The 42668-nt window shown below is 71.2% G+C and carries 31 protein-coding genes; 22 read left to right on the forward strand and 9 right to left on the reverse strand.

All coding sequences use genetic code 11. The features are described 5' to 3' along the window. From IPL40_16350 to IPL40_16360, 3 genes are all read left to right on the forward strand, one after another. On the forward strand, positions 1–667 hold a 667-nt coding region (locus tag IPL40_16350; protein ID MBK8482709.1), incomplete at its 5' end, for a hypothetical protein. After that, positions 664–885 carry a hypothetical protein gene (locus IPL40_16355; protein MBK8482710.1) on the forward strand — a complete coding sequence of 74 codons (222 nt, stop codon included), beginning with the start codon at positions 664–666 and terminating at the stop codon, positions 883–885. The genes IPL40_16350 and IPL40_16355, both read left to right, overlap by 4 nt. Then, a complete protein-coding gene (locus IPL40_16360) occupies positions 882–1865 on the forward strand; it encodes a hypothetical protein (protein MBK8482711.1) in 984 nt (327 codons plus the stop codon). Before IPL40_16355 ends, IPL40_16360 begins: the two co-directional genes overlap by 4 nt. A 68-nt stretch (positions 1866–1933) precedes the next feature. Here the strand turns inward: IPL40_16360 and IPL40_16365 are convergent, their stop codons facing one another. The 5 genes from IPL40_16365 to IPL40_16385 all read right to left on the reverse strand — a co-directional run bounded on the left by IPL40_16365 (position 1934) and on the right by IPL40_16385 (position 7652). Next, positions 1934–3619, reverse strand: coding sequence for a serine/threonine protein kinase (locus tag IPL40_16365; protein MBK8482712.1), 1686 nt, complete (start codon positions 3617–3619; stop codon positions 1934–1936). A gap of 15 nt (positions 3620–3634) precedes the next feature. After that, positions 3635–5377, reverse strand: coding sequence for a serine/threonine protein kinase (locus tag IPL40_16370; GenBank protein ID MBK8482713.1), 1743 nt, complete (start codon positions 5375–5377; stop codon positions 3635–3637). Positions 5378–5437: 60 nt separating this feature from the next. Next, a complete protein-coding gene (locus IPL40_16375; protein ID MBK8482714.1) occupies positions 5438–6100 on the reverse strand; it encodes a hypothetical protein in 663 nt (220 codons plus the stop codon). A 116-nt stretch (positions 6101–6216) separates the two neighbouring features. After that, positions 6217–6822: a hypothetical protein gene (locus tag IPL40_16380; GenBank protein ID MBK8482715.1), complete on the reverse strand. Its 606-nt coding sequence runs from the start codon at positions 6820–6822 to the stop codon at positions 6217–6219. Beyond that, on the reverse strand, positions 6819–7652 hold the full coding sequence (locus tag IPL40_16385; GenBank protein MBK8482716.1) for a class II glutamine amidotransferase: 834 nt from the start codon (positions 7650–7652) through the stop codon (positions 6819–6821). The genes IPL40_16380 and IPL40_16385 overlap by 4 nt, the downstream gene beginning before the upstream one ends. A 235-nt stretch (positions 7653–7887) precedes the next feature. Between IPL40_16385 and IPL40_16390 the strand changes: the two genes are divergently transcribed. From IPL40_16390 to IPL40_16435, 10 genes are all read left to right on the forward strand, one after another. Beyond that, entirely contained in the window at positions 7888–8847 is a 960-nt protein-coding gene (locus IPL40_16390; GenBank protein MBK8482717.1) for a tetratricopeptide repeat protein, read from the forward strand. A 106-nt stretch (positions 8848–8953) separates the two neighbouring features. Then, positions 8954–9439 (forward strand): helix-turn-helix domain-containing protein, encoded by a 486-nt coding sequence (locus IPL40_16395; GenBank protein MBK8482718.1) that lies wholly within the window; start codon positions 8954–8956, stop codon positions 9437–9439. Positions 9440–9527: 88 nt separating this feature from the next. Continuing rightward, positions 9528–10313, forward strand: a complete 786-nt coding sequence (recO, locus tag IPL40_16400; protein MBK8482719.1) for a DNA repair protein RecO — start codon at positions 9528–9530, stop codon at positions 10311–10313. A gap of 201 nt (positions 10314–10514) precedes the next feature. Continuing rightward, a complete protein-coding gene (locus IPL40_16405; protein ID MBK8482720.1) occupies positions 10515–13229 on the forward strand; it encodes a pyruvate, phosphate dikinase in 2715 nt (904 codons plus the stop codon). Beyond that, entirely contained in the window at positions 13226–14905 is a 1680-nt protein-coding gene (locus IPL40_16410; protein ID MBK8482721.1) for a hypothetical protein, read from the forward strand. The genes IPL40_16405 and IPL40_16410 overlap by 4 nt, the downstream gene beginning before the upstream one ends. After that, the gene (locus tag IPL40_16415; GenBank protein ID MBK8482722.1) at positions 14902–18279 is read left to right on the forward strand and encodes a hypothetical protein; all 3378 of its coding nucleotides are present in this window, start codon (positions 14902–14904) and stop codon (positions 18277–18279) included. The genes IPL40_16410 and IPL40_16415 overlap by 4 nt, the downstream gene beginning before the upstream one ends. A gap of 73 nt (positions 18280–18352) precedes the next feature. Next, positions 18353–19189, forward strand: a complete 837-nt coding sequence (locus IPL40_16420) for an SPOR domain-containing protein (GenBank protein ID MBK8482723.1) — start codon at positions 18353–18355, stop codon at positions 19187–19189. 79 nt (positions 19190–19268) lie between these two features. Further along, on the forward strand, positions 19269–21983 hold the full coding sequence (gene mutS / locus IPL40_16425) for a DNA mismatch repair protein MutS (protein ID MBK8482724.1): 2715 nt from the start codon (positions 19269–19271) through the stop codon (positions 21981–21983). Positions 21984–22002: 19 nt separating this feature from the next. Continuing rightward, positions 22003–22929: a DUF882 domain-containing protein gene (locus tag IPL40_16430; GenBank protein ID MBK8482725.1), complete on the forward strand. Its 927-nt coding sequence runs from the start codon at positions 22003–22005 to the stop codon at positions 22927–22929. Between the two features lie 112 nt (positions 22930–23041). Continuing rightward, complete coding sequence (locus IPL40_16435; protein ID MBK8482726.1) at positions 23042–23950, forward strand: hypothetical protein; 909 nt, start codon at positions 23042–23044, stop codon at positions 23948–23950. Here IPL40_16435 and IPL40_16440 read toward each other — a convergent pair. Both IPL40_16440 and IPL40_16445 read right to left on the reverse strand, forming a co-directional pair. Continuing rightward, a complete protein-coding gene (locus IPL40_16440) occupies positions 23947–26403 on the reverse strand; it encodes a transglycosylase domain-containing protein (GenBank protein ID MBK8482727.1) in 2457 nt (818 codons plus the stop codon). The genes IPL40_16435 and IPL40_16440 overlap by 4 nt on opposite strands. A gap of 29 nt (positions 26404–26432) precedes the next feature. Continuing rightward, on the reverse strand, positions 26433–27491 hold the full coding sequence (locus IPL40_16445; GenBank protein ID MBK8482728.1) for a hypothetical protein: 1059 nt from the start codon (positions 27489–27491) through the stop codon (positions 26433–26435). Between the two features lie 508 nt (positions 27492–27999). On the opposite strand from IPL40_16445, the gene IPL40_16450 reads away from it, so the two are divergent. Continuing rightward, positions 28000–29910 carry a hypothetical protein gene (locus IPL40_16450; protein MBK8482729.1) on the forward strand — a complete coding sequence of 637 codons (1911 nt, stop codon included), beginning with the start codon at positions 28000–28002 and terminating at the stop codon, positions 29908–29910. A gap of 4 nt (positions 29911–29914) precedes the next feature. On the opposite strand, the gene IPL40_16455 is transcribed toward IPL40_16450, so the two are convergent. Continuing rightward, positions 29915–30277: a PilZ domain-containing protein gene (locus IPL40_16455; protein MBK8482730.1), complete on the reverse strand. Its 363-nt coding sequence runs from the start codon at positions 30275–30277 to the stop codon at positions 29915–29917. A gap of 185 nt (positions 30278–30462) precedes the next feature. Between IPL40_16455 and IPL40_16460 the strand changes: the two genes are divergently transcribed. The 8 genes from IPL40_16460 to IPL40_16495 all read left to right on the forward strand — a co-directional run bounded on the left by IPL40_16460 (position 30463) and on the right by IPL40_16495 (position 41359). Further along, positions 30463–32001 carry a serine/threonine protein kinase gene (locus tag IPL40_16460; GenBank protein MBK8482731.1) on the forward strand — a complete coding sequence of 513 codons (1539 nt, stop codon included), beginning with the start codon at positions 30463–30465 and terminating at the stop codon, positions 31999–32001. Between the two features lie 321 nt (positions 32002–32322). Beyond that, positions 32323–33822: a cache domain-containing protein gene (locus IPL40_16465; GenBank protein ID MBK8482732.1), complete on the forward strand. Its 1500-nt coding sequence runs from the start codon at positions 32323–32325 to the stop codon at positions 33820–33822. Continuing rightward, entirely contained in the window at positions 33819–35006 is a 1188-nt protein-coding gene (locus tag IPL40_16470; GenBank protein ID MBK8482733.1) for a DUF1343 domain-containing protein, read from the forward strand. The genes IPL40_16465 and IPL40_16470 overlap by 4 nt, the downstream gene beginning before the upstream one ends. A gap of 26 nt (positions 35007–35032) precedes the next feature. Then, a complete protein-coding gene (gene nadD, locus IPL40_16475) occupies positions 35033–35641 on the forward strand; it encodes a nicotinate (nicotinamide) nucleotide adenylyltransferase (protein MBK8482734.1) in 609 nt (202 codons plus the stop codon). 76 nt (positions 35642–35717) lie between these two features. Further along, positions 35718–38306 (forward strand): hypothetical protein, encoded by a 2589-nt coding sequence (locus IPL40_16480; GenBank protein ID MBK8482735.1) that lies wholly within the window; start codon positions 35718–35720, stop codon positions 38304–38306. 32 nt (positions 38307–38338) lie between these two features. Continuing rightward, complete coding sequence (locus IPL40_16485) at positions 38339–39532, forward strand: VWA domain-containing protein (GenBank protein ID MBK8482736.1); 1194 nt, start codon at positions 38339–38341, stop codon at positions 39530–39532. A gap of 142 nt (positions 39533–39674) precedes the next feature. Next, positions 39675–39857, forward strand: a complete 183-nt coding sequence (locus IPL40_16490; protein MBK8482737.1) for a hypothetical protein — start codon at positions 39675–39677, stop codon at positions 39855–39857. A gap of 134 nt (positions 39858–39991) precedes the next feature. Beyond that, positions 39992–41359: a CCA tRNA nucleotidyltransferase gene (locus IPL40_16495; GenBank protein ID MBK8482738.1), complete on the forward strand. Its 1368-nt coding sequence runs from the start codon at positions 39992–39994 to the stop codon at positions 41357–41359. Positions 41360–41403: 44 nt separating this feature from the next. Here IPL40_16495 and IPL40_16500 read toward each other — a convergent pair whose 3' ends face one another. Next, entirely contained in the window at positions 41404–42306 is a 903-nt protein-coding gene (locus tag IPL40_16500) for an acetate--CoA ligase family protein (protein MBK8482739.1), read from the reverse strand. Positions 42307–42668 lie beyond the last annotated feature (362 nt).

Here is a 42668-nt window from a genome sequence, read left to right on the forward strand (position 1 = left end):
CGATTGCGTGACGCCGATCTCCTGCCAGCCGGCTTCGGTCGTCCAGACCCCGCGCGACGTCGCCATCTGCCTCTCGCTCGGCTGCAGCAGCGATCGCGACTGCCTGGTGACGACCGCCGAGGCTTGCCAGGTCGGTGCTAGCACCTGCGGCGCGGGGGCCGAGTGCCTGCCGGAGCGGGCGGGCAGCGCCACGGGGATCTGCGCGCGCTCGGGTCTCTGCGATGCCGTGTCGGGCCTCTGTGCGCCGCGGCAAGCGGCTGGATCCTTCGCTGCCGGCGCGCGGGTCGGTGACCCCTGTGACGCCGACGTCGCCTGTGGCGCCGCCATGTTCTGCGCGCTCGAGGTCGACGTCGCCGCGGAGCTTAAGGCCGGCGGGGAGGGTTGCGCGCGCGGGAGCGAGTGCTGCAGCGGTAAATGCCTTCCCACCGGGCGCTGCGGCGCCGGGCACTGCGGCACCTTCGGGCGTAACGGCTACTGCACGATCGAGGGCTGCGCCTTCGCCTCGTTGAGCGACTACGCCTGTCCGCCAGGTTCCGCCTGCAACGGCCTCTATCCCGCAGGCTGGTGCCAGCGGACCTGTGACCCGCGCGAGCCCGACGACTGTCGGCCCAAGGGGCCGACCGCTATGGCGACTATGAGTGCCGCGCCTGGAATCGCGTCGCCTTGACCACGGGCCGTCCCGTGACCTCGGCGCCGGTTTGCGACTTCGGCTGGCGCTTGAGCTGTGCGGCGGTCGCCGAGCTCGGGTTCAGCTGTGAGCAGCTCGGGCTGCCCGGCAATCCGACCGCGATGGTCTGTCGCGCCGCGGATGGGGAAGCGACCGCCGACGCCGCTGCCGCGACGGGCGACTGCTTCGATCGGACGGCGTCGGGGCCCCTGCCGTGACGCGCACGGAAGCAGGTTCGACGACGCAGGCGTCGCCCACCCTGGCGGGGCCGGGGGCGCATCCCCGTCGGCTCTTGGGCTTGGTCCTCGCCTGCAGGCTGCTGGCTGGCTGCGCTTCGGCCGCGGGGACGCCACCGGTCGACGCGGGGACGCGCCTCGACGCGGTGCGCCTCCCTGACCTGGCGCTCGGCGACAGTGCGCTCTCGGGCGTGGTGGGCAGCGCCTGCGGGGGTGACGCGGGAGCTTGTCCGCGCCAGGCGATCTGCCTGCGCATCGCCGATTCGGCGACCAGCGTCTGCGGGTTGCCGGGTTGCACGCGAGACGACGTGACGACGGCGCGCCGCGAGGACAACTGCCCGACGCAGACGGCCTGCACCGCGGTCACCGCCTCCCAGACGACCCTCGCCACGACCGCATGCCTGCCGGCCTGTAGCCCCGTTGGCGGCGCCCCCTGCGCGTTGCGCGCGCTGAGCTGCGATCCACTCTCGGTGCTGCGCACGGGCACCGCGGCGGTCTGTGACACCGCGCGCTGCAGCGTCGACGCCGACTGCGGCGACCACAGCGCCCAAACCCCCGATGTGCGCTGCGACGCCGACGCGGGCGTTTGTAGAAACCTTGGCCGCGTCACCACGGCAGTCGGGGCGGCCTGCAGCGGGCCGAGCGACTGCGGCGCCGGGCAGCATTGCTTGACCGAATGGCCGCGTGCTGCTGCCGCGATGGCGCCTGTGCCGGGTGGCTATTGCACGGTCGTCGGCTGCCGGTGGGGAGGCGCTTGGCGCTGTCCGAGCGGCAGCGCCTGCTTCAGTCTGGGTGGCGGCAGCGGCGGTCTGAGCGCCTGTTTGGCTGGCGGTTGCGATCCCCGCGCCGACGCGGCGCGCGACGGCTGCCGGGACGATACGCCGGCGCAGCCCTACCTCTGCTTTGCTGTCGGGCCGACGAGCGCGTGTTGGCTCGACCCTGCTGCCCCGCAGGCGCTCTAACGCTCTAGCGTTCTGACGCTCGCTCTAGCACGCTGACCGCCCGCCTCGTGGCCGGGGTCGGGTGCGCTTCAGAAGCGTTGAGCTTCGTCGTCCGCTGCCTCCGCGGCGCCGGGTGAGGTCTGCGGCGGCGGATCGATCACCGGTTCCACGGGCGGGGGCGGTGCTGTGCCCGCTGGATCGGGACCCAGCGGGCCGACGGTCAGCGGCGGCGCTGAGCGCGGCCCACCGGCGTCTGGCGCGGAGGGCAGTGCGGTTGGCAGCGCGGTGGGCAGCGCGGGTCGCGGCAGGGGCGGTGGCACGGCGGGCGGCGTAGTGGGCAGCACGGCGGCCAGGGCAGCGCTTCGGGCCGAGCCCCGGGCGGCGCGCGCTAGCGCCGCGGGCGGCGCCGTCCGGGGGTGCCGGCGCCTCGCGCCTGGCGCGGGCGGGTGCCCGGTCTGGGGGCTGCTCGCCGCCGGCTGCGGCGCGGGCGCTGGCGTGCCGAGACGGTGAGCGTCCTCGGCGCCGACTCGCCGCTCATCGGGCCCGCCGACTCCGTCTGGCGCGCCAGGCGCGGGCGGCAGCGCCGCAGCGGCGGTTGTTTCGAGGGGCGGCGCCGCGCGAGCCGTGCGCGAGGTCGCCGGCGCGAGCGCTGTCCGGCCGATCACGCGGATCGCGAGCGCGCCGACGGTGACGCCGAGCGCGGCGGCCAGCACCAGGCTTGCGCCCCAGGTCGACCGTCGCAGCGTGATCCGCCGGGGGTCGGTCGGCGAGGGGGCCAGCGCGGGGATCGCGCGCGGCGCGGCCGGCGCTGCCGCGGTGGCTCCCCCCGTCTCGAGCGCGAGCAGCGCATCATGCAGGGCGGCGGCGGTCGGCCAGCGTTGCGCCCGCTCCTTGCACAGGGCACGCAAAACCAACGCCTCGAGCTCGGCGGAGAGGTGCGGCGCCAGATCACGCGGACGCGGAGGGGGTTGCTGGAGATGCTGCAACAAGACCTCCATGCCGTTCGGGTTCGGGAAGGGCAGGCTGCCGGTCAGCATCAAGAAGAGAATGACGCCCAGGGCGTAGAGATCGGCGCGGGCGTCGACGTCGGCGCCCGCGGCCTGCTCGGGCGCCAGATAGTGCGGCGTGCCGAAGATCGCTCCGGTCTGCGTCAGCTGGCTCTCGTCGCCGTCACAGACGATCTTGGCGATGCCGAAGTCGACCACCTTGACGCAGTCGCCGCCGCTGCCCCGTCGCTGCAAGAGGATGTTTGCGGGCTTGAGATCGCGGTGCACGATCTCGTGCCCATGCGCCTCGACCAGGGCCGAGGCGATCTGCCGCGCGATGGCCAGCGCGCGCGCGACGGGTAGCGCGCCCTGCTGCTGACAGAGCCGCGCCAAGCTCTCGCCGGCGACGTACTCCATCACGATGAAGGGCAGCCGCTGCGTCGTTTCACCGATGGCGTGCACGACGACGATGTTCGGATGCGAGAGCCGGGCCGCGGCCCGGGCCTCGCGGTAGAAGCGGCGCACGAGCCCGGGCGTCGCTAGCAGCTCGCGCCGCAGCAGCTTGACCGCGACCTCGCGCTCCATCTGGCTTTGCCAGGCGCGGAAGACAGTGCCCATCGCTCCCGAGCCGCAGGCTTCGCGCAACTCGAGCTGTCCAACCAGCACGGAGCCAACGCCCAGCGCGTCAGCGCCCGGCGGCGCGGGCTGGCCGCCCAGCCGGGCACCATCGCGGAGGCAGAAGCTCACCTCATCGGCGTACTCGCTGCCGCAGTGCGTACAGAGCTGCACGTGATCACCTCGTGCTCAGCGCCTGCGGGGCAGGTCGAACGCGCCGCCCTGCGGGCCGGGATCCAAGAGGCCGAGGCTAAGCATTTCGCGGCCTGGCGGCGCGGCGAACGCCACGATTGGCCCCGTCGCGCCGGCCGTGGTCCACAGCGGTCGCACCCGCACCCCGCTGCTGCCCCGACGCAGATAGAGCCAACGCTCTGCGCCCGGCACCGCCGCACCGTCGCGGGTGATCGCCACCTCCACCGCGAAGAGCGTCGTGGCGGTCCCAGGACCGCGGGGCGCGCTCGTCTTAGCATCCGCGAGCACGCGCCGCACGGCTACGCGCCAGGCGCCGGTGGCGGCCGAAAAGCGCTGCGCGCCCGCTGTCGGCGACGGTGCTGCCGACGGGAGGTCTCCCCGCTGCGCAGGGCGCTGACTGCCGATCCAGAGGCCAGCGCCCACGCCGAGCAGCGCCGCGCTCAGCGCCAGGGCCGTCTTGCGCCACCCACCGCCCCGCGGTACCGCCCGGCGGAACGAGGCCAGGCTCGTGCTGAAATGCCCCGACGGCGCGCTCGGCGCGTCGAGCAGCAGTGTCGGCGCCTGGGGATCGGGTCGCGAGAGCGCCCAGGGGGCCTCCGACGGCGCTACGGGCGGCGCCTGAGGTCCGGCGTCCTGGGCCGCCTTCGTCGCCGCGGGGGCGGTGGTGCGGATCGAGTGCGCGGGCGACGAGCGCAGCGTCGCGCCAGGGTCGTCGAGCGACACCGCTGAGCTTGTCGCGGGCGGGGCGAGGGTTTGGACGAGCCGTCCGAGCGCTTCGGCGCCGTAGCCAGGGGCCTCCGCGCGGAGCACCTCTTCGAGGGCTGCCGCCAGCACCAGGCCATCGGCCTGGCGCTGCTCCGGATGGCGCTCGAGCGCCTGGCTCAGAATCGCCAGCAGGGCCGGTGGACAGTCCGGCAGCGCCTCGCGTGGTTGAGGGATCGGCGCGCCCGCCACCTGCCGCAGAATCTGCTCCGCGCTGGAGCCCGCGAAGAGCGGGCGCCCTGCGAGCATTTCGAAGAGGACGACCGCTGCCGAGAAGACGTCGCTGCGCGCATCGACCACCGCCCCGCGGGCCTGTTCTGGGGACATGTAGCGGCAGCGCCCGATGACCACCCCCGAGCGCGTTCGCACGGCCTTCTCGGCTGCTTGCGCGATCCCGAAGTCGGTGACCTTGACGCTGCCGTCGCGCGCCACCAGTACGTTCTGTGGACTGACGTCGCGGTGGACGACGGGTGCCGGTCGACCCTCGACGCTGCGCCGATGCGCCGCCCCCAGTCCCTGCGCCATCGCCACCGCGATCAGCAGCGCGGCGGGGCGTGGCAGCGGCGTCTCGCGCTGGGCGGCGGCTGCCAGCAGCGCGGCCAGGTCCGCGCCGTCGACAAACTCCATCACCAAATAGTGCTCGCTGCCGAGCTCGCCGTAGTCGAGCACGCGAACGATGTTCGGATGGTCGAGGGTCCGGGCGATGCGTGCCTCGCTGATGAAGCGCGCGACAAACTCGCTGTCGGAGGCGAGCTCGGGCAGGATGCGCTTGAGGGCCACCGGGGGGCTGCCCGGCGCCGCGTCGCGACGCAGGGCGCGATAGACCTGCCCCATGCCGCCACCGGCCAGCCGATCGAGCAGAGCGAAGTCGCCGAAGACGCGCGGCACCGGAGCGGCGTCGAGGTCATCGGGCGCGTCACAGCGGCCGACTGCCGTCGGGCTGGCGCTGCCCTCGCTGCCCAATCCAAGCGTGCTCATCGTCCAATCGTGCTCATCGAAGGGGCTGCGTCATCGGGCGCGTCCTTTGCTGACGGTGCTTCAGCGCGCCGCAGCGGGACCGTGCGCCTTGCGTGTCGGTGCCGCCCGCGCGGCTTTGAGCAACTGCCGCTCGAGCTTCACGCGGGCGGTAGCCTCCAGCTCGGCGATCCGCGGCGCCAGCTCGCGCTGCAGCCGCTTGACCCCGTCCTCGGATCCGGCGCAGCCGGGCGCCAGGGCGGCGACCCACCTGGCGAGGTCGATCGCGGGCGCGCCCTGCAGTACGCGGATGGTCGGGCCCAAGAGCTTGCCGCGATAGTTCGGCCCCTGAGCACAGAGGGCGGCCAGCACCTTGAGCGCGGCAAGGCCGAGCGTGCCCCGCGCCTGCGCCCGCTCGAGCAGGTAGTCGCGCTCGGCAAAGACCTGCGCCGCAGCGGCTGGCACGAGCGCAGCAACGCCCTCGAAGCCGAGCTTGGCCAGCGTTGGCGCCGGCTGCCGACTGGTCTCGATCAGGTCCTTGCAGAACTCTGCCGCCAGCTCGGGGCGGCGCTGGGCCACCGCCAGGAAGAGCCGCGCCGCCGCCAGGCGGGCGTGGGGCAGCCCGCTGCGCAGGCACTCCGAGACAGTGTGGAGCAATGCAGGCGTGCGCCAGCAGCGCTCGATCAGCTCGGCCGTGGGAGCGCCACCGCCCAGCGCAGCGAGCTCGTCGAGCATCGTCCCGTTCACGCCCTACCCCCGCTTTCAGCGCGACCCACCGCAGACTAGCCCAGCTCCCGCGCCGGGCCAAGCGGCCGCCTCGACGGCCGCCCTCGATGGCCGCTCTCGATGGGGCTGTGCCGCGCTCAGCGGCGCCGCAGCCAGCGGTAGGCGGCTTCGAGCGCGTAGGCCGTCGCCGCCAGGCCGAAGAGGCCGAGCACCGTGAAGAGGTTGACGTCGAGGCCGATCAGGCGCCAGAAGGGCGCCGCGCTATGCAGCGCCAGGACGATCGCCGCGGCCGCGGCGATCGTCGCCAGCCAGCCGCGGACCCCACGCGCTACCGTGGTCTCGACCTGTTGCGCCAGACCGTGGGTGCCCCAGAGCAGCGCCAAGAGCGCCCAGGCGACGCTGCCGCTGGCGACCGTTACGCGCTGCCAGTCGATCGCGGGCGGGCTCGTCGCCGTGCCCCGTGCCGCCATCAGCGCGGTGGCTCGCCCGAGGGCAGCGCCACCGGCCAGCAGCAGCGCGGCCCAGCAGCTCCAGGCGGCGGGGGCCCACGACCGCAGCGCCAGGCCGAGCGCGAGGGCCGTCGCGACCCCCAGGCTGGCCCCGAGGGCCCAGAGCGCGACGACCCAGCCGGGACCCTCGAGAAAGCGCGCGAGCGTCAGCGCGAGCAGGCCAGCCAGCAGGCTGACGACCCAGGCGCCCCACAGCGGCCGACTGGCGCTGGGCGGCGGCGGCGCGGTCCTCACCCTTCCGCAGAGGCATCGAGCTTGCCTGCGCATTGCTCGATGTTGAGCGTCGGATCGACGCAGATGAGCGCGTGATCGTCCACGGCCTCCCAGCCGGCGCCCGCCAGCTCGCGACCGGCGACGATCAGCACCGACTTGAGATGGGGGTAGCTCAAGGACCGCCCATCGACATCGTGGCCGACGTTCGGAAACCCGCTCTTTCGCGCCAGCGCCAGCGGCAGCCCGCGACGCGTGGCCAACACGACCTTGCCATTGGTCGCGAGGCAACAGAGCTCCCTCACCGGCCCACCGTGATCACGCTGCAGGCGGTCGAGATAGGCGAGCGCCGAGTTCAGCGCAGCGCTCGCCTGCGGCGCTGGTAGCTGGTCATCGTCGAGGCGCCCCGCGTCGCTGAGGAAGGCCAGAAAGAGGTGAAAGAGCACCTCGCCCGCACTGACGCCGTGGATGTTGCGGCGCATGAAGTCGGGGATGGCCCGGAGCAGGGCAGGGAGGATCGCGTCGAGGTGGGGAATCGCGCCGACGTGGCAGAAGGTCCAGTTGTTAAAGCGGAAGGGCTGCGTGTTCTCCATCGCGCGCGGGTCGGTGCTGGGCCCGGCGACGTGGCCGAGCACCAGGTGGGTGCGCAGGTGCGCCATGCGGCTGCAGAGGTCGAGCGGCTCGGTGCGCAGGCCTTGGGGTTGTTTCCGCAGCAGCGGTTCACCGGCCTGGTAGTAGCTCCAACCCCATCCCTGCGGTGCGCCACCCTCGATCGTCAGCGAGTCGCGAAAGGCTGCCTGCGCGGTCGCCGAGAGCCCGGCGTCGTTGCAGAGGAAGGCGAAGCACATGTTCATCGCGGGACTCCTGAGGCCGTCGACGCCAGCCTCGCGCGCGCCGGTGTCCGGGCGGTTGGCTTGCCGAGGCTCGCGTCGATTATAGCGGGCCGGGCAGGGAGCGACCAAGGGAGGTCGCCGCCGGCGGGCGGACGGTGCTGCCCGGATCCCGACGCGCAGGCGCTCGCGAGCCTTGACAATTTGCGCTCCGTTCTGGTACCAAGCCGAAAATCCAGAGCTTTGTTGGATCGGCAAGATGACGCGAAGAGCGCATGAGACCCCGATGTTCGGTGCGGTCGGTACGGTCGGCGCCGTCGCGCCCCGGCCACGGCGTGCGTGGTGCGGGCGGCGCGCGTTGACGTCGCGTGCCTCTCGCGCCGCGGCGTTGCTCGGCGCGATCGTGCTCGGACCCCTTGCCCTCGCTGCCTGCGCCGCGCAGCCGGCGCGCAATAGCTCGCTGTCGCAGGCGCACTTCCGCCTGGGCGCCGACTACTTCGGCAAGCGCGCACCGCAGGCAGCCAAGTCGGAGCTGCTCCGAGCGGTGCACTACGACGACGAGAACCAGGAGGCGCACTACCTGCTCGGGGTGCTCTTTCTCGCCGAGGGCATCCACGCCCTCAACTACGGCGAGCAGGGTCGCTGTCTGACGGGCACGGCGGCGGGCGAGCAGCGCCAGGCCGCCGACGAGGCCTTCGGTTTGGCGGGCAAGTATCTGCGGCGCAGCGTCGAGCTGGCGCGCCGGGAGCAGCGGACGGACTCGGAGGCGCTCAACGCCCTGGCCAACGTCGAGCTGCACTTCAAGCGCTTTGGCGAGGCCATCCGGCTCTGCGGCGAGGCACTGGATAACGTGCTCTTCGCCGCTCAGCACCTGGCGCTCGCCAACCGTGCCTGGGCCGAGTTCGAGCGCGGCGATCTGCCGCGCGCCGCGCGCGACCTGCGCCAGGCGTTATTCCACCGCTCTGCGTTCTGCTTGGGGCATTTCAGGCTCGGGCGCGTCTATTTGGCGCAACGCCGCTGGGCCGACGCGATCGACGAGCTGAAGCAGGCGGCTGGCGACGAGACCTGTCCGATACAGGAGGCCGCCTTCTACCTCGGCCAAGCGTATGCGAAGCATGGCAGCCTCGAGCAGGCTCGGGAGCAGTTCGCGCAATGCGTGGCGCGCGACCCGAGGGGCTGCGTTTCCTTCGAGTGCAGGCGCCACGCGCGCGCGCTCTGATCTGAGTGGCGGGTCGACGGTTTAGCGGATCACGCGGCAGGCTGCGCCGAACTCGGTGCGGTGGAGCGCAACCCTGGCGCGGCGCGGTACGAGGTGTTCGGACGACATGCACGCAGAATTCGGCATTCAGGCTAGAACAGAGCTGGGCGGGTACTTGCGCGCCGAGCGTGAGCTGCGACGCATACCGCTGGCAGAGGTTGCCGGCGCGACGAAGATCCCGCGGCCTACGCTGCAGGCGCTCGAGGACGGTCGTTGGGAGGGGCTGCCGCCGACGATGTTCGTGCGCGGTTTTGTCCGGGCCTACGCGCGGCATCTCGGCATCGAGCAGGAGGCGGGGCAGCGCTTCAGCGACACGCTGGCACTCGTGGCGCGGCAGGAGCAGCAACGGGTCGAGCCGCCTGTCGAGCTGCCGGCCGCGACGCGCGAGATCCCGCCTCGCTTCGGCTTGGCGCTCTTTGTGATCATCCTCCTGATCATCGCCACGATCACCTTCTCCGTCCTCTGGGGCAGCGGGCCCGACGCCTCCTTGCGCGCGACGCGCGAGGCCCCGGCCGAGCGGCAGGGGCAGCAGCAGCGACAGCGCGCCAGTTGAAGCGCGCACGGCAGCGGCGCTGGCCGCGCAGCGCCGCCGATCGCGTCGCGTGATGCCCCCCTCGACGGTCGTGTCCACCGCGGCGCTAGTGTCGCGCTCTGTCGACTACGGCGAAGCCGACCGCGTCCTCACCTTGCTGACGCGTGAGGCAGGGAAGGTCGCCGTGCTCGCGCGCGGCGCGCGACGCAGTCGGCGCCGCTTCGGCGCCGCCCTCGATCTCTTCGTCGTCGGGCAGGCTGAGCTGCGCCTGCGCCCCGGTGGCCGACTGGCGGCGCTCGAGCGCTTCGATCCCCACGAGAACTACGGCACGGCGATCGCGCGTGACGTGATCAAGGTCGCGCATGGCAGCTACATGCTCGAGCTGGCGCGCGAGCTGTGGCCCGCCGGCCAGCGGGAGCCGGAGGTTTTCGCCTTGCTGGTCGATGGGTTCGCCGCGCTGGCCGCGGTGGCGCCGACGGCCGGCCTGCTGCGCGCCTTCGAGCTGCAGCTGCTGCGCGCCCTTGGGCTGGTGCCCTTGCTCGATCGCTGCGTCGCTTGCGGCGTGACCGTCGGATCGGCGACCTGCGGCTTCTCCGTGGCGGATGGCGGCGTCATTTGCGCGACCTGCGGCCCCACGGGGGGGCTCCTCTCGACGGTCGGGCGGGAGGCCCTGCTGCACCTCCGCGACCGGCCGCTGAGCGAGGCGGCCGAGGAGGCGGCGCCCGCGCCGCTGCAGCGGGAGCTGCGCGACCTGATGCAGCGCGTCGTGCAGCACCACCTCGGGCGCCGCCCGCGCGCGTTGGAGTTCCTGATCGCGCTGCAGGCCGGCAGCGCGCACGCGGCGTTCCAGGCCGTTGCGGTGCCGCCGCCGCGACCCGCCGACGGGCCGAGCTAGCGCGGCCAGCGGGCCCCGCCGGCGCGGCGCGCAGGTAACGTTGACAGCGCCGATCGGGGAGTGATAAAGGTCCGCCACGCCGGCGTTCGTTTGCCGGCCAGAGCGTGTGCTGAGTACCCCGCGTTCGTTTCCGACCGCGGGTGAGGTGTTCTGAAGCTCGGGACCGCGAGCCGCGGCGCCCGAGGAGTGATGGAGGACGGGATGAGCGACGCGAAATACGTCTACGCCTTCGGCGCGGGCAAGGCCGACGGCAAGGCGGAGATGAAGAACCTGCTGGGTGGCAAGGGCGCCAACCTGGCCGAGATGACCAACCTCGGCATTCCGGTGCCCCCGGGCTTCACGATCACGACCGAGGTCTGCACCTACTACTACCAGCATGATCAGAGCTACCCGCCGGCGCTGAAGGCCGCCGTCGAGGCCGCCCTGCGCGGCGTCGAAGGGATCATGGGTCGCAAGTTCGGTGACACCCAGAATCCGCTGCTCTTCTCCGTGCGCTCCGGTGCGCGCAGCTCGATGCCGGGCATGATGGACACCGTGCTCAACCTGGGCCTCAACGACCAGACGGTCGCGGGGCTGATCAAGCAGACGCAGAACGAGCGCTTTGCCTACGACAGCTATCGCCGCTTCGTCAGCATGTACGGCGACGTGGTGCTCGGGCTGAAGCCCGAGGGCAAGCACGAGCAGGACCCCTTCGAGGTCATCCTCCACGCCAAGAAGCAGGAGCGCAACGTCAAGTCGGATACCGACCTGACGGCGGCAGACCTCAAGGACCTCGTCGCGCGCTTCAAGGCGGCGATCCTCAAGCGCACGGGGCATGCCTTCCCCGACAGCCCCGAGGAACAGCTCTGGGGTGCAGTCGGTGCCGTCTTCCGCTCCTGGCACAACGACCGCGCCAACGAGTACCGCCGCATGTATCGCATTCCTGAGGAGTGGGGCACGGCGGTCAACGTCCAGGCGATGGTCTTCGGCAACTCGGGCGACAACTCGGGCACGGGCGTGGCCTTCACCCGTGATCCGGCCACCGGCGAGAATCGCTTCTACGGTGAGTTCCTGATCAATGCACAGGGTGAGGATGTCGTCGCCGGCACGCGCACGCCGGAGCCGATCGTCAAGCTCCAGGAGCTGATGCCGAAGCCTTATGCCGAGCTGGTGGCGATTTATCAGCGCCTCGAGCGGCATTACCGCGACATGCAGGATATGGAGTTCACGATCGAGGACGGTCGCCTGTGGATGCTCCAGACGCGGGTCGGTAAGCGCACCGGTGCTGCGGCCATTCGCATCGCCGTCGAGATGGTCGACGAGGGCATCATCGACAAGAGCGAGGCCGTGCGGCGCGTCGATCCGGACCAGCTCAACCAGTTGCTGCGCCCGGTCTTCGACGTCGCCGACAAGGCTGCCGTGCTCAACGACGGCCGATTGTTGGCGACGGGCCTCAATGCCGGTCCCGGCGCGGCCTCGGGACGCGTCGTCTTTTCCGCTGCCGACGCAGTGGACTGGGCGAAGCGTGGTGAGCGCATCATCCTGGTGCGCATCGAGACCAGCCCGGAGGACATTGCCGGGATGAAGGCCGCCGAGGGCATTCTCACCGCGCAGGGCGGAATGACCTCGCACGCTGCGCTCGTCGCGCGGCAGATGGGCACCGTCTGTATCGTCGGCTGCTCGGCGCTGCAGATCGACTACAACGCGGGCAAAATGCAGGTGGGTGGCAAGGTCGTCAAGGAGGGCGATTGGCTCTCGATCGACGGCACGACCGGCGAGGTGATGCAGGGTCAGCTCAAGACGATCCCCTCGGAGGTGCTGCAGGTGCTGCTGCTGAAGAGCGCCACCCCCGAGAGCTCGCCCAACTACCAGCGCTACAGCAAGCTGATGTCCTGGGCCGACGAGCTGCGCACGATTCGCGTGCGCACCAACGCCGATATGCCCGATCAGGCCGCCGAGGCCCTGGCCTTCGGGGCCGAGGGCATCGGGCTCTGTCGTACCGAGCACATGTTCTTCGGTGGCGAGCGGATCAAGGCCTTCCGCAAGATGATCCTCTCGGAGACCCTCGAGGGTCGGCGTGAGGCCCTGGCGCGGCTGCTCCCGATCCAGCGCGCGGACTTCGAAGGCATCTTCCGCGCGATGCAGGACCGCCCGGTGACGGTGCGCCTGCTCGATCCGCCGCTGCACGAGTTCCTCCCGCAGAAGGAGGCGGATATCCTCGAGCTCGCCCGCGAGATGGAGGTGCCGCCGGAGAAGATCAGGGCGCGGGTGGCCTCGTTGCACGAGTTCAATCCGATGCTCGGTCACCGGGGGTGTCGCCTCGGCGTCAGCTATCCCGAGGTCTACACGATGCAGGTGCAGGCCATCGTCGAGGCCGCCTGCGCGGTGAAGAAGGCCGGGATCGACGTGCACCCCGAGATCATGATCCCGCTGGTGGGTCATGCGCAGGAGATGCAGCGGATGCGCGAACTCGCCCTGCGCGCCGCCGAGGGCGTGGTCAAGGAGATGCAGGTCAAGGTCGACTACATGATCGGGACCATGATCGAGCTGCCCAGGGCCTGCCTGGTGGCGGATAAGATCGCCGAGCACGCCGAGTTCTTCTCGTTCGGGACCAACGACCTGACGCAGACGACCTACGGCCTCTCGCGCGACGATGGCGGGCGCTTCCTCCCCGACTACCTCGATCGTGGCATCTATAAGATCGACCCCTTCGTCTCGATCGATCAGGAGGGCATGGGCCAGCTGATGCGGATGGGGCTGGAGAAGGGCCGCGCGCAGCGCAAGGGGCTGAAGGTCGGCATCTGCGGCGAACATGGCGGCGAGCCGGCGTCGGTGCGCTTCTGTCACCGGATCGGAATGGACTACGTCAGCTGTTCTCCCTACCGCGTGCCGATCGCACGCCTAGCCGCGGCGCAGGCGGCGCTGGGCGTCGAGTGATTCGGGCGCGCGCCGTGCTGGCCCGCCTCGGGGTCGGCGCGGCTGGCGCCAGGCTACTCTGCGGAGCCCTGGTCGTCGCCTTCGCCGGCGCTTGCGCCAGCGAGGAGCGCGGCACGCCTCCGCCGCGCGATACGATCTACTTTCCAAGTGGGTTGCTCCTCGATTGGGCCCGCGACGCGACCACCGGCGAGGCCGACCGGCGCCGTCCGCGCCTCTTGGTGACCAACGCCAACGCTGACCTGCGCTACAGCTCCGGAACGCTGACCGCGCTCGACCTTCGCGCCCTGCCGGACGATGTCAGCGCGACGGCTGCCGCGGTGGCCGAGCAGGCGCTGCGCTGTGCCCCTGACGCGATCGAGCTCGATCGCTGGCAGTGTCCGGCCGAGCAGTTTGTCGTGCCCTCCGCGACGCTTCGACTTGGAGACTTCCCTGGCGAGCTGCGCCTCCACGAGCTCGCCGGCAGCCGGCGCGTCCTGATCCCAGTCCGCGGGCAGAGCCAATTGATTTGGGCCGAGATCGTCGACCTGCCCGACGGCGGCGTCGATCTGCGCTGTCATGACGGCGTCAGCGCGGGCTGCGGCGGGATCGGACGCGACGTCGACTGCCCCATTTGGGAGTGCGACGCGGCGCATCGGGTCGCCACCTCGGAACGCACGGATGCGGCGATACCGCCGGAGCCCTTTGGCATCGAGGTCAACCCCGCCGTGGCGGTCCACCTGGCGGCGGATGGGAGCCGGCGCACCTGTCATGACGGGATCCGCCCCGCACCATCGTGCGCCTGTCCGCCGGAAGCGGCCTGCGCCGCCGGCCAGACCAGCAGTTGCTGCGAAGCACCGCCGGCGGATCTCGCCCACGTCTACCTCACGCACCTCGAAGGGGGCGAGGTATCGGTGCTGGCGTCCTCGGCCGCGGGGGTCGTGCTGCAGGACGAGCGTAGTGGCTTCTTCGGCGGAACGACGCCGGTGGGGGGCGGCTATGGCATCGCGATCAGTCGACCGGGTGATCTCGAGGCCCGCGTCTGGGTCAGCAGCCGCTTCGACAGCACGTTATCGTCCTTCGTGGTGCGGGACACGCGCCGCTTGATCATGACCGAGCGGCTGGCGCCAGCGGTGCTCGATCCAGGAAACGACCTCAGGGGCTTGGCCTTCGGCCCGGGGGCTGAGGTGCTCTATGTCGTTAGCCAGCAACCCTCGGCGCTGATCGCGCTGCAGATGGAGGCGACGCCAGGGGCGCCAAGCACCAGTACCGGCATCGGCCAGACGCTGTGGATCGCCGATCTTTGCGTGGGACCCTCCGCCCTCACGCTCGGCCCGAATCCCGTCGATTTGGACGACGCCGCGGCCCAGCTGGCCTACGTCACCTGCTTTGCCGAGGACACCATCGCCGTCGTCGACCTGACGCATGGGACGCTGGTCGGTCAGATCGCCACCGGGCGTGGGCCAACGACCCTCGCCCTCGACGTCGGCAGCATGCAGGCCTGTGTCGCGGCCGCTGACTGCCCTGACGTTGGAGCGCGTTGTGCTGGAGGCCGCTGCCTCCGCGAGCACGCGCGGGCCTTTGTCAGCAACTTCCTGGAAAACACCGTGGGGTTGATCGATCTCGATCCGCTGCATTCGACGTTCCAGCGGATGGTCTTGCGCCTCGGCACGCGCCGCGACCTGGTAGGCGATCTATGACGAGGACCTCGTCGAGTCGGCGGCGAGGGCCGCGGGCGCTGCTGCTGCCCGCCGGTCTCGGGCTGCTGCTGGGCGCCTGCGGCAGCGACCCCGTGCGCACCACGACGCTCAATCTCGGTCGTCCAAGTGCGCTGGCGCTGGCCTGCATGGGACGGGCGAGCGCGGGCGGGGGCCCGGTGGCGCAGCCCCTCGGGCAGTGCGCTGCGGCGACGAGCGCGAGCAGCGCAGCGCAGTCGTCGCTCTTCGGGCTGGTGGCCAATGGCAGTCGCGGGGACGTGGCCCTCTTCGTCACCACGACCGTCCAGGAGTCCCTGCTCGATCTCGACGCGAACGCAGGGTTCGGCATGGTGCCCGTCGGGGCGCAGCCGACGGATTTGCAGGCGAGCCAGGATGGCTGTCGCGCCGTCACCGCCAACGAGGGGTCGTGTGACCTGGCCGTCCTCGACGTGCCCGGGCTCGTCCGTGCCGCCTGCGCTTCTACCGTCAGACAGCCCGCTGAGTTGACGCGCGTCTGCCCGACGACGGCCGCCGCGAGCACCACGGTCGTGCGGCGCGTGATCCCGCGGACGGCCGCCGGTGCGCTGCTGGCGCGGCCCCATGAGCTTCGTCTGGTCCCCGAGGCCGGCGAGCGGCGCGATCCCGCGGCGGGCGAGGGGCAGCACTGCGCCTCCGACGCGCCCCTGCGTGCCTATGTAACCTTTCCGGCCTGTGGCCTCGTGGCCGAGATCGACCTCGTCACGGGGCTCTTGCTCCAGGGGCTGGTCTTGACGCCGGGCGGCTTCGAGTTGACGACGGAGCCGCGCTGCCCGCGGGAGTGCTCCCCGCACGGCGCGGGGCTCGGCCGCGTCGACGCTGGAGCGGCAGCCTCGGGCGACGGCCGGGTTGGGCCGAGGGCAGACGCTGGGGTCGCGGTGGGCGACCAAGGTGTAACCGACAGCCGGGTCGTGGGCGGCGGGCAGATCGGCGGCGACGGTGGCCTCGAGGACAGTGGGGCGCGCGACGGTGGCATGGCCGATGCGGCGCCCGGGACCGACAGTGGCCTCGCAGTCGCCGCTGCCGTGCTGCCCACGAGCCTCGCGCTGACGGAGGACGGTCGACGGCTCTTCGTGTCGTCGGCTGGCGCAGCCTTCCTCAGTGTGGTCGACGTCGGTGCTGACGGTCGCTTTAGCACGCCACGCCGGATCGTCCTCGAGGGGCCGGGGGCGCAGACCACGCGCCTACGGCTGAGCCCGCCGACGCGACGCTTCGGTCGCTTCGTCTACGCGATCGCGCGCGATCACACGGTGCGCGCGATTTCGGTCGAGCGTGAGCGCGAATGCGAGATGAACCTCGACCTGGTGCGCCTCGACGAGGCGCTGCCGATCGCGCAGGCGGGTTGCTTCGTCAGCGCCGAGGGACCGCCTCGGCGGCCGCTCGCCAGCGGGCCGGGGCTCGCGATCGGCCGGCTGGTGCCGCGCGACGTGGCCTTCGTCCAGGCCCTGCGCGCATCCGACACGACGGCGTCGACCACGAGCAACGCGACGGGGCCGCTCGTGACGCCGCTGGTCGGCACCTTCGCGCTGGTGGCCTACTCCGACGGCAGCGTCGTGGTCGTCGACCTCGAGGACGACAATTACGTCGACGCCGCCGCCGGAACGGTCTCGCGGCTGCACTTGCCTCACCGCCTGCGCAACCAAGAGCAGGGCCTGGCCGACGTCGGTCCGTCGGCCCAGGTGGCGACGATCAGCGGCGTCGGCAGCGGCGGGGTGCCGGTGGTGGTCAACACCCTGGGCGCCAGGGAGCTGGCGAATCAGGGGATCACGCTGCGGGCGCCCGGCGACGCGGTCGCGGCCGAGTGGCGGATGATCTACGAGCCGGCGTTGCTGGCGCGCGTCTCCGGCCAGCTGCTCCTGCGCGACGCCGAGTTTCTCCTCGACGATCGCGGCATCGACCTCTGCGCCCTCGGTGTGCACGGGCGTGAGGAGGAGGACGGTCGTCTGCGGCAGCACGGCGATATTCTGGCGCTGCTCGGCTGCCGCGACGACAACGACTGTCCCAGCGCGCAGCTTTGCCGCAAGCCGGTGGCGCAGCAGACAGATACCGGCCTTTGCCTCGACCGGGACCGCCAGGACGAGCAGTTTCGGCAGTGCAGCCCGTGGTTGCGCGGCGTGCGTGAGTTTCTTGTCCGCGAGGCACGCGCTGGCGAGGTGGTGCTCGATGCCTTGCCGGTCGAGCGCCAACCCGTGGTCAAGCAAGCGCTGCAGCCGGCCGGAGGGTGTCGCGACGACGGCGACTGCGCGCCGGATTTCTCCTGCGCCATCGAGGATCGCGCGCTGCCCGAGCGCCCGGAGCTGAGCCTGAGCCGCGGCGAGTGTTTTCGTGCCGGCTGCGCGCCCGAGGCCTCGCCGCCGGTGAGCTGTGCGGAGGGCGAGCTCTGCGCCCTCCCGCTGCACGGTGGGCCGCGGGTCTGCACCGGAGCGCCACCCCCGATCGATCCCCTGCCTGGCGAGGCGGCGCGCAGCTGCGCGGTCGACGCAGACTGCCGGCCGGCGGCGGCCGAGACGGGTCGCGCGTGTCAGCGCGCCAGTGATTGCCCAGACACGGCCAGCGAGTGCCGGCGGGTCAGCTCCGAGGCGCGGGATAAGACCTGTGTCGACCGCGGCTGGCGCTGCTCGCAGCTGCCTGGGCTGGCTGGGCGCTGCCTGCGTCCGAGCCCCTGCTTTTCGGGTCTGCAGCGCTACGAGGTGCGCGCCGGTCGGAGCTTCGTCCTGGGGAGCTTCTCGCGCTGGAGCGCCGACCCGCAGACGCGCGCCTGCCGCGCCGATCCCGCTGCCGATCCCTTGCTCGAGAATCGCCTCCCTCTCGCCGGCGCGAACTATCCGCTGCTGACCCTGCCGGTCTGCGCGCACACGCCGCTTCCCTTCGAGACGCCGCAACCCAACCCCTGTCTCGAGCGCCTCGCCGACCAGGGCTACACGGGCTTCAGCGCGAAGCAATCCGAGCAGGCGAGCGCCAGCGTGACCGAGTCCTCGCCGGCGACGGTATTGCACTTCAGCAACCCGCAGCTCGGTCTCAGCCTCGGTCTCAGCCATCTGGCCGATCGTGCGCTCAACGGCGCGGCCGGCGGCACCACGGGCCTGCGCGAACAACCACCGCTGCCGCAGCGGGGCCTGACGGTGGCGCTCACCCTGCGCAACGCCTACTCGCCCTTCGTCGCCCCGAATACCACGACGCAGCTCGCGCTGCCGGCGGCGCTCGTGACGGGCCCCGACGGCTACGTCTACATCGTGGACAGCGGCTTGCCGGCCGATCTTGCGACCTTTGGCGGCCAGGGTCAGGTGCGCCGAATGAGCCAGGCGGAAGCCGCGCTGCAGACCGACTTCCGCGTCCGCTGAAGCCCGCGACCCCGACCGCTTTTTTGCGCGGGTTTTCCCTGGCGGCTAGATTCGCCGGCGAGAGGTGAGCCTGATGCGCGACCAAGAGAAGTGGCGCGATCGCGTGGAGCTGTCGCTCGACAGCAGGCAGGTCTTTCTGCTCTTCGCCGGCGCTGCGGTCGTCCTCATCCTGGTCTTCGTCTTCGGCATCGCCGTGGGCAAACGGCTCGAGGGCGACGCCGTGCCGCAGGCCGAGACGGATCCGCTCGCGATCCTCGATCAGCTGAGCGCGGGCGAGCAGGACCATGGGGCGGCGCTGAGCTTTCCCGAGGCACTCACGGGCGGTGACAAGGGAGCCGCTGCGGGCGCGGCCGCGGGTGGAGCGCGACCCAGCCGATCGCCCTCGACGCCGCCAGACGAGGCCGCGTCGCCCAACGTGGCTCCGGCGCTCCCTGCGGCCACCGCGCCGCCGGCGCCGACGCTGGCCCGTGAGCTGGCCCGCGCATCGGCCCGCGCCGCCGCGGAGGCTACGCCCAATCCGCCCACGGCCCGATTCGCGCCGCCGCTGCCCGGGGCGCGCAGCCAGTCGGGCGTGAGCTCGGGCCTCCCCCGACCACAGGCTGCGGTGGCCGTCGCTGCGATCCCGGCCGCGATCCCGGCCGCGACCCCCACTGCGATCCCGGCCGCGCCACCTCGTGGCGGCTATACGCTGCAGGTCAGCGCCTTTCAGAGCGAGGTCGAAGCGAAGCAGTTCCTGCGCCAGCTCGAGCGCCGTGGGTTGCATCCGCAGCTCGTGCGCGCTGAGGTGCCGGATCGAGGCACCTGGTACCGTGTGCGCCTGGGTCAGTACAAGAGCTGGGAGCAGGCTGTTGCCGCCAAGGAGCAGTTCGAGCGTTCGAACGGCGTGATCGCGTACGTTACGCGCAACTAGCTCAGCTCGCCCGTCGGCACCGCGTCGTTCACCGGCCCGCGCTGGACGTGTTTGAGTCGTCGCGCAGGGAGCACACGTGATGGCAACGGGCGGGGTCGATACGCCGCTGATGCGGCAATACCTCGAGATCAAACAGCGCTATCCGGACGCGATGTTGCTGTTCCGGCTCGGCGACTTCTACGAGCTCTTCTTCGAGGACGCCGTCGTCGCCGCGCAGACCCTCGGGCTGACCCTGACCAGCCGGGAAAAGCATAAGCCCGAACCGATTCCGATGTGCGGCGTGCCGCATCACGCAGCCAAGGGCTACGTCCGCAAGTTGCTCGATGCCGGCTTCAAGGTCGCCATCTGCGAGCAGGTCGAGGACCCCCGGCTGGCGCGGGGGTTGACCCGCCGCGAGGTCACCGAGGTCGTCACGCCGGGCGTGGTGCTCGACACCGACCACCTCGATGCGCACTGCAACAACTTCCTCGTCGCGCTGCACGCCGACGGTGGCGTGACCGCTGGTCTCGCGGCGCTGGATCTCTCGACCTTCGAGCTGCGCCTGACGCAGCTCGACGATACGGCAGCCCTGCTGGACGAGCTGGCGCGTCTGCGCCCGAAAGAGGTGCTGCACGACGAGACGCTGGGTGACCGCCTGGACGCGCTGCGCGTCGCCGTCGGCGGTGTCTGGCAGAGCGTCTCGCCGCAGACGCCGCGACTGGCGGCGGAGGGCGCGCTGGCGCTGCTACGGGCCCAGAGCGACGCGCCGCTCGATCCCTCAGCGCTGGCGCGCGCCGGGCCGGCGATCATGGCCGCGGGCCTTGCGCTGCAGTACGCGGCGAGCACGCAGCCGATGCGCGGCGTGCCGGCCTGCCGGACCGTCTTCTATCAGCCGGCCGATCACCTGCAGCTCGACGAGGCGACACTCGTCAACCTCGAGGTGCTGAGCGCGAGTGCAGAGCGCACGACGCACGGTTCGCTGCTGTGGGTGCTCGACCGCACGACGACGCCGATGGGATCGCGCCTGCTGCGCCAGCTGCTGGCGCGCCCGCTGCGCGACCTGGCCGCGATCCGGCGGCGTCAGGATGCGGTCGCGCTGCTCGTCGACGAGCCCGCGCTGCGCCAGCCGACGCGCGAGGCCCTGCGAGCCGTCGGTGACCTCGAGCGCCTGACGGCGCGCGCGGTGCTCGAAGCGGCGACGCCGCGCGAGCTCAGTCGCCTCGGGCGTTCGCTGCTGCAACTCCCGGTGCTGGCCGCGGCGCTGCGCCAGGCCGCGGCTCACGTGCCGGCGCGCGAGCTGCCCGAGCTGCTGCGCTGGCCCGAGGACCTGCTCGCCGATGTTGCCGAGGCGCTTGAGCGCTCGCTGCTGGAGGACGCGCCGGCGACGGCGCGCGAGGGGAGTATCTTCCGCCCTGGCTTCCGCGCCGAGCTCGACGAGCTGGTGCAGCTGGCGGAGGGCGGCCGCGCGGCGATTGCGCGGCTCGAGGCGGCGCTGCGCGAGCGCACCGGCATCGGCTCGCTCAAGGTGCGCTTCAATCGCGTCGTCGGCTACTACATCGAGGTAACCAAGGCGAATCTGCGGCATGTGCCGCAGGACTTTCAACGCAAGCACAGCACGCTCAACGCCGAGCGCTTCACCACCCCCGAGTTGCAGGACTACGAGCTGCGCGTGCTCGGCGCGCAGGATCGGCGCAACGCGCTCGAGCAGCAGCTCTTCGAGCAGCTCCGGCGCGAGGTTGGCGCGCAGGCCGGGCGCATCAAGGCCGCCGCCGCGCGGTTGGGCTGGTTGGACGTGCTCTGCGCGCTGGCCGAGGTCGCAGAGGCCAACAACTACTGCCGACCGGTCGTCGACGATTCCTCGACGATCGAGATCGAGCAGGGGCGGCATCCGGTGGTCGAGCGTTTCCTTCCCGCCGGGCAATTCGTGCCCAACGATCTCGTGGTCGACGGCGCTAGCGGCGCGATGCTGATCATCACCGGCCCCAACATGGCCGGCAAGTCGACCGTCATTCGGCAGGTCGCGCTGATCAGCCTCTTGGCGCAGGTCGGCGCCTTCGTGCCCTGTCGCCGCGCCCGCCTCGGGCTGGTCGATCGAATCTTCACGCGGGTCGGAGCGAGCGACAACCTGGCGCGCGGGGAGAGCACCTTCATGGTCGAGATGCGTGAGTCGGCAGCGATCCTGCGCCACGCCAGCGCCCGCAGCCTGGTGATCCTCGACGAGATCGGTCGTGGCACCTCGACCTACGATGGCATCAGCATCGCCTGGGCCGTTGCCGAATACCTCCACGACCGCGTCGGCAGTCGCACGCTCTTCGCTACGCACTACCACGAGCTATGTCAGCTCGCGGCGGTTCGACCGCGCGTTCGCAATTACAGCGTGGCGGTGAAGGAGTGGCAGGGCCGCGTCGTCTTCTTGCACCAGCTCGTGGCGGGGCCCGCGAGCCGCTCCTACGGCATCGAGGTCGCGCGCCTCGCGGGGCTGCCGCCGCCCGTCATCGAGCGCGCGCGCCAGGTGCTTGCGGCGCTCGAAGGGACAGCGCCCGCGGCGGATCTTCCGCTCCATGATCGCCTGCGCAGTCCAGCGGCGGTGCCGCCGCTGAGTGCCCCCCTGAGTGCCCCCCTGAGTGCCCCCCTGAATGCGGCCGCGCGCGCCGAGCGGGCCATCGTCGCAGACCTCAGCGAAATCATCACTGAACGGCTGACGCCGCTGGAGGCGCTGACCCTGCTCGACGGTCTGGCGGCGCGTGCGCGGGCCGGTGGTGACGCGACGAGCTCAGCCCAGGCGCCAACCCGCGAATTTGACAGGCCCGATTAGCTGCCTTAGTGCTGGAGGAATGCACCGCTGGCTCTTGCGCACGGCGCTCGCGATCTTGCTCGGGGCGACGCTCCTCACGGGGGCGGGGGCCGGGGCGAGCGCGGCGCGGCGGCGCAGCGGCCCGGTCGATCGCTTTCCGCCGCTGGTGCTGATCAACGTCAATGCGCCCGGTCAACCGCGCCTGAGCCTTCGGCTCTACGATCGACGCGGCCGCCTTCAACGCGGGGTCGCGCGCCGTGTGGCGAGCTTCCTGCGCTGCCACCATACGGGTAAACGCCATGTGATCGCGCCGCGGCTGCTCGCGGAGGCCTATCGCGTCTTCCGTCGCTTCGGTCGGCGCCCGCTCCTGGTCTACAGCGCCTTTCGCGACCGCCGTGTCGCGCGCCTCAAGCGCAGCTTCCACACGCGGGGGCAAGCTCTGGACTTTCGGATCGAAGGGGTCAGCAATCGCCAGCTACGCGACTTCTTGCTCGCGTCGCGGCGCAATGTCGGCGTCGGTTACTACACCGGCTCGCCCTTCGTGCACCTCGACGTTCGCGATCGTCCGGCGTTCTGGGTCGACTTCAGCGGGCCGGGGGAGCCCGCGCGCTATGCGGCTGAGCCGCGCGCGGTGCTACTGGCCGAGCGTCGCGGAATCAGGCCCGGCGCGCTCGAAGCGCTGAGTCTCGCCCGCGTCACCCCGGCCCGAGCTGCCTCGAAGGATGCCGTCGCCGCAGTGGAACGCAGGGCCCCTGCCGATACGATCTTGATCAGCGCGGCAGGCGAGGCGATCGGCGTCGCCGGTGGCGTGGGGCGCGCGGCCGTCGCCCGAGGCGAGCTGGTGGCGCCCAGCGCGCAGCCGCTCGGTCCAGCGGCGACGGTGATCGCGTCGAGGCCCAGGCCGGAGGCCGGCGCCGACCGCGGCGGGGCGATTGCTCCACCGGCGCGGACGCCAGTGCTAGAGTGATGCAGTTGGAACTGGCGTTGCGGAGGCGACGGGGCCTGCAGTCCGGCGCTTCGCAGCGCCCTCCGGCGGGGATTCTGAACGGCGGCACCGCCATCGCGTCACGAGGTGACCCATGCAGGCAGGTTCGCGCAGCCGGTTAGGCGCTGCGCTGCTGACAGCAGCGTCGATCGCGCTGCTGAGCGCCTCCCCAGCGGCAGCGCGCGCCCGGCGCGCCACGGCCGCCCGCGGGGCCACCGCAGCGAGGCAGAGGACGACAGCGAGCCAGAGGCCGACGTCCGCCGCCGCCAAGGAGCTCGCGGCGCTGCTGGGCAAGTACCAGTGGGGCGCGTCTTCGGCCGAGGTACTGAAGCTGCTCGAGCAGGAGGTGCGGGCGGAGTTTGCGCCCAGCCTCGCCGAGACCAAGGAACCCCTGGAGCAGGATCGCCTGCGGCGGAAGCTGGCGGAGGCGATCGAGGTCCTGCGCAAGAACTACGTCAGCTTCGACGGGCAGGCCACGCCCTGGGACATCTCGTTGGTGGATAAGGAGTTCGCCCACCGCACGGGCGAGAGTCTGGCGGTTCGCTGGGGCAAACGCGACCGTCGCTTCTATTTCTTCCACGCGGGTCGGCTGTGGAAGATCTACATCGCCTTCAACAGCGACCTTTACCAGGGCAAGACCTTCGATGATTTCGCGGTCGTGATGGAGCGGCGTTTCGGGCCCGCGGAGCGTAAATTTCGCACGACGATCAAGGGCGAAGCCACCCCCGCCTACCTACGCTGGCCGCCGATCGATGGGACTGCCCTACGCGCGATCGACAACACTCAGTTCTTCGGCAACTTCTGTCTGGCCTTTGCCGACCAAGCCGGGCGCGCGCGCGTGCGCGAGGCACGTAAGTTGGTGCGTCGGCCACGCCAGCGCCGGGACGCGCTCGTCGAGAGCGTGTTGCGGCCGGTCGGTGGTGCCGGGGCGGTCGACGAAAACGTCGTCGATCGCCTGACGGGCCAGGTGACGGCCCCCACACGGCGTCCCGCAGCGCGTTAGTCGGCTCCACTCGCCGGCGGGCGTGTTTCATAGGTGCCGGGCTTGTAGAAGATCTCGACCGCGGGCTGACCTGGCCGCGGCGGGCCTCCGGAAAGGAGGTCGATCGTCGCGCGCTCGAGGCCGGGCGGCCGGAGCAGGGGCAGCTCGCGCTGAGGGCGCCGGCCGACGGCCGCGCGCATGAAGTTGGCCCAGAGCGGAATCGCCGCCGTGTAGCTCGCCTCCTTGGCGCCAAGCGGCCGTTCATTCGTGTCGTCACCGATCCAGGCCGTCGCCGCCCACTGCGAGCTGAAGCCGCTGAACCAGAGATCGAGCGTGTCGCTGCTGGTGCCGCCCTTGCCAGCGGTGGGGGCCGGCACGATGCGACAGCGCGCGGCGATGCCTGTGCGCACGGCATCGCGCAGGAGGGTCGTCGTCAGGAACGCGGTTCGCGCGTCGATGTCGCGGCTGGCTTCATCGCCGGCGGTAGCCCAGAGGCGGTCGAGCCGCTCGGCCTCGCTGAGCCACGGATCCTCGACGATCGTGTGATCTTCCAGGAGCGCGCCGCGCCGGTCGCGGAGTTGGCGCAGGTACTGCAAGTCGCGACGGGTTCCCCCGCGCGCGAAGGTGGCGAAGGCGCGGGTCAGCTCGTCCATGCGCACGCAGCTCGCACCGAGGGCCAGACCCTTGTCGGCCACGAGCTCCGTGCTGAAGCCGAGCCGTCGCGCCCAGGCAGCGGTGGCCTGCGCGCCGACCGCGGCGAGTAACTCGATCGAAGGGAGGTTGAGCGACCTGATCAGCGCGAAGTGCAGCGTTACTTCGCCGTTGAGCGTGCCGTGAATGTTTTGGGGGTTCCACGCCTCTCCCGGCTCGGGAACGTAGGGCTTGTCCTTGAGGATCGTGCCCATTGAGAAGCGGTCGCCGTCGAGGGCCAGCGAGTAGTAGATCGGCTTGAAGGTGCTCCCTGGCTGGCGGCAGGCCTGGCTCGTGCGATCGAAGGCGCTGCGGTCGAAGTCCAGCCCGCCGATGGCCGCCAGCACGTAGCCGCTCTGATGGTCGTAGAGCAGAAACGCGCCCTCGATTCTTGGGATCTGGTCCAGCGCCATCGTCGGCAGCGGATCGCGCACGGTGCCCCAGCTCTTGGGTCTGCTCGCTGGCGCTGGTGAGCTGACCCAGACCAGCTCGCCCGGATGCAGGGCTTCGCTGACCGCGGCGATCGTGCGCTCGTTCTCGGGATCGACGCGCGAATAGGGCGCCGCCCACGTCATCAACCCGAGCGGGATCGCGATCCGCCGCGAACCGATTCGCGCCAGGGCGCGGCGCTCGTCGACCTGATCGATCAGCGCGAGGTAGGGGCGATCGACGCGCAAGGTCTGCGGCGCGTAGATCGCTGTGATGCGCGAGAGGACCTGCTGGCGCTCCTCGGCGCTGGCGATCTGAGCGAGCGGTCCGCGCCAGCCCTGACGCTTGTCGAGCGCCCGCACCGCCTGCAGGGTCTTTTCGCGGGCCAACGCCAGGAGCCCGAGGTCGAGCGTCGTGCTGATCTCCCAGCCCGCGGAGGCCAGGCGTTCGGCGCCGTAGCGCTGCGTGAGCTGACGATGCACCCGCTCCGCGAAGTGGGGAGCGAGCCAGCGCAGGGGATCGGGATCGGCGGGGCGCCGCGCGAGGATCAGCGCTTCACGTTGCGCCTGCTCCGCCTCGCCCGCCGTGGTGTAGCCCGCGGCGACCATCGCCTGCAGCACCTGGGCGCGTCGCTCGCGGGCTCGCCGCGGGTTGACGCGCGGCGAGAAGCGCGAAGGCGCCTGCGCAAGGCCGGCCAAGAGGGCGCTCTGCGCCAACGTCAGCTGCGCCGGTTCCTTGCCGAAGTACTCTCGAGCCGCCGCGCGCACGCCGTAGGCGCGACTGCCGAGAAAAACGTGGTTCAGATAGTAGTAGAGGATTTCCTCTTTGGTGTGCCGCGCCTCGATGCGCCGCGCTAGGACGATCTCGTTCAGCTTGCGACCGATCGACCGCTCGGAGGAGAGGAGGGTCTTGGCCACCTGCTGCGTGATCGTGCTGCCGCCCTGGCGCACGCGGCCAGCGCGGAGGTTCGCCCACGCGGCGCGCGCGATACCGCGCAGGTCGACCCCGCCATGGTGATAGAAGTTGCGATCCTCGATCGCGATCAGCGCGTGCAGGAGGGTGGCGGGCAGCTCACCGATCGCCACGAGGTGGCGGCGCTCCTTGGCGTAGCGCGCCAGCAGCGTGCCGTCGCTGGCGCGGAGGCGGGACTCGATCGCCGCCGTCTCGCCGTAGCGGCGCAGATCCGGCGGCACGGGCCCCGTCGCGGCCAGCAGCAGATAACCCGCGGGAAGGGCGGCAGTGACGATCGCGAGCAGGGCGCAGGCTACAAAGCCGTAGAGCTTGAGCAGCCAATAGAGAAAGCCGCCCTCCGCCGGATTGGCGACGACCACGCGCTGCGTGCTGCCAGGGGGCATCCGAGAGCTCCGCCGCGGAGGGTGGGCGCTCAGAGCGCGAAGAGCGTCGGACGCGTCGCCTGCTGGGCCAGGCTCTCGAGCAGCGGCTTGCGGTCCTTTTCGACCAGCGCGCTGAGACTGAGCAGGGCCGAGAGGCGTGAGACGTAGAGCTCATGGGCCAAGAACCCCGGCTTGGCGCCGGCCACGGCCTGCCACTCCGCATCCGGGACGATCGGCACCACGAGGTTGGAGAGCAGCCCGCCCTTGGCCGGCTTGCCTGGGCGCCGCGACCAGGTCTTGGCGCCCCCACTGCGGACGAAGAAGCCCTGAATCTCGGATAACTTGCACTTCTTATCGGTGGTGGCTTGCTCGCTGCTGCAGTAGGGATCGCCGACCTCGACCAGCGATCCGAGGAAGAAGGACCCCTTGTCGTCGACCAGGACGATGCCGTTCTTCCGCTGCACGCTCTCCGCGCTCTCCTTGAGGTAGGTCTCGATCGCTCGCTGCTGGCTCTCCGCGTGATCGACGAAGTCCTCGACCGCGCGGACCAGACGCAGGGTGTTGTTGTAGTAGTTGAACAGACGGCTGATCAGCAGGTCGTCCATCATCGCGTAGTTGGTGCGAAAGAGCGTGTTCTCGACGCGGCGCATGCCCTCCGAGTTGGCGTAGGGTGACGAGGCCTGGAGATCTTTGAGCGCGGTCACGAGCGCGCTGTCGAAGGCGCGGCGCTGCGGGTTCCTCTGCAGGCTTTGGCGCACCGCGCTCCCAACTTGCTGGTCGAGCTGCGCCAGCTTCTCGACCTCCTGGTTGAGGCGCTGAGCATCAACGATCGTCCGGTTGTAGAGCTTGCGGGCGTGGAAGATGCTTCCCGACGCATGGCCCGCCACGAGGCCCAAGAGCAGGACGGCCAGCGCGCCGCCAAGCCACGGCCAGGGGCTTTGGGTCGGCTCAGGAATCGCCACGGGCGGACCGCGATCGACGATCAAGGGCGCGCGGCCGGTCGGCGTGGCGCTCGGCGCCGTCGCGAAGGGATCACGCCGCCGCTCCGGGGGCGGCGCGACCACCTGATACTGGCCTGTGGGGCCGATGCTCGGCGGCGGAATCACCATCGGCGTCGTCCCGGTCGGCGGGCGAAGGCCTGCTCCCACCGCGGGCTGAGCCGGTGAGGTCACCGCTTGTCCCGTCGATCCGGCCGGCGCGGGCTTGAGGCCAAGCCGAGCCTTCAAGTCGCTCAGGTCACCGGTCGGGCGCTTCGTATTCTCGTCCAAAGGATGTCCTCCATCTGCTGCCAGGCACGCATGCTGGGTGCGCATGCTGGGTGCATATGCACTCGGGCGCGCTCGCCGCGCCGTCGATTCCTGCCGGCCTGTGGTCCTGCCGGCCTGTGGCGCCGATCAGTGCTGGCCGAGCAAGCCGGGTGATCGCGGGCGCTTCGCGCTGTTAGGAAGTGAGCTGAGCAGCTAAACTCCGGCCGCGCCGTCTGGCCTCGGAGGCCTCGATCTCGGAACCCCTGATCTCGGAACCCTGGATCTAGGAACCATCGTTTGATCTAGGAACCATCGTTGGATGGGCTGCGGGGCTCGCCTTCCGCCAGCGGCCGGAGTCTAAGAACCGCCGATGATCGCTGTCAAGCCACCCCTCCGTACGCCGACGACCCTCGCGCTCCTCGTCGTGGCGCTCGCTGGCGTCGTCGCGCTCGTTGCCTGCGAAGGGTCGCGTTGGAGCGCCGCCAAACGCAGCGGCACAGTGGCGGCGTATCGCGCCTTCCTTGCGCGTCACCCGGCCGGCGGGCACGCGGCCGAGGCGGCGCGGGGCCTGGAACGCGCCACCTACCGCGCGGCGCGGCGCGCGGATCGACCGCTCGGCTATCGGCAATACCTCGATCGCTTCCCCGGGGGGCGCTTTGCGGTGGCGGCGCGCGAGCGACTCGGGCAGCTCGCCCTGCGGCGCGCCCGGTCGCTCGCCGACTTCGAGCTGGTGGTCGAGCGCTACGAGCAGACCCCGGCAGGTCGGGTGGCCGCCGCGCGACTGGTGTCGTTAGCGGCGCGGCGCGCGCTCCGGACGGGGAGCCCCGGGGCGCTGCGGGCCTTCCTGGCGCGCTATTCGGCGCAGCAGCCCTGGACCGCCCGCGTCCGGGAGGCGCTGGCGGGCGCGGCCTACGCACAGCTGGCCGACGACCCCTTGCAGCTGCTGGCCTTCGTGCGGCAGCATCCGGGCACGGCGTGGGCCGCGCGGGCCGATCAGCGGCTGGGCGCGGCGCTCGCGCGCGCGGTGGAGACGCGCGCGGATGCCACCGCCGTGGCGATCCTCGCCACGCGTTTTCCTGACGATCCCCGGCTGCCGGCCCTTCGGCGCCTGGTCTGGGAGCGCGAACGCGAGCAGGCGCTGATCGCCCTCGATCTGCGGCGCCTGCGGGTTCTGGCGCGCGCCGGCCCGCGCGAGCAAGCGGGCGAGCCGATCGTCAAATGGTGCGACGCCCATCCAAGCGCCTGCCGCAAGCTCGGCGACCTGGCCACCGCCGCGGGTCCCTGGCGACCGGAGGGTGGACCGGGCGCCTGGCGGCGCGCGCGCGAGCATGCGGATCCGCTGCGGCTCTGGGCCGCCGCGGAAGCGCTGGGCTGGAGCGAGGATCCGCTGGCCGGCGAGGGACTCGCGGCGCTGCTCGCGTCCACGCGCCTCGTCGAGGTCTGGCCGGCGGTCGAGGCGCTGAGGCATTGGCTCGGTCGCCGCGCGGCAGGCGATCGCGCGCGCTGGCTTCGCCCTCGCCTCGTGGCGCCCGAAGGCAACGCGGCCGCCGCGCCGGACGCCGCCCCGGCGGAGGCCGTCGCGGGCGAGCCCGAGCGCGAGCAGGGGGCGGCCGTCCTCGCGCTGCTCGGCGGCGGGGCGGCGCAGCGCAGCCTGGCCCTTCGCGCGCTGCGCCGCCGGGCGGAGCAAGGTGCGCATGCCCTCGCGGCCAGCTTCCTGCTGCTCTGCGCGCTGGAGCCGCGGCTGGCCACGGCGTCGGACCTCCAGCGTTTTCGCCGCGCGGCCGCGGCGCGCCTCGATCAGCTCGCTCAGGTGTTTCCGGCGGACCTCGTGCCCGAGGCCGAGTCCGCCGCGACGCTGGTGGAGCGCGAGCTCTTCGTGATCGAGCGCGGGCTCGCGTTGGCGGCGCCGGCGCTGGCCGACGCCAGCAAGTCGGCTGCCGACGACCCGGACCCGTTGCGACGACGCGCGAACGCGCTGCTGGCCGAATGGCGGGTTCAGCTCGGGCGCGCCTATCCAGGCTTCCAGCCGGCGGAGCGTCCATCGTCCGCGGCGACGGTGGCCGAGCATGAGGCTGGCCGCCACGCGGCCCTGCGCGTGCTGCTGCGAGAGCGCGGTCCAGCCGCGGCGGCCGTCGCGCAGGCGATCTGCGCGGCCGCCGCGCGCCGCGTCGCTGAGGTCGAGGGTGGTGAGACGATGCGTGCCGAGGCTGCCGCCCTGCTGCAAAGCCGACGCGCTGTCGAAGGGTCGCTGGCGGCGGCCTGCCGGCGCGCCGGACGCTGAGGGCTCAGGTCGCGGCCGAGCTCGGATGGGCGAGGTAGGCGTCAATCAACGCTTGGTGCTGTGGCGCCACGTCCGTCAGCTCGATGCCCTGAGCGTCGAGCCAGGGGTGGCTGTGCACCACGCGCCCCGCGCAGGTGATCACGCGATCGCAGTGCGGCAGCTGGAACTGCAGGCCGATCGCGCGCTCCTCACTCAGCGGCTCGAAGAGCCGATGCACCAGCAGCCCATGTCGGCTGAGATTCGAGGCGCGGGCGAGGTGCGGTCGGCCGCCTACGTACTTGTTCAGCAGGAGATCGACGGCGACGCGCCGCTCCGTCCGGTGGTCGTCGGGACTCGTGGTGTGCGCCGGGTTTGTGGGCGGAATCATGCGTGCGCTCCCTTGCTCGTCGTGGCTGACGCTGAGGGTTGAAGCTCGAAGTCTACGGTCCCTGCGCGGCGCGGGCGAATATTCCGACCGACGGCCTAGACCGAGCCCGCGCGGATCGCGGTCGCTCGGCCTCTGGCCCCGCGCTGGTTGGTGCAGCGGGCGATTCCGAGTAAGAATGCGCCGCGATGAATCCGCCTGTCCTCGTCGGCGACGCGGTTGGCCCCAGCGTAGCGGACCCGCTGGTCGGCCGCGACCTGCTCGGCACCTATCGCCTCGTCGAGCCGCTGGGGAAGGGCGGGATGGCGACCGTTTATCGCGGCCGCCACCTCCTCACGGATCAGGAGGTGGCGATCAAGATTCTCTCGCCCGAGCTGGCGACCCAGAGCGACGTCAAGGCGCGCTTCATCGACGAGGCCCGCACGTTGGCGCGGCTCGAGCACCCCAACATCGTCACGCTCTACAACTTCCTCGAGGCCGAGGGACACCTCTACCTGGTGATGCAGATCGCGGAGGGTGAGGCCCTCGACGCCCTGATTGGCCGCCAGGGACGCCTGCCCTGCAACGACGTGGTGGCCATCGGCATCGAGACGCTCTTTGCGCTCGAGTACGCCCACGAGCGCGGGGTGGTGCATCGTGACATCAAGCCGTCGAACATCGTCATCCGCGGCGACGGTGCCGTGAAGGTCATGGACTTCGGCATCGCCAAGATCGTGGGTTCGACGAAGCTGACCCAGACCGGTCAGACGATGGGTACCGTGCGCTACATGGCACCGGAGCAGGTGCGCGGCAAGCCCGTCGATCACCGCTGTGATCTCTACGCGCTCGGGGTGACGCTCTACGAGGCCTGCAGCGGGCAGCCGCCCTTCGATGGCGATACGCACTTCGAGATCATGCGCAAACAGCTCGTCGACGCGCCACGGCCCCTCAGCGAGCTGGCGGCGGTGCCCCCCGAGCTCGAGCAGACGCTGGCGCGAGCAATGGAAAAGCGCGCCGAGGATCGCTTCGCCAACGCGCGGGAGTATATCCGCGCGCTGAAGGCCGTGCCTGTCGGCCCGCCCTCGGGTCGGGTTACGAGCTCCGCCGGTGTCGCCGTCTTCGAGGGGCCAGCCACGATCGCGGTGGCGTCGGCGCGGCGTCGCCGTCCCTCTGCCGGCCGCGACCTGCGCCAGGTGATGATCGCGCTCGCACTGATCGCGCTCTCAGTCGGGGCGATCCTGTGGGGCGTGCTGAGCGACCCTCCGGCGCGCGCGCCCGCGCGGCACGGCGCCCCGGCGCGCAGCGCCGCGTCCGTGGTGTGGCCGCCCTTGCATGCGGTGGCGCGCGGGCTGCGCTGGAGCGTCGACGAGCGGAAGGGCGACCTCCACCTGCTTGCTCAGGCGCCCGTCGACGTCGCCGCCCTCGAGGCGCTCTGCAGCGGGGCTCATCGCGCCTATGTCGCGTTCCTGCGGCGCGAGGGCATCGACTTGCCGGTACCTCGGCGGCCGCTGCACCTCGTACTCTTGCCGCGGGCGCTCTTCGCCGCGCACCAAAGCTGGTCCAGCCCGCGCTATGAGGCGATGAGCAGCACCCTCTACATCAGCACGGCGCGCCCCGATTTTCAGCGCAGCGATCTGCCGCACGGGCTCGCCTTGCACTACTGCGCCGTCCTCGCGCAGCTCAGCAACGAGCGCTGCCTGGAGCTGGCCGAGGGCTTCGAGCGCGAGGTCCAGCGCGCTGGCCGCTAGCGCGCTGGACCTCGCGCCCCGCGCCGGCCGAGGGCCGCGCGTAGCGGGCCACTGCCCCGTTTTCCTTGACCAAGCGCGTTGGGGCAGCGTAGCTTCCCGCAGCACGATCAGGCCAGCGGTGAGGCAAGTTGATGAGACTGCCGGTGCGCGTACTGCCGAGGGGCAGCCGCGCTGGCCCTCGGCAGTACGCGCTGCCACCGGGGGTACTCTACCCGCGGCTGAGGCGCTGAGCGCGCGGTGGCGCGGAGGCCTGGCTCGTGCGTGACGACGGACTGCGGACTGCGGTCGGCGGCGACTGACTGTAGCCACGAGGAGTTCGGAATGGCGACCTTCAAGGGGAAGATCGGGGTCAGCGCGCTCCTGGTCGTGCTGGCCGTGACGGTGTTGCTCTATCTGGCGGTCATTCCGTCGTGGGCGAAGCGCGTCCGTGAGCAGGCCCAGGACGATGTTCAGCGCGCGACCGCGCTCGTGGGGAAGATCCAGAGCCTGCGCGCCTATGATCTCGTCGCGCTGGCGCAGCAGATCGCGCAGATGCGCGAGCTCGTCCGGGTGGTGCGGATCCCCGAGGAGTTCCCGCGGCGGCAGGAGGTCTTCAAGGAGATCAACGCGATCGACCGCCTGCTGCGCGAGGGTGGGCGGAAGGCGCACTTCTTCGCGGTCCTCGACAAGACCGGCGCCGTCGTTGCCCGCGATCTCAGCCTCGAGGATATGTACGGCGAGAAGCTGCCCTACGCGTCGATCAAACGGGCGCTCGCGGGTCGCGCGACGAGCGACGTTTGGATCATGAAGGATCGCATGATGCGCGCCGCAGTGGCGCCGCTGACGGATCAGGGTCAGGTCGTCGGCGCCGTCGCCATCGCCTATGACTTCACGACGGCCGAGGCGCGCGAGGACGCCGCGCTCGTCGGCACGCACGTCATTTACGTGATGGACAACAGCGTGCGCGCCTCGAGCTTTTCGGTCGGCCAGGGCGAGGATGCGATCAAGATCAAGGTCTTGAGCAAGGAGCTCACGAGCGCCGAAGGCAGCGCGCACCAGGCGCTCGCCCAGGGCAAGCCGAGCAAGCCCTTCCTGATGGACGACGTGCAAGGCAGCGCGTATGTGGCCGCGGTCGCGCCGCTGCCCGACGAGGTATGGATCCTCGGCGTGCAGCTCAGCACGCGGATCCTCGACACGGGAAAGCGAGCCGAGATCATCGGCGGGACGAGTCAGCATCTGGTCGGCATGGCGGTCCTGGCCAACCTCGACGATCGCCTGGCGCCCGTCACGCGCGCCCGCTATTTCGTCGGGCTCTTTGGCCTGCTCGTGCTGCTGGCGGTATTCGTCGTCAAGTGGTTCGTGACGCGCCACTTCGTCGACGCCGAGGATCGCTTGGAGCTCGGCGTGAGCGAGATCATCAGCGGCAACCTCGACTACACCTTCGACACCTTCCAGGAGTTCGAGGGGCTGGCCAATGCGCTCAACGTGATGTTGGCCCGCCTGCTCGGACGCCCAGAGCCGGGTGAGAGCGCCGACGACGACCAGTCCTGGCGCGCCGACGTCATCGCCGTCGATGCGATGCCGGCGGTTAACGTCGGTGTCGACGTCCAGCGGCTCGCCGCTGAGCCCGAGGCTGCCTACTACGCGCGCATCCACGGCGAGTATGTCGCGGCGCGCGAGGCCGCCAAGCTCTCCGTCGAGGGCATCACGCTCGAGAGCCTGACGCAGAAGCTGCGCGCCAACGAGGCGATGCTCAAGGCCAGGCATAAGTGTCATCTGGTGCGCTTCGTCGTCAGCTCGGGCAGCGGCCGCGTGAGCTTGCAGCCGATTCGCATCGGCTGAGCGCGCGCGTGGTGGTGCAGACGGGGCTCGACCGGCTCGTCGGCGCTCGCTCCTCGCTGGTGCGTGGCCGGCGGGTCGGGTTGCTCTGCCATCCGGCCGCGGTCGACCAGCGCCTGCGGCATTGCAGCGATTGCTTGCTCGAGGCGGGGGCGCGACTGGTGGCCCTCTTTGCCCCCGAGCACGGCATCGATGGTGCCGCGCAGGACATGGTCGGGGTCGGCTCGACGCAGCATCCACGGCTCGCTGTGCCGGTCTACAGCGTCTATGGCAACACACTGGCGACCTTGGCGCCGCGGCCCGAGTGGCTGCGCGACCTCGACTTGTTGGTGGTCGACCTCCAGGACATCGGCAGCCGCTACTACACCTTCGCCTGGACGATGGTGCTGGCGATGCGCGCGTGCGCGGCGACGCGGACTCCGCTGCTGGTCCTCGACCGGCCCAATCCGCTCGGCGGCGCGGTCGTTGAGGGCCCCTCGATCGCGCCGGGCTTCGCGTCCTTCGTCGGGCTGCATCCGCTCCCCGTGCGCCACGGTTTGACCCTCGGGGAGCTGGCCCGGCTGACGCGCGCCGAGCTGCAGCTCGACGTCGAGCTCGAGGTGCTGCCGCTCGACGGCTGGCGCCGTACGCAGCGCTTTGCCGCCACCGGCCTGCCCTGGGTCCTGCCCTCGCCCAACATGCCGACGCCGGAGACGGCGCTGGTCTACCCGGGGGCCTGCCTGCTCGAGGGCACCAACGTCAGCGAGGGGCGGGGGACGACGCGACCCTTCGAGCTCGTCGGCGCGCCGTGGATCGACGGCTACCGCCTGGCCGCGGACCTGACGCGGCTGGCGCTGCCCGGAGCGCTATGGCGCCCGCTCGGCTTCGTGCCGAGCTTCCACAAGCATGCCCAGCAGCTCTGCGGCGGCGTGCAACTGCACGTCAGCGACCCCGAGAGCTTCGCCGCGCTGCGTACAGGCGTGGCCTTGCTGCTGGCCCTCTGGCAGCAGCGACCGGGCGCCTGCGCTTGGCGCACCGAGCCCTATGAGTTCGTCGACGACCGGCCAGCGATCGATCTGCTGGCCGGCGGCGAGTGGCTGCGCCGCGGCGTCAGCGCGGGGGCGACGCTCGATCAACTGACGGCTGACTGGGCCGAGGCCGAGCGGGACTTCCTGCGGCGGCGGCAGCCCTATCTGCTCTACGACTGATGGCGCTGCTGCGAGGTTCCGCGCCGATGAGCCGCATTGCGATATTGGGTGGGAGCTTCAACCCGCCGCATCTCGGTCACCAGCTGATCTGCACCTGGGCGTTGAGCACGGGCCAGGCCGAGGCTATTTGGTTGCTGCCGGTCTGGCAGCATGCCTTCGACAAGCCCCTGGCTCCCTTCGAGCATCGGCTGGCGATGTGTCGACTGGCCGCCGCGCCCTTCGCCGCCGGGTCGGTAGCCGTCTGCGGAATCGAGGCCGAGCTGCGTGGCCCCAGCCGCACCCTGATCACCTTCCAGCACCTGATTGCGCGGCATCCGCAGCACGCCTTCAGCCTGCTGGTCGGCGCGGACGTGCTCGAGCAGACCCAGGCCTGGTACGGCTTCGAGGCGCTGGCGCGGCTGGCGCCGATCATCGTCGTCGGTCGCGCGGGCCATGCAGCGGCGGGCTCCGGGCTGGCGCTCGCCAACGTCAGCTCGACCGAGGTGCGGTCGCGGGTCGCCCTTGGCTTCGCCGTCGACCATCTGCTGCCGCAGGCGGTCTGCGCCTACATTGGCACCCATGGGATCTACCGCGGCGCCACTACAGACGCGGCGAATCAGTCGTCAGCTTCCCAACAGCTGGTGCGTCCGTTATAATCTCGCTTATCACTTGCCTTCGCTTCAAAGATCCTCGCGTGGCGTGCCGCGGCAGCGGCGCGAAGGGAAAAGCACGATGATGCACCGCCCGGGCCTCCATGTATCGACAGCCTCGCGCGTCGCTTGGCGCCCACGGGGGCGCGTCCTCGCCGCGATCTTGCTGCTGCTCGGCGGCGCGAATACGGGCTGCACGAACGGCACCCTGGGTGGCGGTTCCCTCGATGCCGGCGTCGTGCGCGGCGACGCCCGGTCGCGCGATAGTCGGCCGCCCGCGCGTGATTCGAGCTTTCTCCCGGATCTCGCCCTCGAGCGGATGGACGACGGCGGCGCCTGCGTGCCGAAGTACACCGAATGTGGCCAGCTCTGTGGCCCGGTCTATGACCGCTGCAGCGACCGTACGCTGCAATGTGGCGGCTGCGCGATCGGCAAGGTCTGCAACCTCGTCAGCCACGAATGCGTGACGCCGCTGATCACCTGCCCGCAGCTCGGGGCGGAGTGCGGCGAGCTGCGCAATAGCTGCGGGCTCTTCAAGGACTGTGGCACCTGCCCGGCGGGCAAGACCTGCAACGCCAACACGCATAAATGCGAAAGCTGTCCCACGACGCTGAAGTGCGCCGACTTGGGCTTCGAGTGCGGTCAGGTCTGGCTTGGCTGCGGCGCCAAGACGACCACCACCGATTGCGGGAGCTGTCCGGCCAGCGCGGTCTGTAACACTACGCTCCACGTCTGCGAGCCGCGCTGCACGCCGGCGCCCAAGGCGGAGATCTGCGCCGCCCGCGGGGCGGAATGCGATCCGGTCTCAGACGGCTGCGGCAATATGGTCAATTGCGGCACCTGTCCGGCGGGCCAGCAGTGCGGCATCAGCGGCATCGGCAACCGCTGCTCGGCGCCGCCCCTCTCGGCGACCTGCGTGACCTTTGGCTACGAGTGCCTCTTGCCGAATGAGACGCTGACCAACGAGTGCGGCACGACCCTGAGCTGCGGGACCTGTCCCACCGGTCAGGTCTGCCGCACGAACCATCGCTGCGGAGCGCCCTGCACGCCCAAGACCTGCAGCTCGCCGGGCTACAGCGGCAAGTGCGGCCAGCAACTCGACGACGGCTGTGGCGGCAAGATTATTAGCTGTGGCTGCGCCAACAGCAGTGCCTGTTCGACGACGACCGCCGGCGAGGTCGGCACCTGTCTCGCGATCAACACCTGCGCGAGCTTCGGCGCCAACGGCGGCATCGGGCAGCCCTGCAGCCGCGGCAGCAATCAATCCAAGGCGTTCGCCAAGGGGGATGGAACGTATCTCGACTGCAACTGTCGCGTCAGCGGCCTCTACGCGCGGAACACCTGCACCGATGCGATCCCGACCGACGCTACCGCCGGGAGCTGCACCTGCGCGGCAACCACCTGCGGCAGCGGCGCGGCCTTCGACTGCTCGCTCAACGGTACCTCGAATGGCTGCGGCTCCAACCTGAGCTGCACCTGCTCCGGTGCCGACGCCTACTGCCACGGGCCCTCGCAGCGCTGCTGCACCCGAGCCACCTGCAGCGGCGGCGCCGCAGATCAGGCCTGCGGCTGGTTCAAGGATAGCTGCGACATCGATCAGCTTTGCCCCTGCGAGTCGCCCGGGGCGTGCATCGTGCCCGCTGGTGCCGGCGGGCCGCGCCTGGTCGGGCTGGGCGAGCGGGGCCTTTGCTGTGTCTACGATCGCGATGCCACCTGCAGCGCGGCCAGCGGTGTCGGGCTCTGTCGCGGCACGAATCCCTGCACGGGCGCTGGTGTCGACTGCTGCGCCAGCGGGAAGGTCTGCCTGGGCGACAACACCACCTGCTGTACGCCGCTCACCTGCGGCACGGCCTTGCCCGGCTACACGGGGACCGCGGGCTCGCGCTGCTCGGTGGGCGGCGTCGCCGATACCTGCGGGAGCACTTTCGCCTGCAACTGCCAGGGTGCCACCGTCTGCAGCCTCGGCGGCCGTCGCGCGGTCGCGGGTGAGACGGGCACCTGCTGCGCCAACACGGCGGTCTGCGCGGGCTCGGGCGGCGAGGGCGGACCGTGTAGCGTGACGAATACCTGCACCGGCACTACGACCAACTGCTGCGGTTCTGGGCTCTTCTGTGACGCGGGCACCAGTACCTGCAAGCGCGCCTTCACCTGCGACACCTATACGACCGGTGCGGTCGGCAAGCCCTGCAGCACGACAGCGGACGTGCGCTTTCCGCGGGGCGACGGGACCAACCTCGCCTGCGCCTGCGTCACCAGCGGCAACCTCGACAACAACACCTGCGTTGGCGGTAGCTGTGGCTGCACCCCGCGCACCTGCTTTTCGGGCAGTACCTTCGACTGCAGACTCAACGGCCAGACGGACCGCTGCGGTGGATCCCTGAGCTGCGCCTGCACGGGCGGCCAGGTCTGCAATCCGACGAATGGGCAATGCTGCACGGAGGCGAAGTGCCCCGCGGAGGGCGCCCTGCATGAGGGGCAGTGCCTCTTGCAGAGCTGCGGGCAGGCGCAGCGTACCTGCTTCTGCGCGAATCCATACGATCGCTGCGGCACACCGACCGCCGGCAAGTGCGACTGCAAACCGGACCTCTCCTGCGTCAATCCCGACGGCACCCAAAAGACCGGCGACCAGATACCGGATGGTTGTGGCGGCTTCATCAACTGCGGCAACTGATCAACTGCGGCGATTTCTTGGGGGGCGGCTAGATGGCTATCGCGGACCAGAATACCTCGAGCGCGCACCTCAGGCGCCCCCGATCCTTGGCGGTGCTGCGCGCTACCGCCGGCCTGCTGCTGCTGGCAACCGCGGGCTGTGGCAATGAGCTGCCGCGCCGGCGCTTCCTCGATGGTCGGGTGTCGGACGCAACCCTCGGCGACGGGCGTGCGCAAGGCCTCGACGGCGGAGGGCCCGCCGCTGACGGCGGCGACGAGAGCTGCGCCACCAGCGCGTTGCCGATCGAGCTGCGGCCATTGGATATGCTGCTGGCGGTCGACACCTCGGGCTCGATGGACTATCCCGATCCGGACGATCCCGTCGGCGCCTCGAGCAAGTGGGTCGCGGTGAGCGAGGCGATCAATGCCTTCGTCGCCGAGCCCGACTTTGCCGGCCTCGGCGTTGGCCTGCAGTATTTTCCGCTGCTCCCGAGCGCCTGCGACGTGTCGCGCTACGCGGTCCCCGCGCAGGGTATCGCCACGCTGCCGGCGGCCGGCGCCGCGATCGCCGACTCGCTGGAAAAGCGAGGCCGATCGGGCCTGACGCCGATCGTCCCCGTGCTCGAGGGCGTCACGGACTACATGCGAAAGTGGGCCACCGACCACCCCGAGCGGCGGCCGATCATCGTGCTGGCTACCGACGGTGTCCCGGACACGAGCTGCCTCAATGACCGCCAAGCGGCAGGCGCGGTCGGGGGCCTGCCCAACACCCTGGCCAATGCCGCGGCCGTGGCGCGGGCTGCGGCGCGTGGCACGCCGAGCCTCTCGGTCTTCGTCGTCGGTGTCGGTAAGCAACTGACCGCACTCAACGAGATCGCGGCGGCGGGGGGCACGGGCAGCGCCGTGCTGGTCGACGCCGCGCAGAACCCCGAGCAGGCCTTCCTCGCGGCGCTGGCCGATATCCGCCGTCGCGCGGTGTTCTGCGAGCTGGATATTCCCGCCGAAAACCGCCCGCGCATCGACTTCGGGCGCGTCAACGTGCGCCTGAGCTATCAGGGTCGGAGCGAGGACTTCGGCAGCGTCGGCAGTCCAGCAGGCTGCGAGCGCAACCCGGGTCGCGGCTGGCATTACGACGACCCGGACTCGCCGACGAAGATCGTGCTTTGCGAGCAGGCCTGTGACCGCGTGCAGGCGCGGGTCGGCGGACGCCTCGACGTGATCTTCGGCTGCTCGACGATTGTCTACTGACCTCTACTGACGTGTACTGATTCCACACAGCCGACGCTGGCTGCTCCCGGCAGAGACTCGCGCTCTGCTATTGCGGTCACCATGACCTTGAGACGATCGTCAACCACTGGCCGTCAGCGAGCATGAGGGGAGTCAAGATTCGATGCTAGACGCATGGATCATCGACGAACTGCAGCGACGCGAGCGACGACTGCGCGACGAACGAGCCCACGCCGAGCTTCCCCTTTTTCCGCCCGAGCTGCCGCCCGACGAGGCCGCTGAAGGCGAAGCTGAGCGCGGTGAAGACGCCGATCGCGGCGTGGCCGTCGTCGACTTCCGCGTCTGAGCGCCCGGCGGGGCGACCTCCGCGGCCCCCCAGGCCGCAAGCTTCGCGATCGAGCTTGGCCAGGCGCCGGCCTCGACTGTAGAGTGCTCCGCGCAAATGGCAGGCCGCCTCCGGCCCGGCGCGCGCGATCCCGAATGGCCACCACGACGATCCACCACGACCGTGTCCCAGCACCTGTCGTGGCCCTCTGCGAGACGCTGCAGCAGCGGGGCTTCGAGACCTATCTCGTCGGGGGCGGGGTCCGCGACCTGCTCGCCGGGCGCGTGGCCAAGGACTGGGACGTCGCCACGGCGGCGCCCCCTGACGAGGTCCAGCGCTCGTTTCGTCGCACCATCCCTACGGGGCTGCGCCACGGCACTGTCACGGTGCTGACCGCTGCTGGAGGACCCGCGGTCGAGGTCACGACCTTCCGCGCCGAGGAGGGCTTCAGCGACGGTCGGCGCCCCGATCGCGTCGTCTTTGGGGTCGACCTCGAGACGGACCTGCGGCGGCGCGATTTCACGATCAACGCGATGGCGATCGACCCGATCAGCGGGTTGGTCGTCGATCCGCATGGCGGCCGCGCGGACCTGGCCGCCGGGATCTTGCGTGCCGTGGGCGACGCGCGCCAGCGCTTCGCCGAGGACGGGTTGCGACCGCTACGGGCGCTGCGCTTCGCTACCGCGCTCGAGTTCACCATCGAGGCGGCCACCCTTGCAGCGATTCCCGAGGCTTTGCCCGTCTTCCTGCGCGTCTCGGGCGAACGCGTGCGCGATGAGTTCTTCAAGCTGCTGGCCGTGCCGGACGCCACCAGCGGGCTCGCGCTGCTGCGGCAGACGGGCTTGCTCGTGGCGATTCTCGCCGGCGACGCTGCAGTGGGTCTCGCGCCCGACGCGGGGCAGGCGACCACGGTGCGCTGGACGGCCGGTGTGGCGGCCTGCGTCGCGCTCGCGCCCGATCCGGTGCTGCGCCTCGTGCCCCTGGCCGAAGCGGCGGCCGCCCTGGGCGTGGTCTCGGCCGAGGCGATCGCCGCGCGCCTACGCCTCTCGCGCCACGACCGCGAGCGACTGGTGCGGGCGGTGCACCGGGCGCGGCCGGAGCTCGAGGCCTGCGCTCCCGCCCTGCTGCGGCGCTACGCGCGGGCGGTCGGGCGCGCCTCGCTAGAGGATGCGTTGGCGCTCGAGGAGGCCGCCGCGGCGGCAGATCCCGGGCGCCGCGCGAGCCTGTCGCGCTGGCGGCTCGCCCTCGATCAGGTGCTCAGCGAGGCGCCTCCGCTCGAGCTGCGCGACCTCGCGATCGACGGCGCTGCCGTCAAGGAGCGGGCCGCCCGCCCGCCAGGGCCCCATCTGCGACGCTTGCTCGAGGCGCTGCTCGACCGGGTGATCGAGCGACCGGAGCTCAACGAGCCGAGGGCGTTGTTGACCCTGCTCGACGAGCTTCTGGCCGAGCCCGAGGCGCCCTCGGTCGAAGCGCCCGCGGGAGCCGAGGTGGCGCTCGCCGGTGAACAGAAAGACATTAAATAGCAATCATCTAGACTGCATGTTTTCGCCTTTTAGGCGAGGCCGGGTCAGGGTCGCAGCAGGGCCGCCGTCTCGATGAGCAGGGGCGTCGATCCGTCGGACGAGAAGCCCACGCGCTCGAGGCCGACCCATTCGACGGTCGCGGCGAGCGCAGCGGAGGCGGAGCCGATCCGCGCGAGGAGCTGCCCGAGCGCGGCCCGCAGGCGCGGCGGCTGCGAGCCGGCGCCGGCCCCGTCGGTGCGGGCTGCCGCCAGCAGGCGCTCGATAACGCCCTCGCTCACCCCTTCCGCCGTCGGGCAGCGCGCGACGACCCAGGCGCTCCGCGGCTGGCCCTCGCTGACCCATCGCAGATAGATCATGCCTTTCGCTCCGAGGTTAAGCAGTCCGCCGCTGAGCTCGGAGGCCGGCGCCGGCACCCGCGCTGCGCGGAGCGGGGCGCCCGCTGCGGAGAGGGCGGAAGGGGTCTCGGTCGGCAGACGGCTGACCAGCACGCCGTGGATCGTCGCCCGCGGCCAGTGACGGCGACAGGCCGCGACGATCTCGCGGAAGGCCCGACGCGCCTCTGGCGCGGAGGCGATATCCTGGCGCTCGCCGCCCCAGGTGGCGGCGCGGGTCGGGGTCTTCGCCAGCACCCGTAGCGCGACGGCCTGACCGCCGTCTTCGACCACGGCCTGCGCGGCAGCGGAGGCTGAGCGGACGATGCGCTCCATCGGTGCCGCGAGGCCGAAGTCGGCCAGCAGCGTCTTGGTCGGCTGATCGCCGAGGGCCGGGCCATGCGTCCAGTGCAACTGCCGCACGCGGTCCGCGAGCGCCTCGGCCGAGCGGGATGGGGCCTCTCGTGGTGCCTGTACGTTCGCCGCGCGCGTCTCGGGAGGCGGCGCGAGCGCCGCCGTGCTTAGCAGTCGCCCGAGCGCTCGGAGGTCGGCCAGATCGACATGCAAGGTTGGCACAGGCAGCGCCTCCACTGCCTCAACCGACGCGTCGGATGCGCCGGATGCGTCGGGAGGGTCGAGGCGGAGGCAGAGGGCCTGGGGGCCGGCAGCGGCAGGCACGGGCCCGAGCGAGCAGGTCAGGCGGCCCGCGCTTGCGCGCGCTCGGGCCGAGGCGCGCGCCGACGGCACCTCGGCGGCCGCGAGCGTTTGCGCCAACAACGGCATGGTGCCCTTGCTTGCCGCCAGCAGGGGTAGGGCTGCAGACCGCGGATCGACCCCTGCCGCGAGCAGGCGCGCCGCCGCCACGGCCTCGTGGGGCGTCTCGAATGCCGGACCAGCCGCGATCTCGGAAGCCAGCTCGCGGCAGAGGTCGGCGATGC

This window comes from Pseudomonadota bacterium (genome assembly GCA_016711215.1).
GTDB lineage: Bacteria > Myxococcota_A > Polyangia.

Coding starts and splice junctions, on each gene's coding strand:
- IPL40_16370 (MBK8482713.1), bottom strand. CDS start 5,377: ATGAGCACGCTTGGATTGGGCAGCGAGGGCAGCGCCAGCCCGACGGCA.
- IPL40_16385 (MBK8482716.1), bottom strand. CDS start 7,652: ATGAACATGTGCTTCGCCTTCCTCTGCAACGACGCCGGGCTCTCGGCG.
- IPL40_16390 (MBK8482717.1), top strand. CDS start 7,888: ATGACGCGAAGAGCGCATGAGACCCCGATGTTCGGTGCGGTCGGTACG.
- IPL40_16395 (MBK8482718.1), top strand. CDS start 8,954: ATGCACGCAGAATTCGGCATTCAGGCTAGAACAGAGCTGGGCGGGTAC.
- IPL40_16405 (MBK8482720.1), top strand. CDS start 10,515: ATGAGCGACGCGAAATACGTCTACGCCTTCGGCGCGGGCAAGGCCGAC.
- IPL40_16415 (MBK8482722.1), top strand. CDS start 14,902: ATGACGAGGACCTCGTCGAGTCGGCGGCGAGGGCCGCGGGCGCTGCTG.
- IPL40_16420 (MBK8482723.1), top strand. CDS start 18,353: ATGCGCGACCAAGAGAAGTGGCGCGATCGCGTGGAGCTGTCGCTCGAC.
- mutS (MBK8482724.1), top strand. CDS start 19,269: ATGGCAACGGGCGGGGTCGATACGCCGCTGATGCGGCAATACCTCGAG.
- IPL40_16430 (MBK8482725.1), top strand. CDS start 22,003: ATGCACCGCTGGCTCTTGCGCACGGCGCTCGCGATCTTGCTCGGGGCG.
- IPL40_16435 (MBK8482726.1), top strand. CDS start 23,042: ATGCAGGCAGGTTCGCGCAGCCGGTTAGGCGCTGCGCTGCTGACAGCA.
- IPL40_16440 (MBK8482727.1), bottom strand. CDS start 26,403: ATGCCCCCTGGCAGCACGCAGCGCGTGGTCGTCGCCAATCCGGCGGAG.
- IPL40_16445 (MBK8482728.1), bottom strand. CDS start 27,491: ATGGTGATTCCGCCGCCGAGCATCGGCCCCACAGGCCAGTATCAGGTG.
- IPL40_16450 (MBK8482729.1), top strand. CDS start 28,000: ATGATCGCTGTCAAGCCACCCCTCCGTACGCCGACGACCCTCGCGCTC.
- IPL40_16455 (MBK8482730.1), bottom strand. CDS start 30,277: ATGATTCCGCCCACAAACCCGGCGCACACCACGAGTCCCGACGACCAC.
- IPL40_16460 (MBK8482731.1), top strand. CDS start 30,463: ATGAATCCGCCTGTCCTCGTCGGCGACGCGGTTGGCCCCAGCGTAGCG.
- IPL40_16465 (MBK8482732.1), top strand. CDS start 32,323: ATGGCGACCTTCAAGGGGAAGATCGGGGTCAGCGCGCTCCTGGTCGTG.
- nadD (MBK8482734.1), top strand. CDS start 35,033: ATGAGCCGCATTGCGATATTGGGTGGGAGCTTCAACCCGCCGCATCTC.
- IPL40_16480 (MBK8482735.1), top strand. CDS start 35,718: ATGATGCACCGCCCGGGCCTCCATGTATCGACAGCCTCGCGCGTCGCT.
- IPL40_16485 (MBK8482736.1), top strand. CDS start 38,339: ATGGCTATCGCGGACCAGAATACCTCGAGCGCGCACCTCAGGCGCCCC.
- IPL40_16490 (MBK8482737.1), top strand. CDS start 39,675: ATGCTAGACGCATGGATCATCGACGAACTGCAGCGACGCGAGCGACGA.
- IPL40_16495 (MBK8482738.1), top strand. CDS start 39,992: ATGGCCACCACGACGATCCACCACGACCGTGTCCCAGCACCTGTCGTG.